Raw genomic sequence first — 54,712 nt, forward strand, 5'->3', positions numbered from 1 at the left:
TGGACGGCCTGCCGGTGACGGTACGGCTGATCGACCCGCCGCTGCACGAGTTCCTGCCCGCGCTGGAGGAGCTCACCGCCCGGGTCGCCCGCGCCGAGGCGCTCGGTGAGGACCCGGGGCGCGACGCCACCCTGCTGACCGCCGTACGCCGCATGCACGAGCAGAACCCGATGCTGGGCCTGCGCGGCGTCCGCCTCGGCCTCGTCGTGCCCGGCCTGTTCGCCATGCAGGTACGCGCGATCGCGCAGGCGGCCGCGCTGCGCGTCGCCGCGGGCGGCGATCCCCACCCGGAGATCATGGTTCCGCTGGTCGGCGCGATCCAGGAGCTCGAGACGGTACGCCACGAAGCCGAGTCGATCCTCGCCGGCGTCGAGGGCGCCCCGCCGATCCGGATCGGCACGATGATCGAGGTGCCCCGGGCGGCGCTGACCGCCGGGGAGATCGCGCACGCCGCCGAGTTCTTCTCGTTCGGCACCAACGACCTCACCCAGATGACGTGGGGCTTCAGCCGCGACGACGTGGAGGCCGCGTTCTTCGGCCGCTACCTGGAGCTGGGCATCTTCGCATCGTCACCGTTCGAGACCCTCGACACGAGCGGCGTCGGCGAGCTGGTGCGCATCGCCGTGGAACGCGGCCGGGCCGCGCGTCCCGAGCTGACCGTGGGCGTCTGCGGCGAGCACGGCGGTGACCCCGCGTCGGTGCGGTTCTTCCACGACGCCGGGCTGGACTACGTGTCCTGCTCGCCGTTCCGGGTGCCGGTGGCGCGCCTGGAGGCCGGCCGGGCCGCCGTGTCCACCGCGGGCGGCTCCGACACGCGCTGAGCAGCGGTAACGACGGCGGGCCCGGGCGACATGCCCGGGCCCGTCGGCGCGCCGGGGTCCCGGATCGGACGGGTCCAAGGTCCCGCCGGTTGCGGCACGGCGGCCCTCACGGCGGCGGCGCTCCGGGCGTTTCATTGAAGTGTCAAAGAGAACCGGAAGGACGTGGACGTCATGACCGCCGCCACCCACCCCACCACCCCCCGTACCGTCACCCCCGCGACCGACCCGGCCGTCACCCCGGCGCGCGAGACCACGGCCGCGAAGGCGACCCGCTACGTCCTCGCCGGACTCCGGCTGGCGCTCGGCTGGATCTTCCTCTGGGCCTTCATCGACAAGCTCTTCGGCCTCGGCATGGCCACCCCCGCGAAGGGCGCCTGGATCGACGGCGGCAGCCCCACCAAGGGCTTCCTCGGCAAGGCCGTCAGCGGCCCGTTCGAGGGCTTCTACCACAACATCGCCGGCGCGGCCTGGGCCGACTGGATGTTCATGCTCGGCCTCGCCGCGATCGGCACCGCGCTCATCCTCGGCATCGGCCTGCGCGTCGCCGCGGTGGCGGGCAGCCTGCTCCTGGTCATGATGTGGACCGCGGTGCTCCCCCCGGAGAACAACCCCTTCATGGACGACCACCTGGTCTACGCCGGCGTGCTGATCGTCCTGGCCCTCACGGCGGCCGGCAACACCCTCGGCCTCGGCAAGCTCTGGAACAAGCTCAGCATCGTGCAGCGCCTGCCCTGGCTGAAGTAAGCACCTACCGCTCGATCACCACGGCGGCACCCCCACCCGGGTGCCGCCGTTCCTGCTGTGTACGGGACTCAAATTCACCGTGGTCTCGTCCTCGTGAGCGGGAAACTCCAGCGTCGGCTCGAGCGGCGGGGCAGCCCAGGCGGGCGGCGAAGCGGGCTCGAGCGGCGGGGCGGGCGACGTCGCGGGCGGGGCGGTGGGTGTCAGCCGGATCAGGCCCAGCACGACAAGGCCGGCGGCCGCGCCGATCAGCGCCCCGCCGCTGTTGTAGAGCCAGTCCGCGGCCGTGGCGTCGCGGACGCCGCTGACCGCCTGCCAGCCCTCGATGCCGAACGACAGAGCCGCGCCGGCCACGGCGGTGGAGACCGCGCGCCGGGTGGCGAGGGCGCCGAAGAAGCCGAGTGGGACGAACAGCAGGAGGTTCGCCGTGCGTTCGTCGGGCGCGGTCGGGGCGTCCAGCTCGGCGTGGAACGTCGCGGCGTGCAGGTACGAGCGCACGTACCCGCCGACCCGGTACACGGCCCCGTCCTGCCATCCCGGCGCCTCCACGGGCACCGTGAAGACCAGGATCGGCGCCAGGGACAGCAACGCGAGCAGGGTCCAGCCAGGACGCCATCCGAGCAGCCGGGCCAGGGGCAGGAACAACACCACGGCCGCCACGGCGCAGCACACCAGCAGCTGGACGGCGCCCGGCCGGCCGAGCGCCAGGTCGAGCTGTTCTCGCATCGCCACCTCCTCGTGTCCGTACGGACAACGGCGGCCGATCCTTCCGGGTGGCGCGTATGGCGGGCATAAAGCGCCGGGCCCTACCGCGCCGCCATCCACGGCTGCAGCGCCGTCGCGGTCGCGCGCTCCACGGCAGCCTGGACGGTCGCCGGGTCCTCCGGGAGGTCCTCGTCCTCCAGCAGCACCTGCAGGGCTCCCGTGACCGCGCCGATGAACGCCCCGACGAGCGCGGCGGCCTGCACCTCGTCGAGCCGGTCGGGGAAGGCGGCGGCGAGGTGCCGGGCGATCTCGCGCTGACCGTCGGCCTGCACCTGCAGGGCCTTGCCGCGCACCGAGGGCACGTCCCGGATCAGCCGCAGGCGCAGCGCGGCGAGGCGTCCGGTCAGGTCGTCGTTGTCGTCACCGACCAGGTGCAGCGCGCGCAGCAGCACGTCGGCAGGCTCGTCGCCGGGGCGCCGCTCGGCGATGGAGGCGACAGCGGCCCGGATGCGGGCGTCGCCGTGCGGGAACAGCAGCTCCTCCTTGCTGGCGAAGTAGCTGAAGAAGGTCCGCGTGCCGATCTCCGCGGCGGCCGCGATGTCGGCCACGGTTGTCTGCTCGTACCCGTGCCGCTCGAACAGATCGGTGGCCGCTTCCACCAGGGCCTGGCGGGTGCGGGCGCGCTTGCGCTCGCGAAGGGAGGTCTCCGGTGCCATACCCGCATCGTACGGCACCCACTGCATATCTGCACTCATTGCAATTCTGCACTCAGTGCGGATATCGTGTCGGCATGACCTCACCCACCGCACTGATCTCCGGGGCCGGTGTCGCCGGTCCTGCCCTGGCGTACTGGCTGGCCCGGCACGGCTGGTCGCCCACCGTCATCGAACGCGCCGAGGGCCTGCGGTCCAGCGGGAACCCGGTCGACGTCCGCGGCCCGGCGCTGCCCGTGGTCGAGGACATGGGCCTGGTCCCCCGGCTGCGGGCGGCCGCCACCCACGCCCGGTCGATGCTCGTGCTGGACCCGGACGGCCGGCCCGGCCTCCGCGTCGGCACCCCCGCGTCCCGCAGCGCCGCCGGCACCCGGGAGATCGAGCTCCCCCGCGCCGACCTCGCCGGGATCCTGCACGACGCCGCAGCCCCGCACGCCGAGTTCCGCTTCGACGACACGATCACCACGCTGCGGCAGGACGCCGGCGGGGTCGATGTGACGTTCGAGCGGGGCCGGCCGGGCCGCTTCGACGTGGTGATCGGCGCCGACGGCCTGCACTCCACCGTGCGGCGGCTCGCCTTCGGGCCGGAATCGGCGTACGTGCGCCACCTGGGTGTCTACGTCGCCACGATCCCGTGGCGCGGCGCCCTCGAGCACCCGCACGACGTGGTCATGTACAACCTGCCGGGGCGGCTCGTGTCGGTGCACCCGTGCGCCGGCGAGGCCATGGCCGCGTTCATCTTCCGGCGCGCGGCGGTCGCGGGGCTCGACCACCGCGACACCGACCGGCAGCGGCGCATCCTGTCGGAGGCGTACGCCGGTGCCGGTTGGATCGTCCCGCAGCTGCTCGCCGGGGCCGGACGCACCACGCAGCTGTACTTCGACAGTGTCAGCCGGGTCGCGATGCCGGCCTGGTCGCGCGGCCGCATCGCGCTGCTGGGCGACGCGGCGTCCTGCGTCTCGCTGTTCGGCGACGGCTCGAGCCTGGCCATCGCCGGCGCCCGCACGCTGGCCGACGCGCTCGCCGGCGCGCACGGTGACCCGGCCGCCGCGTTCGCCCGCTACGAGCGCGAGCACCGCCGGCTGACCCGCCGCAAGCAGGTCACCATGCACGCGGCAGCCGCGCTGATCGTGCCGCGCACCCGGGCCGGCATCGCCGTGCGCAACTTCGCCGCGCGGACCCTGCTCCGCCCGGCGCCGGGCGGACCTGCCCGGACCGCAGCCGGCCGGGACTGACTCCGGCGCCGCCCGAGCCGCCCGCCGGCCCGGGTGTGTCGCCCGCCATGTCCGCTACGCCCCGCCCGCCCGGCTGCCGACCAGCAAAGGTCTGATCAATTCGTCCGCGGGAGTGTGGCTCGTCATGGGCAGGTCGCCGAGGCCCAGACGACCATCGCGTCCGCCGTCGAGGAGCAGTCGGTGACCACGAGCGAGATCAGCCGCAGCGTCGCGGAGCTGGCGAGCGCTTCCCAGGGCATCGCGCAGACCCTCTCGGCGGTGTCGGACAACGCCACCGCCACCACCACCGAGGCCGCGGCGACGCAGCGCGCCTCCGCGGACCTCGCCACCATGGCCGAAGACCTCAGCGGCATCGCCGCGTCGTTCCGGTGCTGATCGGCCGGCCCGGCCCGCTCAGCCCTGCGCCGCGCGGGCCTGCTGGAACGGCAGCCGGTCGAAGATGAACCAGCTGTGCACGATCCGGCCGCCGCGGACGGTCACGCACTCGGCCGCCGGGCCGCTCTTCACCAGCGTGGTCTCGGTGTCGTACATGATCAGCGCGGTGGTGTCGTCGCCGAAGGCCGCGATGACGTGCGCGCCGACGAGCATGGCCACGAACGGCGCCATGAACGACCGGTACGCCGCGGCACCCTCCAGCCGTCCCGCCGGGGCGTCGCAGACGATGTCGCCGGACACGTAGGTCATGGCCGTGTCGAGGTCGCCGGCGGTCCACGCGCGGTGGTACGCGGTCGCCACCCGCAGGGCCTCGCTGTGTGGTGCGGTCACCGTGTTCTCCTTCTCGGATCGGGTTCTGCCTGTTGTGACACCATCGGCTCGCGGATCGGAACGGTGGTGGCCTCGGCGGTGACGACACAGGACGTGCTGGAGCGGGCGCGCGCCGGGGACGGCGACGCGTTCGGTGAGCTTGTCGCGCCTTACCGGCGGGAGCTGCACCTGCACTGTTACCGGCTGATGGGCTCGCTCGTCGACGCCGAGGACGTGCTGCAGGAGACCCTGCTGGCGGCGTGGCGGGGGCTGGGCGGGTACGAGGGCCGCTCCTCGCTGCGGGCCTGGCTGTACCGGATCGCCACGAACCGGTGCCTCAACGCGATCCGCGACCACCGGCGGCACGTACCGGCCGAGCCGATGCCGCCGTTCACGCCGCCGGAGCCCACCCGCCGGGGCGAGGCGACGTGGCTGACGCCGTACCCGGAATCGCTGCTGGAGCGGATCCCCGACGCCGCCGCCGGCCCGGACGCGCGCTACCACCAGCGGGAAGCGGTGGAGCTGGCGTTCGTCGCGGGCCTGCAGCTGCTGCCGCCGCGGCAGGCGGCGGCGCTGGTGCTGTGCGACGTGCTGGCCTATCCGGTCGCTGAGGCCGCCGCGATGCTGGACACCTCCGCCACCGCGGTCAAGGGCACGCTGCAGCGGGCCCGCGCGACGATGGCGCGGACCGCGCCCGCCGGCGAGGCACCGGCACCCGGCTCGGCCGCCGAGCGGGCGGTGACCCGGCGGTTCGCCGACGCCTTCGTGGGGCGCGACCTCGACGCCCTGATCGCGCTGCTGACCGACGACGCGTGGCTGGCCATGCCGCCGGCGCCGCACGAGTACCACGGCGGGGCGGCGATCCGGGGCTTCCTCGCGGTCAGCGGCGGGTGGCGTGCCGGGCGCCGGCTGGAGCTCGTGCCGACGCGCGCGAACACCCAGCCGGCCTTCGCCTGCTTCATCGCGGGCGAGCCGGCCGGGCTGATGGTGCTCACCCTGCGCGGCGACCGGATCCGCGGCATGACCCGCTTCCACGACAACGACATGCTGCTGCGGTACGGCCTGCTGACCCCCTGGACGGGGTAAGTCGACTTATGTAGAGTTTCGGCCATGCCGAGACCGCCCCATGCCTCACCCCAGACGCTGCGCCTGTTCGAGGCGCTGCTCGCCGACCCCGCCCGCTGGCGCTACGGGTACGAGCTGAGCAAGCAGACCGCGCTCGCGTCGGGCACGCTGTACCCGATCCTCATGCGGCTGAGCGAGCAGCGGCTGCTGGAGACCGGCTGGGAGCCCTCCGAGGAGCCCGGCCGCCCGCCGCGGCACATCTACCGGCTCACCGCCGACGGCGTCACGCTGGCCGAGCAGCGGCTGGCCGCCAAGCGACCGGCGGAGTCACCGAGGCGCGCCGGTCCGGTGCCGCAGACGCGTACCGCCGGGGGTGCCGCATGACCGCGCCCACGCAGGTCCGCGACTCCGTGCTGCGCCGGGTCGCGCACGCCGTGCTGACCCGGGCCGTCCGGGGCCGCAAAGAGCGCGGCGGCGAGTGGGGCGAGGCGGTGCTCGCGGAGTTCGGCGAGACCCGCGGCGACTGGGAAGCCGTCCGCTGGGCCGCCGGCGGGCTGCGGACGGTGTGGCGTGAGCGCCGCAGCCGGGCCCGGCAACTGCCCCGGCCGCTCCGGGTCGCCCGCGGCACGGCGCTGGTGCTCGTGGCCGGCCTGCTCGCCGGGTTCGTCGTCAGCCGGTACGTGATGAGCGTCGGCTACATCCCCACCGGCTCGATGGAACCGACGCTGCAGATCTCCGACCGGGTCCTGCTCGACCGGATCACGTACCGGGCCACCGGACTGCGCCGCGGCGACCTCGTCACGTTCACCAAGGCGGCCGACCCGGGTTCGGCCCCGCACACCCTGCTCAAGCGGATCATCGGCCTGCCCGGCGACACCATCGAGTGCCGTGACGGCCGGGTGTGGCGCGACGGCAGCCCGCTCGACGAGCCGTACCTGACGCTCGGGCCCGAGGAGGACCGCACCGACTGCTCCCCCGTCACCGTGCCGGAGCACCAGCTCTACCTGCTGGGCGACCACCGGATCGTGTCCATCGACTCCCGCGAGTACGGCACCGTCGACGAGGACACCGTGGAGGCACGCGTGGTGGGCCGGATCTGGCCGATGCGGGACTGAAGTGGATCAATTCCCGGAATCCTGGTATACCAGTTCCCGTCCCGCCGCCGTGCCTTCCTGGAGTTGAACTGGACACCGCGTACCGCGTGAGTCCGCTGCGCCGCGACGACCCCGAACGGCTGGGCCGCTACGAGCTCACCGGCCGGCTGGGCGCGGGCGGCATGGGCGTGGTGTACCTGGCCGAGGACCCCGACGGCACGTACGTGGCGGTCAAGCTGGTGCACGCGGCGCTGGCCGGCGACCCGGAGTTCCGCGCCCGGTTCCGCAGCGAGGTGGAACGTGCCCGTCAGGTGCCGTCGTTCTGCACCGCCGAGGTGCTCGACGCCGACCTCGACCACGAGCCGCCGTACCTGGTGGTCGAGTACGTCGACGGGCCCAGCCTGCTCGAGGTCGTCGAGGAGCGCGGGCCGCTGCGGGCGGCGGCCCTGCACTCGCTCGCCGCCGGGGTGGCCACCGCGCTGAGCGGCATCCACGGCGCCGGCGTCGTGCACCGCGACCTCAAGCCGGAGAACGTGCTGCTGGCGCCGGGCAGCCCGAAGGTCATCGACTTCGGGATCGCCCGGGCACTGGAGTCGCACAGCCGCTACACGCGCACCGACCAGATGGTGGGGACGGTGGCCTACATGGCGCCGGAGCGGTTCTCGTCCGAGCCCGGCGAGCGGGCGGCCCCGGCGGCGGACGTGTTCGCGTGGGGGTGCGTGATCGCGTACGCCGGCACCGGCCGTACGCCGTTCGAGGGCGACTCCCCCGGCGCGACGGCCGCGCGGATCCTCACCCAGCCGCCGCGGCTGGACGGGCTCCCCCAGCCGTTGTGCGAGGTGGTGGGACGCGCGCTGGCGAAGGACCCCGCGGACCGGCCGACCGCCCGCGAGCTGCTCGACCTGCTCCTCGACGACCGAGCACCGGCGCCACCTCCGCGGGTGCGGCGCCGGGTCCTCCCGGCGGCCGTCCTGCTCGTGATCGCCGCGATGATCGTCACCGACCTGGTCGTCCGGGCGCAGCGGGACGCCCCGGAGCAGGCTCAGCCCCTCACCAACGCGAGTGGCAGCGTCGCCGCCGTCCCGCGGCCCGCACCCTCCGCCACGAGCAGGCGGACGACACTTCCGCCCACCTCGCCGGTACGAGCTACCACGTCGAGGACGAAGCGCTCGCCGGAGACCCCCCGCGCGGCTGCTAACCCGTCCGGTCGCAATCTCGCGCTGCACCGCCCCGCGACCGCCTCCAGCATGGAAGGGCCGCCGTGGGGGCCCTCGCGGGCCGTCGACGGCGACCCGGACAGCCGGTGGAGCAGCGGGTTCAGCGACCCGCAATGGATCGCCGTGGACCTCGGCAAGCAGTGGCAGATCTCGTCGATCACTGTGCGGTGGGAGCACGCGTACGCCGTCGGCTACCGCATCGAGATCTCGGCGGACGGCACCACGTGGAAGCGGGTGTACAGCACCACGACCGGCGAGGGCGGGACCGTGACGATCCGGCCCGGCGCACCGGCCCGCCACGTCCGGGTGTACGGCACCCGCCGCGTGAGCACGTACGGGTACTCCCTGTACGAGCTCGAGGTCCGGTGAGGACCCGTTGATCCGTACCCCTACAGTGCCCGCCATGGTCCTCCGGAAGCTCGCACCGACAGCGGCGGCCGCCGTCACCGCCGCCCTGGCGCTGGCCGCCTGCGCCAACGGCACCACGCCCGCACCGGCCGGCGCCACGGCCGACGGCAAGCCCGTCCTGCAGCAGTCCCTGCAGGGGCTCAAGGGCGGCAACTACACGTTCACCCGCTCCCAGGAGGGCACCGTCAGCGGGTCCGTGCACCTGCCGGACGGCTCGCTGATGGAGCAGCCGTACGGCCCCACGGTGCTGCGCTCGGGCAAGGCGTTCTACATGCGCTACCGCATCCACGCCGACGGCTACGAGCAGTATCAGAAGCTCTTCGAGAAGTACAAGCGCAAGGCGACGCCCGCCGAGGCAGCCGAGATCGCCAAGGCCGAGAAGATCATGGCGATCCTCGACGGCAAGCACTGGGTCCGCGCGGACGAGAAGCGCCTCCGGGCGGCCGCCGCCGAGGAGGACCAGAGCGGCATGGAGTCCCTGCCGCCGGTGCCCACCGCCGGGCAGCCCGACGTCACCGGGGCCGGCGCGCTGGTCAGTGCCGTCGTCCGCGCCGAGAGCACCGGCACCGCCGTCACCGGCACGCTGGACGGCACCAAGGTGGACCCCGAGCTCAACCTGTTCGCCAACGATCCGTACTACTTCTACGGTCCGCGGGCGAGCGCGATGCCGTTCGAGGCCACCCTGGACGCGCAGGGCCGGCTCACGAAGATCACCGTGCACGTGCCCGGCATGCTGCAGGCGCCCGCCTCGGCGCCGCCGTCGGCCATCCCGTCGGACGCCCCCACGGAGGCCCCCGGCGCGCCGCTGGTCATCGCGATCTCCGGGTACGGCACGACCGCCGCACCCACCGTCCCCGCGGACGCGACGGACCTGGACCCGGCCGCGTACGAGCTGCTCACCAACGATGTCGACTGACCCGCCTCAGGCCGGCTGCCGGGACACCTCGGTACGCAGCAGCCGGGTCAGCGCCTCGGCGTCCATCGGCCGGGCGAAGTGGTAACCCTGCGCGAGATCACAGCCCACCTCGCGCAGGGCGTCGGCGGTGGCGGCGTCCTCCACGCCCTCGGCGACCACGGTCAGACCCAGGTTGTGACCGAGCTCGACGGCGGAGCACACCAGCGCGTGGCTGCTCGCGTCGGTCGCCATGTCGCAGACGAACGAGCGGTCGATCTTCAGCTCGTTCACCGGGAGCAGCTTGAGGTAGCTCATCGAGGAGTAGCCGGTGCCGTAGTCGTCGATCGAGGCGCGTACGCCCAGGTTGCGGATGCGTCGCAGCGCCTCGATGGCGACCGCCGGGTCGCGCATCACCGAGCTCTCGGTGATCTCGATGCACAGCATCTCCCCGGGTACGCCGGCCTCCTCCAGCAGCGTGGCGACGCGGTCGCAGAAGCGCGCGTCGAGCAGGCTGTGCGCCGAGATGTTGACCGCGACCGTGAGCCGGTAGCCGCTGTCGTGCCAGATCCGGGCCTGGGCGAGCGCCTGGGACAGGACGAGGTCGGTGAAGCGGTGGATCAGGCTGGTGTTCTCCACGACCGGGATGAAGTCGCCGGGGCTCACCATGCCCTTGACCGGGTGCTGCCAGCGCGCCAGCGCCTCCACGCCGGTGATCGCACCGTCGGCGGGGTCGATCTGGGGCTGGTAGTGCAGGATCAGCTGGCCGGTGTCGTCGAGGGCGCGGCGCAGGTCGCCGAGCAGGCTCAGGCGGGCCGCCGCGGTGTCGTCCGCGGCCGAGGTGTACCGGTGGAAGCCGGTGTGGTCGAGCTTGGCGGTGTGCAGCGCGATGTCGGCGTGCTGCAGCAGCGTGGTCACCTGTTCGCCGGGCTGCGCCGTGGCCGCGCCGATGCTGATCTCCAGGTCGACGGTGAAGTCGTCGAGCGCGAACGGCTCGTCGAAGGCGGTCGTGAGCCGGGCCGCCAGCGCCTCGTCGGAGTCCGAGCGGCCGCGCAGCAGGACGGCGAACTCGTCGGCGCCGAGCCGGGCCACCAGGTCGTCGTCACGCACCACGCCGGCCAGGCGGCGGCCGGACTCGATCAGCAGCCGGTCCCCGATGCCGTGGCCGAGCTGGTCGTTGACCGCCCGGAAGCCGTCAAGGTTGACCAGCAGCACCGTCGGCGGCGCCGCGTCGGCCCGGTCGGCGTCCCCGCGCGGCGTCTCCGTCAGTGCCATCCCGGCCGCCGCGAGGAACGCCACCCGGTTGGGCAGGCCGGTCAGCGCGTCGATGGCGGCGAGCGCGGTCATCTGGCGGCGGTGCGCGCGTACGGACCATCCGAACAGGTTCAGCACGGCCAGCCCGAGCGCGAAGACGACGATGCTGCCGTAGAGCAGCCGCCGGGAGAAGTCGCGGGCGGCGGCCTGGTTGCGGGTGGCCTCGGCGAGCCGCTCGGTCTGCACCTCGATGAGCCGGGCGGTGATGCGCGAGTACGACGGCTCGATGACGGTCTTCAGCGTGCGTCGCGCCCCCGCCTGGTCGTGCCGGTCGATCTGCTGCAGGTAGTACGCGATGTCCGGGCCGAGGTTGAGGTGCTGCTGCTTGAGCACGCGGGACCGCTGCCGGTCCGGGCTGTCGTCGACCGCGACCATCCGGGCCATCGCGTCGTCCACCTGCTTGTTGACCTCCGGTATCCGCCGTCGGGCCGCGCCGTCGGGGTCCCAGAAGGAGGCCTGCAGCAGCGCCATCTCGGCGGCGGCGAGGTAGGCCGCCTGCTGGTACGCGTCCGTCTCGGCGCTGGAGGCCACCACGTCGGCGACGGTGTCGGTCTGCCGCCAGCTGGCCCAGACGGCGGCGCCGGAGAGGACGGCCAGCAGGGTGCCGAGCAGCCCGGTCACCCAGCGGGAGCCGCGCCAGGCACGGGTCGACGACATGATCGGCCCCTTCCGCTCGTCCGGCCGGCTCGGCAGTGCCGGTAGCGACGCACCCCGCCCCAAAAGACCGTTTCGCGCCATATGATATCCCCTACTCAGATGCCCGGGGCCGCGGTCGATGAGAGGTGACCGGCCGCGAAGGAGGCACCGTGCGCAGCAACCGCACCGAGACGGCGGAGCAGATCGCTCAGCTGCTGCAGACCGCGCGGCAGTCGCTGGGCCTGAGCCTGGCGTTCATGACCCGCATGGACGGCACCACGCAGCACCTCGAGGTGGTCGAGTCGGCCGTACCGCTGGTCTTCCGCGACGGGAACACGCAGCCGCAGGCCACCACCTTCTGCCAGGCGATCATGGACGGGAAGCTGCCGCCGGTGATGCCGAACGTCAAGGACTTCCCGGCCGCCATGAAGCTCCCCTCGGCGCGGATGCCCCGGATCCGCAGCTTCGTCTCCGTGCCGGTCGTGCTCAGCGACGGCACCGTGTACGGCACCTTCTGCGCCGCCGGCTTCCTGGCCGACAAGCAGCTCACCAAGCGCGACAAGGCGCTGATGGACGTCCTGTCGCACGCCGCCTCCCTGCTCATCGAGCCGGACGTGCGCCGCCGCGCCCGGGCCGAGGAGATCGCGGGCCGGCTCGCCCCGGTGTTCGAGGCGGGCGGCCCCGCCGTGCTGCTCCAGCCGATCGTCGACCTGGCCACCGGCGACCGGGTGGGCGCGGAGGCGCTCAGCCGCTTCCCCGCCGCGTGGGGCCTGCCGCCGGACCGTTGCTTCGCCGACGCGCACCTCATCGGCGAGGGACACCGCCTCGAGCTGCTCGCGCTGCGCCGGGCCGCCGGCCACATCGCCGGGGTCAGCGGGTACGTGGCCATGAACGTGTCCCCGGCGACGCTGCTCACCGCCGAATGCGCGGACCTGCTCGGCCGGCTGCCGCTGCACCGCGTCGTCCTCGAGCTCTCGGAACACGACCCGGTGGAGGACTACGACGAGCTGAAGGCGGCGCTCAAGCCCCTGCGCGGGGCCGGGATGCGGCTCGCCATCGACGACGTCGGCGCCGGCTTCTCGTCGCTGCGCCACATCGTCATCACCGCGCCGGACGTCATCAAGCTCGACCGGAGCATCGTCACCGGCATCGCCGCCGACGCCGTGCTCACCGTCGTGACCCGCGCGCTCGTCGACCTGGCCCGAGCCACCGGCGCCAAGGTGGTGGCCGAGGGCGTGGAGACCGCCGAGGACGCCGCCGCGCTGCGCGACACCGGCGTGGACCTCGGTCAGGGATGGCACTTCGGCAAGGCGGTCACCGCCGGGGAGCTGCGCGACACGTACGCGGTCTGCCAGGTCTGAGCGGCCGGCTCACCGCACCCGGGCGCCGACCGGCACCTGGCCCGTCTCCACGACGTCGGCGGCCACCTCCCGCACCTTGCGACCCTGCCGCTGCGAGGCCCGGCGGAGCAGGTCGAACGCCTGCTCCGGCGTCAGCCGGCGCTGCGCCATGACGACTCCCAGCGCCATGCCGATCACCCGGCTCGACTGCAGGGCCTCGGCCAGCTCGGCGCCGCGCCGGCGGGCGGCAGCACCCGCCAGTGCCACGGCGGCGTGCGAGGCGAGGATCCGGGCCGTCGTGACGGCCCGCGCGTCGAAGGCGTACGGCGTCCCGCACGACAGCGTGAGCGCGCCCAGCAGGTCCGTACCGGCGACGAGCGGCACCCCCAGCATGCACCGGATGCCGGTGGCCTCCGCGATCGGCCCGCCGTCGTTCCCGAGCAGGTCCGGGGCCGTACGCGCGACGCCCCGGATCGCGGTGAGGCACAGCCCCTCGCCGGCCTCGTGCTGGAGGCGGTCGGCCAGCGCGGCCCGCTCGCTCGTGGCGGCGGCCGGCACGACCCCGCCGTGCCGGTCGAGCAGGCACATAGCCGCGTCCTCGCAACCCGGCACGAGCCCTGGCGCTACGGCCATCACCCGCCGCGCGACGCCGTCGGCGCCGAGGGTGCAGAGGTCGCGGGCAAGGTCCGCGAAGACCTCCGCCGGTTCCTCGTCTGCGCCCACGGTCGTACCCTCCCGTGGACCACGGTCCCGCGGGTCGGCCGTACGCCGGTAGAGGCGGAGGCCTCGCCGGTTCCGGTCACTCGTCCGGTCCGGGCGGGGCCGGGAACAGCGGCATCAGCATGGTGGGCGGCTCGAACGGCCGCCAGCCGCTCTCCGGCTGGGCCAGCCGGTCCGCCACCGCCCACAGCACGGCCGGGTGGTGCCCCAGACCGAAATGGCTGCTCACGGTGGCGATGTTCTCGTGCCGCTCGTACGGCGGGTGCATCGAGGCCCGGTACGAGACGATGCCGTCCCACCGGGAGAAGATCGACGTCGCCGGCATCGTCAGGGGCGGCTGGACCACCTCCGAGGGAGGCAGGAGATGCTCCGGCACGTGCCGGTGAGCGTGCAGCTTGTAGTAGACCATCGCGTGCGTCTGCGCCGGGTGCGTCATCCGGATGGGGCTGCCCAGCGTGATCACCTGACGGACCCGGTCCGGATGGGCGCGGGCGGCGGCGTGGGCGTAGATGCCGCCGAGGCTCCAGCCGACGATGCTGACCCGCCGGCCGTACCGGTTCGCCAGCTCCGCCACCAGGCCCGGCACATGCCTGATCACGTCCGCGGTCGGCCCGTTGTTGCGCCCCAGGTTCCAGCCGTGGACCGCGTACCCGAGCCGCCGCAGGGTCCGCCGCAGCACGAACGTCGAGGCGTCCCCGCCGCCCAGGCCCGGCAGCACCACGACCGGATGACCGTCCCCGCGCGGCGCGGCCCGCAGGATGGCCCGGCCCACGGCGCTCAGGGCGGCCTCGCCGATCGCCCGGCCGGGGTCGGTGCTGAGCAGCAACCAGTGCGGCGGCGCCTCATGGGGTTCCGGCGGGCGCTCGGGCGGGGCGGCACCGGGGGTCCACACCCGGCGGGGCGGCTCGGCGGGGGTCCACGCCAGGCTGGGCGGATCCGCGGGCCGGGGGCGGTGCTGCGGAAAGGTCGTCATCACGCTGCCGCCTTTCGCGGCGCGCCGGCTTGCGCAGTCTGCTCTGGCGTACCGGATCTTCCGAGAGTAGCTCACGATCCGGCGCCGCAAGGGCCCAGCGGCCCCTCCTGTCGGCCCTGCGACCCGGATCGCCGGGTCACCGGGGCGCGCCGGTCAGCCGGGTGAGTCGTCGAACTCGTACCCCAGCTCGTCGGCGACGTCCGCGACGCCCGGGATCCGCTCCACCAGGGACACCGCGGTCACGGTGGCGGACCGGCGCTCGAGGCGGCCGCTGAGCTTCACCACACCGTCGCGGACGGTGACGTCCACGGCGCTCTCGTCCATCCCCGGGACCCGCCGGAGCATCTCGCGCACGTCCGCGCCGAGGTCGGCGTCCGGCCGGAGGTGAACCTTGAGCAGGTCGCCCCGCGACACGATCCCGGCCAGGCGGCCCTGCCCGTCGATCACCGGCAGGTGCTCGACACCCTCGGCCACCATCAGCCGGGCCGCCGCAGCGATCGGCGTGCCCGCGGCCACGGTGACCGCGGGGCTGGTCATCAGGCTCCCGGCGGTGTGCGCGGCGGCCTTCGCACGCTGCTCGCGGTGCCACCGGCTCTCGAACAGCCGGGGCCGGTCCGCCGCCCCGGACCGCTCGATCTTGTGCAGCAGGTCGGCCTCGGACACGACGCCGAGGACGTGGTCCTGCTCGTCGACCACCGGCAGCGCGTCCACGTGACGGCCCATGACCAGGTCGACCGCTTCCCGGTACGGGGTGTCCGCCCGCGCGCAGACCACCTTCACGGTCATGACGTCGTCGACTGTCCACGTCTTCATCACGGACCTCCGCAGTCCTCGGGACCGAGGCTAGGCGGCACACCCGGTCCCGGCCAGGGCCGGTCGGCCCCAGGTTCGTCCGGGACGGCCGTCGACGGCAGCGTCGCCGCCGGCCCCGGTGCCGGGCGCGCCCGGATCGGACCTGGGGTCGGCTCGTCAGGAGGCGACCGGGGCGGAACCGTTGACGAGCGGGACGGGGGCCGGAGCCGGCGGCGGCGCGGTGGCGGCCTGCGCCTCGCGGGCCAGGAACGTGCCCAGTTCGCCGATGGTGCTCATCAGCGGGGCCGGGAACACCACAGTGGAGTTCTTGTCGACGGCGATCTCCACCAGCGACTGCAGGTTGCGCAGCTGCAGGGCCAGGGGGTGCGCCATCATCGTGTCGGACGCGTCGCCGAGCGCGGCCGCCGCGAGGGACTCGCCCTCCGCGTTGATGATCTTCGCCCGCTTCTCGCGCTCCGCCTCCGCCTGCCGGGCCATCGCCCGCTTCATGGCGTCCGGCAGCTGGATGTCCTTGAGCTCGACCAGCGTGACCTCGACGCCCCACTCGACGGTGGTGACGTCCAGGATCTCCCGGATGTCGGCGTTGATCCGGTCCGTCTCGGACAGCGTCTCGTCCAGCGTGTGCCGGCCGACCACCTTGCGCAGTGTGGTCTGGGCGATCTGGTTGATGGCCGCGTGGACGTTCTCGATCGCGACGACCGACTTGACGGCGTCGACCACCCGGAAGTACGCGACCGCGGAGACGTCGACGCTGACGTTGTCCCGGGTGATGATGCCCTGCGACTGGATCGGCATCGTGACGATCCGCAGCGAGACCCGGTGCAGCACGTCGATGATGGGGATGATCAGTCGCAGGCCGGGGTCGCGGACGCCGACGACCCGGCCCAGCCGGAACAGCACGCCGCGTTCGTACTGCTTGACGATGCGTACGGCGAGCAGGAGCACGAGCAGCACGACGGCTGCGATGACGATCAGGGTGACGGTGAGTGTGTTCATACCTCCACCGTGCGACTCGCACCGACGCCGCAGGCAGAGCCTAACGTCCCGTCCGTCCGGCAGCTGATCCGGCCGCCGTCACGACGCAGCAGCCCGAGCAGGATCCGCAGTGTGGTGGTCTTGCCCGCGCCGTTGGGTCCGAGGATGCCGTGCACCCCCGCGGCGACGGTCAGGTCCAGCCCGTCCAGCGCCCGTACGGTCCCGAAGGTCTTCGTCAGACCGGCCGCCGTGATCGCCGGGATCATCGTCGTTCACCTCGTCCCGTTCACCGGTAGACGGCGGCGTGGTACCCGCCGTCGCCGAAGGGCATGGAGCCGCCCAGCCACCCGTGGCTGATGGCGCGTACCCCGCCCCGGACGCCGTGGGTCCGGAGATCCGTCATGCGCCCGCGCTGCCAGAGGAAGGCGATGGGGTCGGAGAAGTTGTTCAGCCCGGTGACGCCGATGATGCGTCCCCGGTCGTCGACGTCGGCGGCGGCCGAGTCGCCGATGCCGATCCGGCCGAGGTCGGTGACCGTCCCGGCGCGCCACAGGTACGCGGACTCCACCCCTTCGCTGTCCGCCTCGGACGTCCCATGCCCCACGATCCAGCCACTGTCGTTCACGGCGGCCGCGCCGCCCGCCGTCGCGGGTCCCAGCGGAAGGTCGGTGACGCGTCCCCGGTACCAGACGCACGGCACGTACCTGCCCTGCCTGCCCGGCCGGGCGCCGACGATCCGGCCCCGGTTGTTGATGTCCGTGGCGTTGCCGCGGCCGAGGTCGGTGACGACGCCGTGCCGCCACAGGAAGGCGTGGCCCACACCCTGCACGGTGTACGTGCCCACGATCTCCCCACGGTCGTTGATGGCGTCGGCCTGCGCGTCGGTCCCGGGCAGGTCGAGGGCCGTCATCCTGCCGTTCTGCCAGAGGAACGCACGCCGGTCCACCGGCGGGGACTTCTGGCCGATGGTGCTGTAGCCGACGACCTGGCCGCGGTTGTTCACGTCCGTCGCGGCCCCGCTGCCCTCGTAGGTCGGTGTCAGCTCGCCGAGATCGCGCACCTGGCCACGCCGCCACAGGAACGGGTGCGAGCGGCCGGGCGTGAACTCACCGCGGCCGGCCGCGTATCCGGCGTCGGCGAGGCTGAGGACCTCGCCCGTGAAGCCCAGGTCGATCACCCGGTACTGCCGGACCGGGCATGCCGCCGCCGGTCCCGCCGGCGCGGCCACCACCAGCGATCCGGCGGCCACCACCGCGGTCAGCCTCCCGGCCCAGGATGACGTCGTCAGCGCTGACATGTCTCGCTCCCTTCGCCGCCGGTCCCGGTGGGCCGCACGCGGGCTCAGGCGAGGTCCTTCTTCGCGACCTTGCCCGCGCCGGTCAGCGGGAGCGTGTCCCGCAACTCCACGATGCGCGGGTACTTGTAGGCGGCCAGCCGCTCGCGGCAGTACTCGATGATCTCCTCGGCCGCCGGCTGACTGCCCGGGTGCGGCACGACGAAGGCCTTGACCTCCTGCCCGAGCCGCCCGTCGGGCGTACCGACCACCGCGGCCTGCGCGACCGCCGGGTGGCCGTACAGGACCTCCTCGATCTCGCGCGGGTACACGTTGTAGCCACCGCGGATGATCAGTTCCTTCTTGCGGTCCACGATGAACAGGTAGCCGTCCTCGTCGGCGTAGCCCAGGTCGCCGGTGTGGAACCAGCCGTGCCGGAACGCCTCGGCCGTCGCCGCCGGGTGGCCGTGGTAGCCGCGCATCGTGTGGTAGCCACGGGTGACGAGCTCGCCGACGTGCTCGCGCCCGCGCGGCAGGGCCTGACCGTCCTCGTCCCACACCTGCACCTCGACACCCCAGACGGGTTTGCCGACGCTGTAGACGCGCCGGGCGTCGGGGCCCTCGTTGAAGGTGATCGTGGAGGCGGTCTCGGTCATGCCGTACCCCTCCAGGATCGGCACGCCGAAGCGGGCCTCGAAGGCGTCCAGCACGCGGGCCGGGATCGAGTCGCCGCCGGAGACGCACACCCGCAGCGTCGACGTGTCGTAGCGGTCCAGCTCCGGGTGCGCCAGCAGCGCACCGAACATCGTGGGTACGCCGTCGAAGATGGTCGCGCCGTCGCGTTCGATCGCGGCGAGCACGCGGCCCGCCTCGAACCGGGGCACCAGCGACAGGCAGGCGCCGAAACGGATGCCGAGGTTCATGGCGCTGGACATGCCGTACACGTGGAACAGCGGCAGCACGGTGAGGATCACGTCGTCGGGGTTGAGCTGGAACAGCCGGCCCGGGATGTCGGCGTTCATGTACAGCTGGAAGTGGGTCAGCTCGGCGCCCTTGGGCCGCCCGGTGGTCCCCGAGGTGTAGACGATCGCGGCGGTGTCCCCCGGCTCGGTCCCGTGCAGCGGCAGCGGGGCGCTCACCGGCTTCTGCAGCGCCGCGAACGAGCGGGCCGGGTCGCCGGCGAGGCCGGCGACGTGCACCGCGGTGAGGCCGCAGTCGGCGGCCGCCTTGGCCGCCTCCTCCGCCGCGCCGGCCCAGGTGATGAGCAGGCGGGTCCCCGAGTCGGCGATCTGGTACGCCACCTCCCGCGCCTTGAGCAGCACGTTGAGGGGTACGACCACGGCACCGGCCTTGAGGATGCCGTAGTACGCGACGGGGAACTCCGGGATGTTCGGGAGTTGCAGCGCCACCCGGTCGCCGGGGCGGATCCCCCGCTCCCGCAGCGCCGCGGCCACGGCGTCGGAGCGGCGGTCCAGCTCGGCGTAGGTGACGGTGGCACCCTCGTACGTCAGCGCGGGCGCCGTGGGACGTCTCGTCGCCGACTCGCGCAGAATGACAGCCAGGTTCAGCATCGCCGGCTCCTTCCGGCTCGGGTTGATCAGGAGGCTGGGGCGCCTGCGGGTGCGGCGACGCGCCGCCGGGCGGGCCGGGGTCCGGCGGGGCGGCAGGCGTCGCGCAGGATCCGGACCTCGTCGGTCACGAACCCGGCGAACTCGTCCGCCTCCGGCACCGAGGCGAAGTCGGTGGTGATGCCGAAGGCCGCCTGGCCGCCGTACGTGAAGACGGCCACCCCGATGCGCAGCCGCTCGGCGATCGGGACGTACGGCAGGATCTCGCGGATCGGGCGGCCCAGCACGGACAGCGGCCGGCCGGGACCCGGCACGTTGGTGGTGACCGTGGTGATCGCCGACTGCGGCACCCGCAGGGCGGTCCGGATGATCATGGATACCGGCGGGAACGGCTCGCTGCCCGCCAGGGCCACCATGGCCGCGGCCGCCTCCACCTCGCCGCTGGCGCGCAGCTCGGCGATGCGCTCGTGCACGGCGCGCAGCCGCTGCATCGGCTCGTCGATCTCGACGGGCAGGAGCAGCAGCATCGAGGAGAGCCGGTTGTCCAGCAGCCCTTCCTGGTCGCGGGCGCGCACGTTGACGGGCACGAGGGTGCGTACGGCGTCGGCCGCGGGCTCCTCGCCCCGCTGCAGCATGAGCCGGCGGAACGCGCCCGCCACGGCGGCGAGGTACACGTCGTTGATGGTCACCGAGCAGGCGTCGGAGACCGAGGCGATGTCCGCCAGCGCGGTACGCGCGACCGCGTACCGTCGGGCCCTGCCGATCGGACCGGCGAGCGAGGTCGGCGCGGTGGGCACGAATCCCGCCGCGAGGGCGCCCAGCCCGCGCGTGGTGTCGAGCAGCCACCGGGCCACGTCGCCGGGCGAGCGTATGGCGCCGGCCACCACGCGCGCCTGGTCGAACGGGGTACGGGCCAGCTGCCCCAGCGCGTCCAGCGTGAGGTCGAGCGTGCTCACGTCCCGCCGCGGCTCCCAGTGGTCCTCCACCGGACGCGGCGTACGGGATCCGCCGTCACAGATCAGCTTGTACAGCTGGTTGCCCGAGACGCCGTCGATCAGGCAGTGGTGCACTTTGGACAGCAGCGCCCAGCGGCCCTCCGGCAGGCCCTCGATCAGCCAGTCCTCCCACAACGGCCGTTCCCGGTCGAGGCGCTGGCTCATCACCCGGGCCACGACCTGTTCGAGCGCCGCGTCGCCGCCGGGCTCGGCCAGCGCGGTTCGCCGCAGGTGGAAATCGAGGTCGAAAGCCGGGTCGTCGACCCACACCGGCCGGCCCAGGTTGAACGGGACCCGGCGGACCTTCTGCCGGTACCGGGGTACCAGCGGCAGCCGGCCGCGGATCAGCGCGGCGAACTCGGCCTGGCTCGGAGCCGGGCCGTCGAGGACGGCGATCGAGGCGATCGCGAGGGAGGCGTGTGGATCCCCGTCCTCGGCGTCGAGGAAGGACGCGTCCAACGGGCTCAGATATTCCACGGCTTCCTCCTGGAGTCGACGGCGGTCGGTGGTCGCCTCAGGTCACCATCCGATGACAGCTCGTTCGCTCGCCAGGGTCGGACGGCCCGCGCCCGGGACGCGTCCGGCCCTGCGTGCCACGGCGGCCGGCGGGGCACGCTGGAGGCATGGTGAGGATCGCCCGGCACGGTGCGGTGGAGGTCGCGTACGAGGTGGAGGGCCCGTCCGACGGCGAGCCGCTGCTGCTCGTCATGGGGCTCGGCCTGCAGATGCTGTTCTGGCCGGACGGCTTCCGGGCGGAGCTGACCGGGCGGGGCTTCCGGGTGGCCCGGTTCGACAACCGGGACGTCGGGCTGTCCACTCACCTCGGTGCGCTGGGTGCGCCCTCACCACTGGATCTGGCGGTGCGCCGGGGGCCCGGGTACGCGCTCGCCGACATGGCCGGGGACGCCGTGGCGGTGCTGGACGCCCTGGGCTGGGAGAGCGCCCACGTGGTGGGGGTGTCGCTGGGCGGGATGATCGCGCAGACCGTGGCGACCGCCCATCCCCGCCGGGTACGGTCGCTCACCTCGATCTCCTCCACGCCGTCGCCGCGCGTCGGGCGTCCCCGTCCGCGGGCGATGGTGTCCCTGCTCCGGCGCCCGGCCGCCGACCGGGAGGCCGCGGCGCAGCAGGTCGTGGAGGTGTTCCGGGTCATCGGCTCGCCCGCGTACCCGCACGACGAGGACTGGCTGCGCGAGGTGGCGCGGCAGAGCTACGACAGGGCCCACGACCCGGCCGGCGTACGGCGCCAGCTCGCCGCGATCGTCTCCGCGGCGGACCGGCGCCCGGCGTTGCGCGGCCTGCGCGTCCCGGCCCTCGTCGTCCACGGGACCGCCGATCCGCTCGTACGCCTGCGTGGCGGGCTGGAAACGGCCCGCGCGATCCCCGACGCCCGCCTGGTCGTGCATCCCGGCATGGGCCACGACCTGCCGGCGGCGCTGCAGCCGGCGATCGCGGGTGAGATCGGGGCGCTGGCGGCCCGGTGGCGCGACGGCGTGGCGGGGCGGAGTTAGGCTGCGGCCGTGACGGGGAACGGGCGTCCGCCGCTGAACCTCGGCGAGATCATCCGCCGCCGGCGGGAGCTGGCCGAGCTGCCGATGCGCCAGCTGGCGAAGATGGTGGGCATCTCGGGGCCGTACCTGTCCCAGATCGAGCGGGGCCTGCGCGCGCCGTCGGAGCGGGTGCTGCACGCGATCGCGGACGCGTTGCGCACCACGGCGGACGCGCTGGTGGAGCAGGCCACCCCGGAGGCACCGCCGGCGGTGCTCACCGCGATCGCCGAGGACCCGAACCTGACCGCACGGCAGCGGCAGGCCCTGGTGGAGGTCTACTCCGCGCTGACCGAGACGACGATCGCCCGCCGGCGTCGCGGCGACCGGCGGGCGGACGGGGACCGGCCCGGGGGCTGAGGGTCCCCGGGCCGGCCGTATCGGTCACCGAAGCGCGTGCCGTGCCGTCTTGACGTACGCGGCACCGACGTCCTCGATGAGCTCGGCGCTCAGCGTGAGCATCGACTTCGCCCACGGGTAGGGCGTGATCTTCGCGGCGTCCTTCTCGAACGCGACGATGTCCGCGATGCCGCGCTCGTACGCGTTGACCGCGAGCGTCCCGACCTCGCGGCCGATGCGCCGGGTGCTTTCCCGGCCTGCTGGCGGACTGGCGACCTGCTTGGCCGCCGCGGGCTCGCGGACCGGCTTGGCGTTGGTGGTGGTGGTCATGGCAACCTCCCCTCGACCCCTTGTCCTATTAGCACGTTAGCCCGCGACTGCTAACGCCCGGCAGGGCCGGCCGCCTCCTGCCGCGGGTGTCCTCGTCCCCGGGCCGGCGGGACGGTCTCCGCGCGGACGCGACCATCGGCCCTGTCCGTCCGCCGGGCACGGGGGCAACCTGGAGGTCATGGCGGGCACCGTGCTGGTCGTCGAGGACGACCGCGAGCTGCGCGACCTGCTGCGCCGCTACCTCGAACGCGCCGGGTACGCCGTGCACACCACCGGTTCCGGCGCCGAGGCCATCGGCCTGCTCACCCGGGACCTGGTGGAGCTCATGGTGCTGGACCTGGGCCTGCCGGACGTCGACGGGCTGGACGTGCTGGCCGCCGCCCGGGACAGCCGCACGGTGCCGGTGGTCGTCCTGACCGCGCGCAGCGCCGTCGAGGACCGCATCGAGGGGCTGCGCCGCGGCGCCGACGACTACGTGACCAAGCCGTTCTCCCCCACCGAGCTGGTGCTGCGGGTGGAGGCGGTGCTGCACCGTACCCGTGGCGAGGGTGCGGTGGCCGGGCCGGACTCCTTCGGCGGCGGCCGGCTGCGCCTCGACGAGCCCCGGCACACCGCCGAGCTGGACGGCGCGCGGCTCGAGCTGACGCCGACCGAGTGGGGCGTGCTCACCGCGCTGGCGGCCGCGCCCGGGCGGGTCTTCTCCCGCTACGAGCTGATCAACCGGATCCGCGGGTACGAGTTCCCCGGGTACGAGCGGACCGTCGACTCGCACGTCAAGAACCTGCGCCGCAAGCTCGGACCGGACGCGGCGGGGCTGGTGGAGACGGTGCTCGGGGTCGGCTACCGGATGGGGTGGTCGCGTGACCGGTGACCGGCCGTACCTGTCGAGCCCGCTGAGCCGGCGGTTGCTCGCCGCGTTCCTGCTCGTCGCGCTGTCGTCGGTGGCGGCGCTGACCGTCGCGGCGCTGGTGGCCACCGACCGCGGCCTGGCCAGCGCCCAGCAGCAGCAGCGGCGGCAGGTCGCGGACCGGGTGGCCGCGGCGGCCGGCGCGGCGTACGCCCGGGCCGGCGGGTGGCCGGGCGCGGACCTGTCCGAGGCCTCCCGCCTGGCCGACGCCGCCGGGGCGCAGCTGGCGGTCCGGGACGCGGCGGGCGTCCCCGTCCGGCCCGGGCACGGCATGGGCCCCGGGATGATGGGCACGCGCGGCGGCGGCACGGTGCTGGAGTCGCCCGTAGCCGACGCGGGGCGCCGGGTCGGCGCTGTCCGGCTCACGTTCACCGCCACGGACGGCTCGGGCCGCAGCGTGGCATGGTCGTGGGTGGCGGGCGCCGCAGTGGTCGCGCTGCTCGCCGCCCTGGCCGTGAGCTGGTACGTCGCCCGCCGGCTCACCCGGCCGCTGATCACCGTGGCCGGCGTCGCGCGGCGCTTCGCGGGCGGCGACCGGACGGCCCGGGCCCGGCTCACCGCCCCGGGCGAGCTGGGCGAGGTCGCGCACGCCTTCGACGCCATGGCGGACGAGGTGGTCCGTACCGACGCGATCCGCCGCCGGCTCGCCGCCGATGTGGCGCACGAGCTGCGGACGCCCCTGGCCGGGTTGCAGGCCGGGCTGGAGGAGCTGCGCGACGGCCTGCGCCCGGCCGATCCGGAGCGGCTGGCGGCGCTGCACGACCAGAGCCTGCGGCTGGGCCGGATCGTCCGGGACCTCGCCGACCTGTCCGCCGCGGAAGCCGCCACCGTGTCGCTGGAACCGGTCGGCACGGACCTGACCGGCCTCGCCCGCGCCGCGCTGGCCGCGCAGGAGCCCCTGCTCACGGCGGCCGGGTTGCGGGTCACCAGCGACCTGCACGTGCCGGCGCCGGTGCGGGCCGACCCCGACCGGCTGCACCAGGCCGTGACGAACGTGCTCGCCAACGCCGCCCGCTACGGCCGGCCCGGCGACCGGGTGCACCTCGCCACGTCCGTACGGGACGGCGAGGCGGTGCTGCGGATCGCCGACACCGGCCCCGGCATCCCGCCCGACGAGTTGCCGTACGCGTTCGACCGCATGTGGCGCGGCCGCGACGCCCAGGCCATCCCCGGCACCGGGATCGGGCTGACCGTCGTCCGCGAGCTCGTCGCCGCCCACGGCGGCAGCACCGACATCGCCTCCCCGCCCGGCGAGGGGGTCACCGTCACCATCCGGCTGCCGTTGAGCTAGATGAAGAGCAGCTGAGCTTCGGTGGTCTTCTCGATGAAGTCGGCGGCGTTGATGATGTCCTCGACGCCGTCGTAGAGCTCCTCGCGGGTCAGGTGCATCATGTCCGCGGACATCCGGCACGCCCACAGGTGACCGCCCGAGGCGACGATCTGGTCGAGGAACTCGGGCACCTCCGGCACGCCGAGATCGGCGATCTGCTTCTTCATCCGGTGCGTGGCCATCGCCGTCATGCCGGGCAGGCCGCCCAGCCCTTGGGGCAGGTGCGTCGCGGTGTTGCCCAGCATCGTGAACTTCAGGTCGCCCATCCGGGCCTTGATGATCATGTCGAAGCCCCAGAAGGTGAAGAACAGGTGCGTCTCCACGCCCTCCCCGAGCGCGGCGTTGGCGAGCACCAGCGCCGGGTACGCCATGTCGAGGTTCCCCTTGGAGCAGATGATGGCGAGCTTGCGCCCGGCGGCCTCGTCGTCGAAGTCCGGTACGAGGGCGGGCGTGGTTCCGGTGGTCATGGCGAGCTCCGTTTCAGACGCAGCCGTGCGGCTTGGGCAGGCCGGCGATGTAGGCCAGCTTCTTCGCCGGCTTCTTCGGGAACAGGGCGAACAGCTCCTTGGTGGGGATGCCGCCGACGGTGGAGACCCGGCGCAGCGTGGCGGTCTCGCCCTGCACGGCGTAGTCCGCGCGCAGGAAGTCGATCGCCCGGCGGTGCGCGTCGGTGAGGCCGATGCCGATCGCGGCGGCGAGCTCCTCGGCGAGGTCCGGGTCCCACTCCTCGTAGACGGTCAGGAATCCCTCGTCGTCGACGTGCACGGTGCGGCCAGCGATGGTGGTGACAGGCATGGCTGCCTCATTTCTCATCGGTGGGTGCCTGCTTGCCGGCCATGGACATGTGCGCCGGCAACGGGAGGGGGCGGCCGGGCAGCAGCACGTTCCAGTACATCCACCGGAACGCGAGCTTGCCCCAGTGGTTCACGGCGGCGTCGGTCAGCAGCCGGAACGGGCCGACGCCGGGCAGCGGATAGCGGCCCGGCAGCGGCTCGGTGTCGTAGTTGAAGTCGATGAGAAGCGCCTTGCCGTCGCCGGACTCCACGAAGCAGTTGGCGTGGCCGTCGAACCGGCCGGTCATCGGCCGCCCGGCGGCGTACGCGACGAAGTTGTCCGCGAACACGTCGACGGCGAAGTGCGCGACCGAACCGGCCTTCGAGGTCGGGATGTCGTTGGCGTCGCCGAGGGCGAAAACGTTGTCGTGGGCCCGCGAGAGCAGCGTGTGCCGGTCCACCGGAACCAGGTTCAGCTCGTCGCCCAGGCCGGAACGGGCGACGAAGTCGGCGCCCATGTTCAGCGGTACGGTCACCAGCAGGTCGAACGGGATCTCCCGCTCGTCGTAGGAGACCAGCTTGGTGCCGTCGACCCGCTCGACCAGGAAGTCCGGCTCGACCACGATCTTCCGGTCGTCCAGCATCGAGCCGAGCCGCGCGGAGGCGATCGGCTTGGTGAACGCCCCGGACAGCGGGGTGGCGTACACGAGGTCGGTCCGGTCCCGCAGGCCGCGCCGGCGGAGGTGGGCGTCGGCGAGGAAGGCGAACTCGAGCGGCGCGACCGGGCACTTGATCGGCAGGTCGGTGATGTGCACGACGAGCCGGCCACCCTCGAACCGGTCGAGGGCCTTCGCGAGCGCGAGGGCGCCGTCGTAGGTGTAGAAGTCGAAGATCTCCTTCCGCCAGTGGCCGCCGTCGAGCATTCCGGGGGTCTGGTCCGGCCGCGGGGTCACCCCGGTGGCGATCACCAGGTAGTCGTACGGCAGGTTCCGGCCGTCGGACAACGACACCCGGTTCTCGTCGGCCATCACGCGGCCGACCTCCCCGCGTACGAGCTCCACGCCGTCGGCGATCAGCGGCGCGGTGGGTCTGACCACCTGCTCCGGGCGGTACCCGCCGAACGGGAGCAGCAGGTAGCCGGGCTGGTAGTGGTGCGTGTCGCTGGGCTCCACCACGGTGATCCGCCAGTCCGTACGGGCCAGCCGGCGACGCAGCTTGTTGACCACCATCGTCCCCGCGGTGCCGGCGCCGAGTACGAGCAGCCGTCGCATCGCAGCCACCTCCATCCTGCCTCCAGATACCCCCTAGGGTATTGACGCGGCGGCCGGCGTCCCAGGGAACGAGGTCCTCGTGGCACCGGGCCCTTCGTCCGGCCCCCGGCGGAACGGCGGGACTTAAGGCCCTGTCATCCCGGCGACGGCCGGAGAAGGCTGGAGTGGATACCCACGGCCCGGCGACGGCGCCGCGGGGAGAAGGTGAGCTGATCACCGGAGGTGAGGGTCATGACGGACCTGCCGATCGTCGTCGGGATCAGCGGCTCGGCCGCCAGCCGCAACGCCGTCGGAGCCGCCGCGTGGGAGGCGGCCATGCACGGGTGCCCCCTGCACCTGGTGCACTGCTTCAACTGGGTGCCCACGCTGACCGGGCCGCCGGCCGATCAGCCCCGCCCGGCGCCCCGGGACCTCATGCGCCGATCGGTCGCCGAGGCCACCCGGCTCGTGCCCGCCTCGGCGATCACCTCGCACTTCCTCGAGGGGTCGGCCGTGACGGCACTGCTGCGCAAGGCGCGGACGGCCGCCATGCTCGTCATCGGCGACGGCGGCCTCTGCTCCGGGGTGTGCCTGACCCGTGAGGCGCCGGCCGTCCAGCTCGCGGCCCGGGCGCCGTGCACCGTCGTCGTCACCCGCCCGGCCCCGCCGCCGGCCGGCCCGGTCCTGGCCGGCGTCAACGGCTCGGCCCGCTCCGGGCAGGCGCTGGACTTCGCGTTCGACGCCGCCGCCTCCCGGGGCGCGGACCTGGTCGTCGTCCACGCGTGGACACCGCCGGACGGCGACGACGGCGCCGGCCCGGCCGCGGAGGAGGCGGACCTGATGAAGGCGGTCGACGCCCGGGCGCACCGGTACGGCGTCCGGGTCCGCGTCCGCATGGTCCGCGGCGATCCGACCACCGTGCTGCGCGCCGAGTCCCGCGACGCCGGCCTGGTCGTCGTGGGCGCCCGCGGGCAGCAGCCGTACCGGGGGCTGCTCGGATCGGTCACGCAGACCCTGCTGCACCACGCGCCGTCGCCGGTGGCCGTGGTCCGCAACCTGCTGCCGGGGTCCTGCCCCGACGAGGCGGCCGGCCGCGGAACCCTGCCGGTCAGCTCGTCAGCTTCACGCCACTGAGTTCGGCGCAGGAGGCCAGCAGCTCCTCCTGCAGGGACTCGTCGTACGCCTGCGGATTGGCCCGCAGCTCGCGCCGGCGCTTGAAGTAGCGGCCGGTGACCGTGGCGGCGGGCTCGTCCGAGGTGGCCAGCCACACCTGCGTCTCCGCGCCCTCGGGCAGGTCGTCGGTGGCGCCGGGCCCGCCCATCCGGGTGCGGATCCAGCCCGGGTCGACCGCGTTGCTCAGCGTGCCGGGCCGGCGCCGGGCCACCGCGAACGCGAGCATGACGTCGTACAGCTTGGAGTCGCTGTACGCCTGCATGCCGTCCCAGTCGCGGTCCTGCCACTGCAGGTCGCCCAGGCGTACGCGGCCGGCGGACTCCAGGCCCGAGGTCAGGTAGATCAGCCGGGCGGGCGCCGGGAGCAGGGCCGTCAACACGTACGGCGCCAGCGTGTTCACCTGGAAGATCCGCTCGAGGCCGTCCGCGGTGCGTACCGGCGCGGCCTGTCCCCCGCCGATGCCGGCGTTGTGCACGACCACGTCGAAAGGCCCGAGCTCGCTCGCCTGCCGGGCGACATCCCGGGTCTGCTCGAGCGATGCCAGGTCGCCGACGACCACCCCGGCCGCCGCGGGTACGCCGTCGCGCGCGTCCGCGGCCCGGCGCTCGTTGCGGCCGTGCAGCACCACCTCGTGTCCCTGAGCGGCCAGCGTCGCCGCCGTGTGCCGCCCGATGCCGTCGCTGGAGCCGGTGATCAGAATCTTCGCCATGCCCCCACGATGCCAGGGCTTGACCCTGACGCAGCGTCAACCCTCCATGCTCGCTGCCATGAGTACCGCGATCCGCATACAAGGCCTCCAGAAATCGTTCAAGGACACAAAGGTCCTCCGGGGCGTGGACCTCGAGGTGTCGCGGGGCAGCATCTTCGCCCTCCTCGGCTCCAACGGCGCCGGCAAGACCACCGTGGTGCGCATCCTGTCCACGCTGCTGCGCGCCGACGGCGGCACGGCCCACGTCAACGGCTTCGACGTGGCGACGCAGGGCGCCGACGTCCGTCAGTCCATCAGCCTCACCGGGCAGTTCGCCGCCGTCGACGAGGTCCTCACCGGGCGGGAGAACCTGATCCTGGTCGCCCGGCTGAGGCACCTGAAGGACGCCGGCACGATCGCGGACGACCTGCTCGAACGCTTCTCGCTGACCGAGGCGGGCGGGCGGCGCGCGGGGACGTACTCGGGTGGCATGCGCCGCCGGCTGGACATCGCGATGAGCCTGATCGGGAACCCGCCGGTCGTCTTCCTCGACGAGCCGACGACCGGGCTCGACCCCGAGGCCCGCCTCGAGGTGTGGCAGGCCGTCAGGGAGCTGGCCGCGGGCGGCACCACGGTGCTGCTGACCACCCAGTACCTGGACGAGGCGGAGCAGCTCGCCGACCGGATCGCGATCCTGCACGAGGGCCGGATCATCGTGAACGGCACGCTCGGCGAGCTCAAGCAGCTGCTGCCACCCGCGAAGGTCGAGTACGTCGAGAAGCAGCCGAGCCTGGAGGACGTCTTCCTGACCCTGGTCGGCGCCCGTACCGAAGGAGGACACCGATGAACCGGCATTTCCTCGGCGACACCGCCGTCCTGCTGGGCCGTTCGCTGCGGCACATCGCGCGCAGCCCGGACACCATCATCACCACCGCGGTCACCCCGATCGCAATGATGCTGCTGTTCGTGTACGTGCTCGGCGGCGCCATCCAGACCGGCTCCGGCAGGTACGTGAACTACCTGCTGCCCGGCATCCTGATCATCACGATCGCCTCGGGCATCTCGTACACGGCGTACCGGCTCTTCCTGGATCTGCAGGGCGGCATCTTCGAACGGTTCCAGTCCATGCCGATCGCCCGCGCGGCGGTGCTCTGGGCGCACGTGCTGACCTCCATGGTCGCCAACCTGATCTCGGTCGCGGTGGTCGTCCTGGTCGGTGTCGCGATGGGCTTCCGTACGGGGGCGAGCGTGCTGGACTGGCTGGCGGTGGCGGGCATCCTGGTCCTGTTCACGCTGGCGCTGACCTGGCTCGCGGTGATCCCCGGCCTGACCGCCACGTCGGTGGACGGCGCCAGCGCGTTCGCGTATCCGCTGATCTTCCTGCCGTTCATCAGCTCGGCGTTCGTGCCCACCGCGTCGATGCCCGGCCCCGTGCGGGCCTTCGCCGACAACCAGCCGGTTACCTCCATCGTCAACACGATCCGCAACCTGTTCGCCGGGCAGCCGGTGGGCACCGGCATCTGGACGGCGCTGGCCTGGTGCGCCGGGATCCTCGTCCTGGCTTTGCTGTTCTCCGCCCGCACCTACCGCCGCCGGACCGCCTGAACGGGCAGGATCAGAGCATGCTGACGATCGGTCAACTGGCGTCGTACGCCGGTGTCACGGTGCGCGCGGTGCGCCACTACCACCAGATCGGCCTGCTGCCGGAGCCCGAGCGCGACGCCTCGGGCTACCGGCGGTACGGCGCCACGGCCGTGGTGTCGCTCATCAAGATCCGTACGCTGGCGGAGGCGGGGGTGCCGCTCTCCCGGATCGGCACGATGCTGGCGGCCGACGCGTCGTCCTTCGCCGCGGCGATCGACCGGATCGACCGGCACCTGTCCGAGGAGATCCAGCGGCTGGAGGCCAGCCGCAAGCAGATCGCCCAGCTCGCCGCCGGCGACAGCGCCTCCCTCCCGCCGGAGGTGATCTCCTATCTCGGCCGGCTCCGCGACATCGGGGCGTCCGAACGGATGGTGCAGGCGGAGCGGGACGGATGGATCCTGATCGCGGCCCGCTGGCCTGACCACATCCGCACCTGGATACCGGTGAAAGTGGCCCAGCTCCGCGACGAACGGATCGTGCGCCTCTACCGCGTGCTGTCCGAGGCCCTCGACAGCGACCGCGTGGACGACCGGCTCCTGGAGGAGGCGGCCGACATCATGGTCGCCCTGGCCGAGGAGGCGGAGGCGGCCGGCGAGGTCGAGGGGCCGCCCGAGGGCGAGGACGACGAGCTGCCGTTCGACCTCCTCGACGCGCTGGCCGACGAGGCCGACCCGCGGGCGCAGCGGTTGCGTGACCTGATGCGCAAGCGCGGCTGGTCGGGGTGGAACCGGACGGAACGGGTCACCGAAAGGGGTCTATTCTCGCGCGGATGAGAACGCCGATCTGGCACGGCAACCCGGACGTGTCCCTTGTGATCCGCACCGATTTCGACCACGAGCCGCAGTGGGCGCGGATCCGGTCGGCCATCGAGGAACCGCAGACCGAGGACGGGTTCACCGCCCTCGTCAGCTTCGTCGACGACCGGGCGTACGAGGGGTTCACCGCGGCGCGGCTGCTCGAGATCGCGCCCGCCGACGCGAGTCACTCCTTCGCCTTCCTCGTCGACACGGTCGCCCTCACCACCCCTGACCAGCCGATTCTCGTGGTCAAGCTCGGGAACGAGGGCCAAGGCTCGCTCGACGGCGACACGTTCCGGGTGGTGCCCAGCGAGATGTGGTCGGTGCAGAACAACCTGTCGCTGGCCAACATGGACTGGGCGGAATTCGCGGCGGAAGTGGATCGTGACGGCGTCTTTCGCGGCTTTCCGTAAACGGTATTTCGACGTTTATGTATTCACCGGCATCTCTGGTGCCATCGACTCGGCTGAGTATGCTGCTCCTCGGGATCCCGTACCTCTCCTTAGGACTGACCGCAGGGAGCCGCGTGAAATCCATTCTTCCCGCTCGGCGCGTACTGAGCTGCGCCGTCGTCACCGCGCTGAGCATCGCCCTCGCCCCCACCGCCTCCGTCACCGCAGCCTCCGCCGCCCCGCCCGGTGACCCGTCGCCGGCCCGGTTACGCCACGAGCCGGCCCGCAAGCCGTTCTTCGACGCCCGCCACGCCACCGCCCCGAGCGGGCGAGCGGCCCGCCAGGCCACGCCGACGCCCGCCGCGGTGACCAAGCTGCAGGCGTCGCTCGGCGTCCAGGGCATCGTGGACATCGACCCGGTCACCCGGACCGCGCGCCGGATCGCCCGGCTCGACGGGTACCTCACCGGGCCCAGCCCGAAGCCCGCCGCCACGATCGCGCGGGACTACCTCACCGCCCACCCCGAGATCTTCGGGCTCAGCGCCGCCGAGGTGGCCGCGCTGCGGCTGCGCAAGGACTACGTCGACGTCGCCGGCACCCACCACGTGAGCTTCCAGCAGCTCGCCGACGGCGTCGTCGTCTTCGGCAACGGCGTCCGGGCCGACGTCGCCCGGGACGGCCGGCTCATCCAGGTCACCGGGTCGCCGGTGGCGAGCACGCCGAGCGACCTGGGTGCCGCGAAGCTGTCAGCCGCGCAGGCCCGGGACGCCGCCGCGCGCGACGCCGGCGGCACGTCCCGCACCACCGTCGCCTCCGCCAGGGCCGGCGCCGACCGGGCGACCACCTTCGCCTCCGGCGACCGGGCCAAGCTGGTGGCCTTCGCGACGCCCGGCGGCGTACGCCTCGCCTGGCAGACGCTGACGATGCGCGAGGGCTACCTGCACGTGCTCGACGCCGCCACGGGCCGGGTGCTCTACCGGCAGTCCCTGCTCGTCTCCGACAACGCGCCGAACGCGCTGGCGTGGAGCAACTACCCGGGCGCCGAGGCCGGTGGCCGGCAGCAGGTCCGCTCGCTCGCGAAGTGGATCACACCGGACGCCACCACGCTGTCCGGGAAGTCCTCGCACGTGTTCCTCGACCTCAACGACAACGACGAGGCGGACGCCGGCGAGGAGGTCGCCCCGAACGCGCCCGGCAACTGGCGCTTCCCGTTCAAGGACTTCACCGCCGAGGTCGGCGCGCCCTGCACGCCCAGCCTGCAATGCTCGTGGAACCCGAAGGTCGCGTACTCGTGGCGGGACAACGCCAAGCAGAACGCGGCCCAGCTCTTCTGGCTCACCAACAACTTCCACGACCACCTGGAGAAGTCGCCGATCGGGTTCACCCGGGCGGCCGGCAACTACGACCAGGCCGACGGCGACCCGATCGAGGTGAACGCGCTCGACGGCGCCGACACCGCCGACGGCTTCCCGGACGGCGGCCACACCGACAACGCGAACATGCTGCCCACCCCGGACGGCGTACCGGGCCGCATGCAGATGTACCTGTTCTCCGACCCGAGCTGGCCCGACGACCCGTTCCTGCCGGCGAACTCCGGCGACGAGGCCGACGTCGTCTACCACGAGTACACCCACGGCGTGTCCAACCGGCTCGTGGTCGACGCCGACGGCAACTCGGCGCTCACCGGCGCGCAGGGCTACGCCATGGGCGAGGCGTGGAGCGACTGGTACGCGTTCGACTACCTGACCGCGCAGGGCGTGCAGAAGGACACCAGCGCGCCGGGTGAGGTCCTGGTCGGCCGCTACGTGGGCCGCAACCAGAACCTCATCCGTACGCAGCCCCTCGACTGCGCCGTGGGCGCGGACGCCGCGGTGTGCCCGGGCGCCGGTGACGCCGGTCCCGGCGGCTACACGTACGGCGACTACGGCAAGATCCTCGGGTTCCCGGAGTCGCACGCCGACGGCGAGATCTGGGCCGAGACGCTGTGGGATCTGCGTACCGCGGTCGGCTCGAAGGTCGCCGAGTCGCTGGTGACGCGGGCGATGGAGCTGTCGCCGGTCAACCCGACGTTCCTCGACATGCGCAACTCGATCGTGATGGCGGACAAGGTCGTCTTCCGCGGCGTCCACCAGCGGACGATCTGGAAGGTCTTCGCCGGCCGCGGCATGGGCTTCTTCGCGGCCTCCGCCGGCGCGGACGACTACACCCAGGTCGAGGACTTCTCGCTGCCGCCCGCGCCGGCCGCGCCGCTGACCTCGGTCAAGGGCACGGTCGTCGACACCGACACGCACGCGCCGCTGGCCGGGGCCACGGTCTCGTTCCCGGGCCACGACTCCGGGTTCGGCGGCTCGTACACGGCGGTCGCCGACGACGCCGGCCACTACACGATCCGTAACGTCCTGCCGGGCACGTACCCGGAGGTCACGGCCGGCAAGCCCGGCTACGACCCGCAGGTGCGGGACCTGCCGGTGCGGCGCGGGCCCAACCGGGCCGACTGGTCGCTTCGCCGCAACTGGGCGATGACGTCCGGCGGCAGCTCGGTGACCGACTTCAACGGCGACGACTACAGCGTCATCGGCTGCGGTCCCGACGCGGCCCTCGACGGCTCCCAGCAGACCGGCTGGAGCACCGACGCGGTCGTGTCCGGCACCGGCATCGACCCCCGCTCCATGGTGGTGAAGCTGCCCACGGCGGTGAACGTCACCTCGATCGCCGTCAACCCGACCGGCACCTGCGGCGACGACCCGACCTCGTCGACGGGCGACTACCGCCTCGAGACGTCCACGGACGGCACCACCTGGACGGTCGCCTCCCAGGGCCACTTCGGCAAGGCGAACCGGGACAAGATGAACCCGCTGACGCCGGCGGCCGGCAGCACGGCCGGTGTGCGCTACGTGCGCTACACCATGCTGGGCACGCAGGTCGCCGAGGAGGGCGTCACCTGCCCGGACTTCTACAGCGGCTGCTACTACGTCGACACCGTGGAGGTCGGCGTCTACGGCAACGCCGGATGACCGTACGGGCCGCGCCGGTCGTCTGTGACCTGCGCGGCCCGTACCACCGCCCACCGCGCCGGCCCCACAGGCCGGCGCTATCGTCTGCGGTCGTGACCCGTCGCCCCTCCCCCGCCACCGGTACGGGCGGCTGCACCGTGACGGTGTGCCGCGGCTGCTGCTGCGGCACCGCCCGGACCGTGCCCCGCTTCGACCACGCCGCCCAGCTCGACCGACTGCGGACGGCGGTCGCGGGCGAGGCCACCGTACGCGTCAGCGACTGCCTCGACGCCTGCGCCCAGGCCAACGTCATCGTGGTCCAGCCGTCCGCGGCGGGCCGGCGCGCCGGCGGCAGGCCGGTGTGGCTGGGCCTGGTCAACGACCACGACGCGGGCGCCGACATCGCCGCCTGGATCCGCGCCGGCGGCCCCGGCCTGGCGGACCTCCCACCGGTGCTCGACCTGTACGAGGTCACCCCGTCACGCCGCGTCCGCGAGCAGCTGAGCTGACCCCCGCCGGCCCGGCAGGCCTCATGGCGGCCAGCTCAGCAGGCGGGCGCCCAGCACCGCGGCCTGAAGCGTGAACCGCTGCGTCGGTTCGCCCGGGTGGTAGCCCGTCAGGTCCCGGATCCGGTCCAGCCGGTACGTCACCGCGCGGACCGACAGGTGCATCTGCCGGGCGGTGGCCGTGTGATTGCCCTGGCTGTCGAAGAACGCCGTCAGCGTGTCCAGGTAGGGCTGCGCCCCGCCGCGCGCCGTGGTCAGCGGGCCGAGAACGGTGGTGACCAGGTCCGTGATCGCCTCCCGGTCCCGCAGCAGCACGGGGAAGACGAGCAGGTCGGCCGCGTTCAGCACGGGCGCGGTGAACCCCAGCTTGGCGGCGTGGTCGAGCGTGCTGCGGGCCTCGTCCAGGGAGGTGGCCAGACCCCGCAGACCCCGATGGGTACGCCCCACAGCGAGCTGCCAGCCGGCCGTACCCGTCTCGGCGAGCAGCAGCCGGGCGAGCTCCCCGGCGATCCCGCGCAGCCCGCCGGCGCTGATGCACACGAGGTCGTCGCCGCGCAGCGTGGTCAGGGTGTTGCCCTCACCGAAGCGGGCGGCCAGCGCGGCGTCGATCCGGTGCGTCGCCTCCAGGGTGAGGCCGGGGGCGCGGGCGACCAGCACGGTGTGCGCCGCCGACAGCCGGATGCCGTAGCGGTGGGCGCGCTCGGCCAGATCGCCCGGATCGGCCCGACCGGTCAGCAGGTCGGTGACGAACTCGGCGCGGGCGCTGTCGTGCCGGTCGAGCTCGGCGCGGGCCCGGTGGTTGTACCCGTCGACGGCCGCCGCCAGCGCCTCCTGGGCGGCGGCGAGCAGCGTGGCCGCCCGCGCGTGCACCCCACCGGGCGGCTCACCGGCGGCCGGCCGGCTCGACGTCCAGTGCCCGGCCGTCGCCGTCATCACGGCGGCGACCAGCTCCCGCAGCTGCACCCCCGCGTCGGCGGCCCGGGCGCCCAGCACCGCGGCGGCGCGCGCCCGGACCGTCCCGCCGGGCCCGGCGAGCAGGCCGGCGCAGGCGGCGGCGAGCCAGCCGTCCGCCGGCGCGGCCCGGTCAGACACCGACGTCACGACGGTCGAACAGGATCACCCCGGCGACGACGGCAACGGCCCCGGCCAGCACGAGAACCAGCAGGGACCCCGGATGCCAGCCGGTGCGCAGCGGGTCGGTGCCGAGGAAGTAGTGGAACGGTGACCACCAGCGCAGCCAGGACCAGCCCTGCGCCATGCCGCTGACCGCGTTCGCCATGTACGTGGCCACGGCGACGATCCCGGTGACCGCCAGCACGCTCGCCCGGCGGCCGGTGGCGGCGCCGACGAGGAAGGCCAGTCCGCCGAAGCACCAGGCGAGCGCGACCAGGCCGAACCCCGCGGCCGCCACGGACGACAGCGGGATGTCCATGTCCACGGCCGGGACGATGACCATCAGCAGCAGCCACGGGATGGCGGCGACCGCCGTGACCGCGAGCCCGGCGGCGGCGAGCCGCTGACCCGCGAACGCCGTCCGCGACACGGGGTTGGCCAGCAGCAACTCCATGCCGCCGCCCTCCTCCGGCACGGCGATGGTCCGCGCGACGACCGTGACCGTGCACATCAGCACGAGAAGCGGGCCGAGCAGGCCGAAGATGCTCGCCTGCAGGTAGCCGGCCGGCGACAGGAAGTCCGCGACGCCGAGGAAGTCCAGCACCCCCTTCGGCAACGCGTCCTGCTTGAGCTCGGCGGCGCCCTGGAACTGAGGATAGAAAGCGCTGTACACGGCGGTGAAGGCAGCGACGCCGGCCGCCCAGCCCAGGATCGCGCGGCGGTCGTCGCGCCAGGTCTTACGCATCAGCGCGGGCACCATCACGGTCTCCTTCGGAGTGGTAGTAGAACGACAGGAACGTCTCCTCCAGATCAGGCTCGCTGGACAGCAGGTCGACGACCTCGTGCCGGGCCGCCGCCTTGACGAGCGGATCGAGCCGGCCGTCCACCGTGCAGCGCAGCACCGGTCCGGTCACGGACACCCCGCTCACCCCCGGCAGCCCGGCGAACTCGTCCGCCGCCACCGGATCCGCGAAATGGATCTCCACGCTGCGGACGGCGCGCCGGCCCAGCGACTCCACCCGCTCCACGGCGGCCAGGCGCCCGTCCCGCACGATCGCGACCCGGTCGGCGACCTCCTGCACCTCGGCCAACACGTGCGAGGACATGAACACGGTCTGCCCGGCGGTCCGGGCGTCACGCACCATGCCGAGGAACTCCTGCTGCATCAGCGGATCCAGTCCGCTGGTGGGCTCGTCCAGCACGAGCAGCGCCGGCTCGTGCATGAAGGCCTGGATCAGCCCGACCTTCTGCTTGTTGCCCTTGCTCATCGTGCGGACGGGATGCGCCAGGTCGACCTGCAGCCGGTCCGCCAGGTCCCCGATCCGCGACCAGGGCACCCCGCCGCGCAGGTCGGCGAGGAATCGCAGCAGGTCGCGGGCCCGTTCCCGGCCGGGGAACGTCAGCTCCCCCGGCAGGTACCCGATGCGGCTGTGCAGGGCGGCCTTGTCCCGGCGCGGGTCCAGCCCGAGGACCACGGCGTGCCCCCGGGTCGGGCGCAGGAAGTCCAGCAGCAGGCGGATGGTGGTGGTCTTCCCGGCCCCGTTCGGCCCGAGGAACCCCATCACCTCCCCCGCGTGGACGGCCAGGTCGAGCTCCTCGATGCCGCGGCGGGAACCGTAGAACTTCGTCAGCCCCTCGGTCAGCACGGCGGTGTCCGGCGTCATGGGACTCATCGTCGCGATCAAGCCCTACGGAATCCAGGTCGGTATCCGGCCGGGACCGCGCCCCGATCGTTGCTGACATCCGGAACCAGCCGGCGCCGCTTCCTCCCCACCGTGCGCGAGACGGACTGGCCGGGGGTGGGCGGTCCGGCACCGCACGCGAGACGGACCGGCCCGGGACGGGTCGGCCGGCACCGCACGCGAGACGGACCGGCCCGGGACGGGTCGGCCGGCACCGCACGCGAGACGGAACGGCCCGGGACGGGTCGTCGGCCGGGCCGGACCGGTTGCTGGTCCCGCTCAGCGACGGCCGCCGCGGACGTCAGATCTGGCGCGACCATGCGATGACGAACGCCCCGGCGCCGAGCGTCAGCACCGTCGCGGCGGGCGTCACCCAGCGCGGGACGCGGTGGCCCAGCAGCCGCAGGGTCAGCCTGTCCTGCACCGCCGCGAGCCCCGCCAGCATGAGGAACCCGGTGGGAGACAGCAGCAGGCTGATGAGGAAGTGCATCGCCCACGCTCCGCCCTTGCTCGGGCCGCCCCACGAGTGGTCGTACGGCCCCGGGTCGACGAAGCCGTAGAACATCCCGCGCAGCACGAACAGGGCTTCGACCCCGAGCGGCACGAGCGCGGCGATACCGAGCAGGGCGCTGACCAGCCCGTGGCCGATCACCCGTACGGTCCCCGGCCGCCGGGGAACGTCCACGGCGGACCGGCCGAGCACCCGCACGCGCAGGCGACACCACCACCGTACGGCCACAGCGGACCGGCCGATCGAGGCCAGCAGGACGGTGGCGATGGAGACCGGGAGCAGGACGGCACAGTACGCGAGGCTCCGACCGGCCGCGCGGGCGAGCCGGGCCGCGCGGTTCTGGGAGCGGGACAGGGTTGCCGGTGGTGACATCATCTCCTCAGGGTTGTCCCGGTGCGGGATCGGCGACACGGGGCTGTCTCTGCCGTCGAGGCCGTGCCAGCCCTCTTGACGACAGACCTCACGCCGGCGTAGGGAGACACGCCATCACCATCGGAAACGGTGACACATCGATGACTCAGGAACCGGCCGCCGCCGTCGTGGGGCGCTACTTCGACATGTGGAACACCGGCGACACCGCGATCGCCGACGAGATCCTCCATCCGGACTGGGTCGACCACGCCCATCCCGAGGTCACCGGGCCCGCCGCGGTGAAGCAGGCCGTGGAGGCCACCCGAGCCGCCCGCCCGGACCTGCACTTCACCGTCCACACCGTCCTGGGCGACGAGGAGCTGGTCGCGGTCGTGGGCTCCGTCGGCCGCTCCCCCAGCGGCGCCGCGGCGCCCGGGCACGGCGGCCCACCGGCGGCTGCGCCCGGCCCGCTCGTCTGGCTGGTCCGCCTCGTGGACGGCCTGATGGCGGAGATGTGGACCTACCAGCAGAACCCGCCACCACGCTGAGGACCTCACCCGGATCTGCCGACAGGCGCCCGCTCCGGGTGGGTAGCGTGACCCGCTCGTCGTCGCAGGTCACGTCGCACCCACCGGGCTGCCTCTCAGCCGGCGCGTTCCACGACCGCCCTGATCTCGCCCGCCGCGTCCGAGCTCGCCCCCACGCCCCAGAAGCCCGCCGTTCCCGGGATGGCGGCCAGCCCCGACAGGTACGGGTCCGAGCCGGTCACCTTCGGCCCGTACGTCACCGACCACACGCCGCAGCGGCAGCGCAGGAACAGGGACCCGGGATACGGCTTCGTAAGACCGCCAGCTGACGAGACCGCCAGCCGAACGAGACCCGCCGGTTCAACGAGACCGGCGGCTGAACGACCGCGCGGCCCCGGATGGCTACACGATCGCGTGGCCGTACGCGGCAGAGAGGGCGCTCAAATCCGGTTCGCCGTAGCGGCGCACCATGTCGGCGAAGCGGGCTGCCTTGTCCTCGCCGAAGCGGCGTACCGAGGACAGGTACGTCTCGGCCGTGAGGAACACCGGTGGGCTCTTCTTGCTGTGGAACTTGTCGGCGTACATGACGAGCTCTTCCTCGGCGGTGTCCGCGAGGTAGTCGCCCGGCGGGATCGGCAGGCTCCGCGCGGCGACGTCCTCGCGGGTGAGGCCCGTGCCGGTGTGGTGCGAGCAGAACCGGCGCAGGACCTCGGGGAAGCCCAGCTCACCGAGCAGCTCGTGGCCGAGCACCCCGTGCCGGAGGTAGGTCGCGTGGTCGAGCGTCCCGGTCTCGTCGTAGAGGCGGTACACGCCGATGTCGTGCAGCAGGCATCCGGCCCGGACGAGGGCGGCGTCCACGCCCGCGCGAGGCAGGAACTGTTCGGCGATGCGGCACACGACCACGCAGTGGGTGTGAACGGCCTCGAAGGCCTCCCGGGTCGGGGCGAGGCGCTCGTGGAGCGCGCGGATCTCGTCGTCCGTGGGTACCTGCACGAGGGATCATTCTCCAGGTCTGGCCCGCACCCACTACGGTGGCGCCCGTGTCGAGGTGGCGGGCGGTCGTGGTGCTGGGTCTCGTCCTGTCCGCGGCGGGCGTCCTCGGGCTGTGTCAGGCGGGCCGTGGCCTGCGCTCCGAGCACACGTCCGCCGGCGGCGTACCCGTGGAGGTGGTCCGGGCCGCGGGCGGCGCGCCGGGGCGTCCCGCCGTGGTCGTCGCGCACGGGTATGCCGGGTCCGGCCGGCTCATGCGGCCGTTCGCCGACACGCTCGCGCGGCGCGGGTTCGTCGTCGCCCTGCCGGATCTCGCCGGCCATGCCCGCAACGGCCGCCCGCTGAGCGGGCCCGGCGAGGTCGACGCCGAGCTGGCCGCCGTCGTCCGGTACGTACGCAGCCGGGCCGACGTCGACCCGGCGAGGGTGGTGCTGCTCGGCCATTCGATGGGTGCGGCGGCCGTGGTGCGGGCCGGCGCGGCCGACCAGTCGATCGCCGCGACCGTGGCGATCTCCCTCGGCGACGACGGCGCGCCGGTACGGCCCGGTCCTCGGCATCTGCTGCTCATCGTCGGCGGTCTGGAACCGGTCGGCATCCGGGACGCGACGAGCAAGGCGCTGGCCGCGCATCCGGACGGGCGGCGGATGGTACGGGTGCCGCTCGTCGAGCACGCCGGGGTGCTGTTCGCCGACCGTACGCACCGGGAGGCCGCCCACTGGTTCGAGGACGTCCTGGGCCACCGTCCCGAGCGGCACGTCCTGGCGGCGAAGGATCGGGTGGCGCCCGCGGGGCTGCTCCTGGCGGGGCTGCTCCTGGTGGTGGCCGGCGTACTGGTGCGCCCGCGTGGAACTCGCCCGCCCACCGTGCCGGCACTGCCTCGGGGCGCGGATCTGTGGTGGCTGGCCGGTGCCGTGCTCGCCGCTCCGGTGGCGGGGCTGGCGGGTGGCGCGCTGGCCTCGCGGACGCTGCCGTCCTCTGTGTCCGGCTATCTCGTCGGGTACGCGGCCGGCGCGGGCGCCGTCCTGGCCGCCGTGGCGTGCCGTCGCATCTCCGTCGCGCCGCCTCGCCCAGCCGCGCTCGTCACGTGTGCCGGGTTCATGGTGGCGGGCACGGCGGCCGTGGTCGTGCCCGTTCAGGCGGGGCTGACGTCAGTCGTCCCGTACGGTTCGCACGCCTGGCTCGTGGCGCTGCTGGCGCTGGCTGTCGCGCTGCTGCTCGGTGGGGCGCACGCTGCCGCGGGCCCGCCGTACAGTGTCGTGGTCCTGGCTCTGGTCTCGGCGCCGCTGCCGGTGGCCGCGGCAGCCGGCCTGGCCCCCGGCTTCCTCGCGCTGGTCGCGCCGCTGATGGCGGCGCTCGCCGCACTGCACCTGCTGCTCGGCGGCCTGGCCTGGCGATCGGGCACGCCGTGGTGGGCGACGGTGCCGGCCGGCGCGCTGATGGTCGCCTGGCCGGTCGCTGCATCGTTGCCGATCGATTGAGTCGATCTCCGCACCCTGTGAGGATGGGCGGTGGCACACCGCCGCCGAGGGGGTGATCGCATGCTCAGCGATCGGGACCGGCACGCCCTGCGGGACATCGAGCGCGGCCTGGCCGGCGACGATCCCAGGTTCGCCGCGCGGATGGGCGGCTCACCCGGTGACCGTCCGCTGCCCACGATCCTGCTGCTCAGCATGCTGCTGTACGTCACGCTGCCGATGGTGGTCTTCTTCTTCGGCCGCACCGGCGCGGTGCTGACCCTGCTGCTGTTCGCGCTGGCCGTGCTGCTCGTGCTCGTACGGCGGCAGCCGGACGCCGGCTGAGCGGCGGGGTGGGCGGGCGCCGCGCAGGGTGGCCCAGACGAGCTTGCCGTCGCGGGTCGCCATGGCGCCCCACGCGGTGGCCCGGGCCCCGACGATGCGCAGGCCGGCGCCGCGCTCGCCCGGCGCGCCCGACGACGCGTCGAGCAGCCGCGGGAGCCGCGGATCGCCGTCGCGGACCGACAGGTGCAGACCGGCGCCGCGGCGCCACACGGTGACGGTGACGTCCGTGCCCGCGTGCTCGACGGCGTTGGTCACCAGCTCGGAGACGATGATCCGGGCCGGGTGCAGCAGGTCGGGCATCCGCCACGCCTCGCAGGCCGCACCGGCCAGGTTGCGGGCCGCGCACGTGGACAGCTCGTCCGGGGCCCGTTGGATCAGCTGGAGCCGCTGGGTCCAGGGCAGCGTGCCGGACACGGCGGCGCGCGCCTCGGCCGGGGTGGATTGCACGGGGAAGAAGCGTCCGACGCCCAGTCGCGCCAGCCGTTCCCACAGCGGTGTGCCGGGCGCGACGGCCAGCGCCAGCCGGACCGGCGGATCGAGCGCGGCCGCCTTGCGGTTGATCGCCACCCACATCGACGCGCTGGCCGCCAGCGGATCGTCGAACCCGAGCAGGTCCACCACGATCGCCGCGGGATGCTCTGCCAGGCATTTGCGCAGCCCGGTGAAGGTGTCGGTGGCCGAGCGCCGGCCGAAGCGGCCGCGGACGACCAGATCCAGGATGCCGGTGTCGAGGTCGCACGTGACCGACATCCCGGCACGGTCCGGATCGTCGTGCCCGAACAGGTACGGACGAATCACCTCCATCGCGCACCTTCCGTCGGGGCCGCCGCCGTCCCGGCAGCCACCCAGGCGAGTCTGCTCAGCTCTTTGCCCGGCGGCAACTATCGGGCTGCCTCATCACCCTGACCAGGGACAAGAGGCATACGACGATGGAGGCGGCATGATGCAGTTCGATGCGATCAGGCCCGCCGCTGGGTGTCCTCCAGGTAGCGCAGCACCGCGGTCACCCGGCGATCGGCGCGGTCGTCCGGCGGCAGGTCCAGCTTCGAGAAGATGTTGCGGATGTGCTTGTGGACCGCGCCCTCGGTCACGAAAAGCCGCTCGGCGATCGCGGTGTTGCCCAGACCCTCCGCCATCAGCGCCAGCACGTCGCGTTCGCGCGGACTGAGCCGGTTCAGCGCGGCGTCCGGACGCGTACGGGTCAGCAGCTGCCCCACCACCTCGGGGTCGATCGCCGTCCCGCCGTCGGCCACCCGGTGCAGGGCGCTGAGGAACTCCTCCACCCGCCCCACCCGCTCCTTCAGCAGATAGCCCAGCCGCGCCGCGCCCCCGCTGAGCAGCTCGGTGGCGAAAGCCTGCTCCACGTACGCCGAGAGCACCAGCACCGCCAGCTCGGGCTGCCGGCGCCGCGCCTCCACGGCAGCGGTGATCCCCTCGTCGGTGTGGGTCGGCGGCATCCGCACGTCGACGATCGCCACGTCGGGCTTGTGCTCGTCCACCGCGGCCAGGAACGCCTCGGGCCCGTCCGTGGTGGCCACCACGTCCAGCGACTCCGCGCGCAACAGCAGCGCGAGTCCCTCCCGCAGCAACGAGTCGTCCTCGGCGATCACGATCCGCATGGCAGCTCCACGGTCAGGGTGGTCGGCCCGCCGGGCGGGCTGGTCAGGGTCACGGTGCCGTCGAGCGCGTCGACGCGGCGGCGGATGCCGGTCAGCCCGGAGCCACCGTCCTCGTCCGCGCCGCCGTGGCCGTCGTCGCCGATGACGATGGTCAGCCGGTCGTTGCGGCGGCGCACGGTCACCGTGGCGTGGGCGGCACCGCTGTGCTTCGAGACGTTCGTCAGGGCCTCCGCGACGACGAAGTATGCCGTGGCCTCCACCGACGCGGCGCACCGGCCGGGCACGTCCACGTCGATGCGCACCGGCACGGCGCTGGCGGCGGCGAGGCCGTCCAGGGCGCCCTCGAGGCCGCGGTCCGTCAGCACCGGGGGCAGGATGCCGCGGGCCACCGTACGCAGCTCCGCCAGCGCCTGCTCGGCCGCGTCCTGCGCGCGGCCCAGGATCTGCTCGGCGCCGGCCGGATCGCGGGTCAGCGCCCGGCGGGCGGCCCCCAGCAGCACGGTGACCGCGACCAGGCGGTTCTGCGTACCGTCGTGCAGGGAACGCTCGATGCGCCGCAGCTCCGTGGCGTGCGCATCCAGCGCGGCCGCGCGGGTCGCGGTCAGCTCCGCAACGCGCAGCGAGAGGTCGACGTCGGCGGGCAGGGTGAGCAGCCGGCGTCCCGGCCGGGCCTGCCAGCGGGCCAGCGCGGGGCCGAAGCCGACCGCCAGCGCGATCCAGGCGACGCCCAGGGCCCACACCCCGAAAGCGCCCACCCAGTCGGTGATGACCGGGTAGCCCAGCGACGAGGTCGCGTCCGCCGGTGGCAGCAGCTTCCACCACAGGGGGAACGTGCCGTCGCGTACGGCGTTGAGCGGCAGCGTGATGCCGAGTATCCCCACGGCGAAGCCGAAGGTCGCGTGCCAGGCCAGCCACCGCCATTCGCGGCGCACCGACGGGTCGCGGATCGCGTCGCGCCAGCGGGCCGGCGCCGGGCCGGGCCCGACGATCTCGTTGCCCCAGCGCGACAACCGCGCCCGCTCGCGGTCGGCGGCGAAGCGCTGCAGGCGAAGGGCGGTCGGTACGAACAGCAGCCCGACGCCCACCAGGCAGCCGGCGGCCACGAGGATCAGCCAGAGCGCCGCCACGAAGGCGAGCACCGCCGTGCCGAGCCCGCCGACGAGGTGTTCCAGGGCCTCCCGCATGGCGCGGGCCCGGACCTGCAGCGGCGATCTCACGGCGAGAACCCTAGGCCAGCCGTGCCGCCCACGCCCACGGCCGGTCCGGAAGTACAGCCAGCTGTACCCGGAAGGGCGCGCTGGCGGGATCGTGACCGGCGCGGCCCGTCCCTAGGTTGAGGACATGACCGAGAACAGCGAGAACCACGAGAACACCGGCTTCCTCCGTACGCTGCTGTGGGTGGTGCTCGTGCTGAGCGCCGCCGCGAACGCGATCCTCTCCAGCACCAGCACCAACGTCTTCATCGGCGCCGCGTTCGGCGTCGTCACGCTCGCCTGCGCGGCGGGCCTGGTGGCCCAGCACTACCGGCACCGGGAGCGGTGAGCACCGCCGGCCGGTCGCGGGGACGCGGTAGGGTGCCTGTCGGCGTGCCGCGGACACCGGTGGGAGGCTCGGATGACCATGCCGCTGCGCGCCGGCGACCCGGGCCGCCTCGGGGCGTACGAGCTGCTCGGCCGGCTCGGGCAGGGCGGCATGGGGACGGTGTTCCTGGGCCGCGCGCCGGACGGCCGCCGCGTCGCCGTCAAGGCCCTGCGCGCCGAGTTCGGCGCCGACCCCGGATACCGGTCGCGCTTCCGCAGTGAGGTGAACCGGGCGCGGGAGGTACCGCCGTTCTGCACCGCCGAGGTCCTCGACGCCGACGCCGGCCACGACCCGCCGTACCTGGTGGTCGAGTACGTGGACGGCCCGACCCTGGCCACGGTGGTGCGCGACAGCGGCCCGCTGACCGGGACGGCGTTGCAGAGCCTGGCGATCGGCGTGGCCACCGCGCTGACCGCGATCCACGGCGCCGGGGTGGTGCACCGCGACCTCAAGCCCGCCAACGTCCTGCTCGGCCTGGGCGGCGTCAAGGTCATCGACTTCGGCATCGCCCGCCCGCTCGAGGCGACCAGCCGGCACACCGGCACCCATCAGATGGTCGGCACGGTGGCGTACATGGCGCCGGAGCGGTTCGAGCCGGACCCGGGCGGGCGCATCGGCTTCCCGGCCGACGTGTTCGCCTTCGGGGCCGTCGTGACGTACGCGGCGACCGGGCGTACCCCGTTCGCCGCGGACTCCGCCACCGGCACCGCCGTACGGATCATGACCCAGCCGCCGGATCTGACCGGCGTGCCCGAGCCGCTGCGGGCGCTGGTCGAGCGGACCCTGACCAAGGACCCGGCCGGGCGCCCGACCGCCCGGGAGGTGCTCGACGCGCTGGTGAGCGGCACCTCCCCCGCCCCCGCACCGGCGCCCCCGCCGGCGGACCGGGCCGCCCGCGGGCCCCGCACCCGGCGCCGCACGGCCGTGGCAGGGCTGACCCTGGCCGTGCTCGCCGGCGCGGGCCTCGCCGCCAACGCCCTGACCGGGGACGGCCGCGACACGACCGCGGTGGGGCGCACCGACCCGACCGCCTCGGCGGCGACGACGGCCGCGCCGGGTCTCCTGGCGGGCGGCCGGCGCGGCCTGCTGCACCTGGTCGAGGTCGACGACGACGTGTGGATCTTCCCGAACGGCGGCGAGGTGAGCCGGACCGCCGAGATCGGGGGCGTGGACGACGAGAGCCACTTCGCGCTGGTGGCATCCGGCGCCGGTTACCGGATCAAGTGGCTCACCGGCGAATTCGGCGTGCGCTGCCTGGGGGTGCGCGTCGTTCCCGGTGCCGACGGCGTGCTGGTCACGGCCCCCTGCCGGGAGACCGACGCCACCGTCTTCACCTTCACCCCCACGGGGCGCAAGGACGGGGCGGGCCGCCCGGCGTACCGCGTCGCCAACCCGACCTACGGCACCCTCGAGTGGTCGCAGGACGGCTCGCGCGTCGTCGTACGCCCGGACGACGACGACGCGCGGACCTCGTTCACCTTCGTCGACCGGGGACCGGCCTGAGGCTCACAGGTGCGGGCCCAGCAGCGTCAGGTCGGCCGGGGACAGCCGGTCGCTGGAGGTCTTCGCCTGGTGCCAGTACGGGTACAGCAGCGGCGGCGCGCTCGCCTCGTCCAGCCGTGCCCGCTCCTCGGCGCTGAGCGTCAGGCCGGCGGCCGCCAGGTTGTCCGCGAGCTGCTCGTCGGTCCGCGCGCCGATGATCAGCGAGGTGACCGCCGGCTTGCCGAGCAGGTACGCCAGTGCCACCTGCGCCGCCGACACGCCACGGTCCTCGCCGATGGAGACCAGCACCTCCACGGTGTCGTAGAGCCGCTCCTGGTCGTACACGGGCGGCTCGTTCCAGTCGGTGAGCTGGCGCGAGCCCTCCGGCGGCTGCTGGCCGCGCCGGTACTTGCCGGAGAGCAGGCCGCCGGCGAGCGGGCTCCACACCAGCACGCCGAGGCCCTGGTCGACGGCCGCGGGGATCAGCTCGTACTCGGCGTCGCGGGCCTGCAGCGAGTAGTAGATCTGCTGGCTGACGAAGCGCGGCGCGCCGATGCGCTCCGCGGTGCCGAGCGCCTTCATCAGCTGCCAGCCGGCGTAGTTGGAGACGCCGACGTAGCGCACCTTGCCCTGCTGCACCAGCAGGTCCAGGGCCTCGAGCGTCTCCTCCAGCGGGGTCTGCCCGTCCCACTCGTGGACCTGGTAGAGGTCGATGTGATCGGTCCGCAGCCGGCGCAGGCTCGCCTCGCACCCGGCGATCACGTGGTGCCGGGACAGGCCGGCGTCGTTGGGCCCGGGCCCCATCGGCATGCGCACCTTGGTCGCCACGAGCACGTCGTCGCGGCGGCCCTCGAGCACCTCGCCGACGATCTCCTCGGACAGCCCTTCCGAGTACACGTCGGCGGTGTCGATGAGGTTGACGCCGGCGTCCAGGCAGCGGTCCACCTGGCGGCGGGCCGCGGTGACGTCGGTGGAGCCGACGACGGCGAAGTTGCCCTTGCCGCCGAAGGTCATGGTGCCCATGGTGAGGACGGAGACTCGAAGGCCGGACCGGCCCAGCTGGCGATATTCCATGCCTCCCAACCTATGCCGGAACCGGACGGTACGTTCGGCCGATACTTCGGCGGGCATGTTTCAAGCCTTGGCGGAAGTATCGAGCGTTTTCGATAATTCGGGGCAGATGCATGACGGCCGGGCCCTCGCCCATCCCCCATCGCGGGCGCGGGACCCCTGACCCCGAAGGATCGTCATGAGCCCACGCACACCCCGATCCCTGCTGTCCGCCTCCCTGGGCGTCCTGCTCGTGGCGGCCGCCACGGTGGCCGCCGCCACCGCTCCGGCGTCCGCCGCGACCGTGGTCGTCCAGGCCGAGTCGTTCGCCGCCCAGTCCGGGGCCGCGACCGAGCCGACCGCCGACACCGGCGGCGGCCAGAACGTCTCCTACCTCGCCGCCGGCGACTGGCTGCGGTTCGACGCCGTCGACCTCGGTCCCGCCGGCGACCTGACCGTCTCGGCGCGCATCGCGTCCGCCACCGGCGGCACCGGCGCGGTCGAGCTGCGCACCGGCTCGGCGACCGGCCCGCTGCTCGCCCGCTTCCCCGTCGCGGCGACCGGCGGGTGGCAGAGCTGGGTGACCCGTACGGCCACCGCGACAGCCCATCCCACCGGCGCCCAGACCGTGTACGCGGTCATGCAGAACAGCACCGGCGGCGACTTCGTCAACATCAACTGGTTCTCGTTCGGCGCCGGCTCGGCGTCCGGTGGCGCCGGCTGGGTCACCATGGACCCGGCGAAGTGGAACGCCCAGCTCGCCGCCTTCAACGCGCTGCCGATGCACCCCGCGCCCGCGAACGCCGTGCGCGTGTCGGAGTTCAACGCGGCATGCCAGTACAGCCACTCGCGGCCGGACGACCCGATCGTGTTCCCGGGCATGGCCGGCGCCTCGCACATGCACACGTTCCTCGGCAACCACAGCACCGACGCGAACACCACCACGCAGTCGCTGCTGGCCAACGCCGGCTCCAGCTGCGCGCCCGCGACGGACCTGTCGGCGTACTGGATCCCCACGCTGTTCGAACACGGCAAGGCGGTCGAGCCGTCCGGGGTGACCGTCTACTACGGCTCCCGGCTCAGCGACCCGGCGCGGACCGTAGCGTTCCCGCAGGGCTTCCGGATGATCGCCGGGGACGCGCGGCTGCAGGCGCCCACCCCGCGCGGCACGGTCAACCAGTTCTACTGCGCCGGGCCGGGCGGCGAGATCGGGCGCAGCGCCGACGGCAACTGGCCGGTGTGCGCGCCGACCGCGGATCTGATGTTCCAGCTGGTCTTCCCGGACTGCTGGGACGGCGTGCACCTGGACAGCCCGGACCACAAGTCGCACGTGCGCTACACGTACGACGGCACCTGCGGCGGTGACCACCCGGTGGCGATCCCGTCGATCTCGTTCGTGATCGCGTACCGGACCAGCGGCAGCGCCGACGGCTTCGAGCTGGCCTCGAAGATGGCGTCGTCGATGCACGGCGACGTCTTCCTCGCCTGGGACGACACCGCGCTGGGCCAGCGCGTCAAGGACTGCGTCGTGCAGAAGGCCAAGTGCAACACCGCCGGGCAGTTCTGAGCGCGCTCAGCTGACCAGCAGCCCCAGCGCGGGGCCCGTGTCGCGCAGGGCCGCCAGCACCTCGCCGGCGGTCAGGCGCAGCGGCCCGGCCACGTCGGCGCCCGTCGTCTCCCCGGCGAGCGCCGACGTGGCATGCGAGGTCGGCAGCGGGAACAGCGGGTACCGGCCCAGCGCGACCGGGTCCACCACCGACCGCTCCCCCGCGAACGCCGCCACCGAACGCCACTGCCGCGCGCCGGCGTGCGCCTCACAGCGCAGCCCGGGCGGCTGGGGCACGACCGTCACACCCTCGAACGCGGCCGTGCCGGCCAGCCACCATTCCGCGGCGTCGGCCGCCTGCCGCGACGCCGACTCGCACCAGTACGGCACCAGCCCCGCCGCCAGCACCCGTCCCGGGTCGACCAGCGTGCCGGACGTGACGGCGCAGTCCCCGCCGCCACCCCGCTGCGCCAGCGACCGCCGGTAGAGCTCGGCCACGAAGATGCTGAGCGCCTGGGAGCGCGCGTACAGCACGCGGTGCACCGGGGCCGCGTGCCGGCGCAGGTCGTGCTCGAACCCCACTTCCCCGCCCTGGTCGGCGCAGCGCCGGGGGGCATCCAGGTACGGCGTGGACCACGAGCCTTCGTCCAGCCCCGCGAGCGCCCGGCGGAACAGCGGATTCTCCATCGTGTAGTCGTCCGGCGACCATCCGCTCACCGGGCTTCCCAGCTGGAAGCTGTGCCCGGGAGCGAGGTCCAGCGTCGGCCAGGTGCGGATGTCGCGGACCATCAGCGCGGTCCCGCCGGGCCCGAGCCGGGACGCCAGGAAGCTCCGGTACGCCGGGGGCAGCGCCCGCCACCGCACCTGCAGGCTGATCGTCGTGGCGCACAGCGGTCCCCGCAGCAGCGGATCGTGGACCTGGCGGACGGTGACCTCCGGGTTGGCGGCGACGATCGCGTCGGCGACCACCCCGCCCCAGTCCATCGCCCCTTCCCAGTCGCCGGGGCTGCCGCCGGGCCACGGCACCGTGACGGTGAACCCGCTGGGCAGCCAGGGCGCCCCGAGCGCCGCCGCCAGGTGGACCGCCGCGCCGTGCGCCGAGCCGAGCACCACGGCCGGAAAGGTGTCCGCCGGGTAGTGCTCCACCATCCATGAGGCGACCGCGTCGGCGTCCAGCCGGGCCACCTGCGCGACCGGCAGGGCCACGCCGGTGGCGTCGTACCCCAGGGTCTCCGGGCGCGGCCCGTCGTCGACGGACCGGCGCTGCCCGAGCGTCGGGACCCGGTCCAGCCCGCGGCAGTCCCGGCCGCGGACCGCCCGGGCCGCGGCCGCCAGCAGGGCCAGGCCGAGGCTGTCGGGGCAGACGACGCGGGTGGCCGCGGGGGAACCTACGTCCCTGAAGTCCATCACGGTACGGCCGAGTACCCGCGCCCTTCCAAGGTCCACCCTGTGACTTCGGCCAGCTCAGGACACGCCCTAGCCGTCGGCGAGCCGGGCCCGGAACAGCGCCAGCGTCGCGGCACCCGCCGTGAGGACATCGATGGAGACGGGCGCGCCGAAGCCCTCCTCCATGGCCGCGGCCAGGTGGGCGACCGCCGGGAGATCGTCCGGCGTCCGGTACGCGTCCTGACCGCTCTCCGGCGACACGCTCAGCTTGTGCGCGACGCGCTCGCTGACCGTCTCCTTCACCCAGCGGCGAAGCTGCTCGGCCACCTCGGCGCAGGTCTGGCCGGGCACGGTACGGATGCTGAGCGACGCGGACGCGACCGCCGGGATCGCGGCGCGCGAGGGACCCGCGGGATCCCCGGCCACCATGGTGATCACCTCGATCGCCGGGCGAGCGTTGGTCGGAGAAGACGATGAGGTCGGCCTCGGGGCGGTGCTCGTCGAGCAGGCCGGCCAGGTGCGCGGAACCCGTCTCCTCCTCGCCCTCCACGAGCACCTTGAGGTTCACCGCCGGGGCGTCGCGGCCGGTCCCCGCCAGGTGCGCGCGGATGCCCACAGGTGGGCGATGACCTGGCCCTTGGCGTCCGATCTCGCGCAGCGTGGCCGCCAGCCAGTGCGCCGACCGGTTCAACTCGGGGACCAGCTCGGGGATCCCGCCGACGGAACGCAGCCGCAGCCAGCCGGCCAGCTCCCGTACGAGCTCGCCGCGGTGGTCGGCCAGGAAGGTGTGGATCTCGGTCGTCACGGCGCCCGGCTACCCACGGGCGGGGGGACAAACCTGGCACTCCCCGCGGTGGCAGGCTCAGCGTCACCCGCCCGTCGCCGGAGCCGGGGTCGCGGCGTGCAGGCGGCGGACCTCCTCGGCGAGCTCCGGTACCGGGCCGTCGACCACCGCGCCCGGGACCACCTCGCGGATGCTCAGCGGCCGGACCGGCCCGGGCTTGCGGCCCAGCTCGGCGCGCCAGCGGACCAGTTGCTCGGTGGACGAGGCGTACACGATGCGGCCGAGGCCGACCCATCCGTGGGCCGCGGCGCACATCGGGCAGTGCTCCCCGGAGGTGTAGACCGTCGCCGCCGCGCGTTGCTCCGGCGGCAGGTGGTTCGCCGCCCAGCGGGCGATCTCGAACTCGGGGTGCCGGGTCTCGTCGCCGGCGGATTCGCGGTTGTGGTCCTCGAACAGCACGGCGCCGTCCGCGCCCACCAGGACGGACCCGAACGGCTCGTCGCCGCCCCGCAGGGCCTGCGCCGCCAGCTCGACGCAGCGGCGCAGGTGCCGCAGGTCCGTGTCGTCGACCATCAGGCCCGCTCGCCGGTGATGTAGCCGCTGAGCGCGCTGGTCTCCACCTCGAGCTCGGTGATGCGCTTCTTCACCACGTCGCCGATGCTGACGATGCCGGCCAGGCGGCCGCCCGTGACGACCGGGACGTGGCGGAACCGCCGCTCGGTCATCAGCCGCTCCACCTCGGCGATGTCGGCGTCGGGCTCGACCGTGTGCACCCGGGTGGTCTGGATCGCCGAGACCGGCTCGGTGAGCACGGCGGCGCCGCGCTCGGCGAGGGCGCGGACGATGTCACGCTCGCTGACTATGCCGTCGACGGTGGTGCCGTCGGCGGTCACCACGGCGGCGCCGATGCCGTGCTCGGCGAGCGTGGCGAGCAGCCCCTGGACGGTGAGGTCGGGGGTCACGGTGACGACTCGGTCGCCCTTGTCGCGCAGTACGTCGTTGATGCGCATCTGTCCTCCCGGGTCCTGCGGAAGTTCCGGCATCCTCACCCTAGAACGCGAGAACGCTCTCCCGCGACGACCGGTACCGGTGAAGATCGGTGGAAACCCGCTGGTGGAGATCAACATGGGCCGATCGGTGACGGGACCGCTTCCCGGCGCTAAGTTGCTCCGGTGAGTCACAGCGTCGGCGAAGGAGACCGGATGAACCCGGGCAGCGGGCCGAAGACCGTCACCACGCGGTTCGTCTGGGTCCCGCACGGTCCCGCGGGCGGCTGGCTGCTGCTGCACCGCACCGTGCGGCGCGGCGCCACCGGCGAGACGGCCGACGAGTTCTGGCGTACCGAGAAGATCTCCCCGGAGGCGGCCGCCGCCGACGCGTTCCAGGACTCCACGCCGGAGTGGCACCGCATCGTCACCGGCGAGCCCGTCCCGTTCCTGCTGTGGCCGTTCTTCCTGGCCGCCGTCACCGACCGGGAGCTGCCGGCGCTGCGCGAACAGATCGCCCGGTCGGTGATCCGCCCGCTCGCCGACATCCACGCCGAGGTGGACGCCGGCCCCGGCGGTGGCGTCCTGGCCGCGCCGCGGATCACGCTGGCCGGTGACCCGATCGGCCCGGGCCACCGCGACCTGGACCTCGACGGCTGCGACCTCGGCGACCTGGACGCCACCGGGCGGCGGAGCGCCCTGCTGGCCGCCGTCGACGACCGCATCCGGCTCTCCGGTTCGGGCCGGGCCGACGACGACCGTACGGTGTGGATCAACCGTTTCGTCGCCCGCGGCGAGGCGTCCGCGCCGCCGCTCGGCCGGGTTCTCCTCGACGAGGAGGTCCGGCGCGCGATCGCCGCCCTGATGGCCGCGCCCCAGGACGACGCCCGGCGCCGGGCGGTCGTCGCCGAGGCCCGCCGGCACGGCTGGTCCCTGGCCGCCGAGCCGCTGCACCTGGCCGGTCCGCAGGTCAGGCCGGGATTCCTGGGCCGGCTCGTGTACTTCTGCCACGAGAGCAGCACCGTGCACCGCATCGCCACGATGCCCGCCTGCCAGGAGGCCGTACGCGGCCACGACGGCCTCGGCGCGGCGCTCGCCGCGTACCTGTGCCCGCTCGATCCGTCCGCGCGCGACGCCCGCACGGTGCGGGAGGCGTTCCGCGCGGCCGTGGCGCAGCTCCCGGCGGAATGGGACGTCCCGGCCCGGCCCGGCGCCGGCCTGGCCCCGCCGGCCGGCGACGAGCTCGTCATCGAGACCCGCGACGACGGCGTCCGCGCGGGCGGGCCGGAGGTGCCGGGGCCGCGCCGGCCGGTGGAGATCAGCCACGTGGAGCTGGTCGACAGCAACGGCCGCAACAGCTGGCGCATCGACCTGTCGGCGCCGGCCGGATCCCGGCCGGAGACACCCGGGGTCGCTTAACCCGCCGGGTCGTCGTAGCCCTCGTCCGCCCGTTCACGCCGCAGGTGCGCTTCCGCACGCCGGGCCAGCGGGCCGTCCTCGGCGGCGAGGCCCGCGTACATGCCCCGCACCTTCTCGGCCGGCTGCCCCGGTGGGAGCAGCGGGACCGCCGGGTCCACCACGGCGTCGATCACCACGGGCCGGTCGGCGGCCAGCGCCTCGTCCCAGGCGGCGTCCAGCTCCTGCGGTGACGTGACCCGCAGGCCGCGGAGGCCGAGCAGTTCGGCGTAGCGGGCGTACGGGACGTCCGGCAGCCGCTGCGAGGTGGCGAACCGGGGCTCACCCTCCATCTCGCGCTGCTCCCAGCTGACCTCGGCGAGATCCTGGTTGTTCAGCACGCACACCACGAACCGCGGGTCGGCCCAGTCACGCCACCGGGCGGCCACCGTCACCAGCTCGGCCAGGCCGGTCATCTGCATCGCGCCGTCCCCCGTCAGCACCACCTGCGGACGGCCGGGGGCGGCGAGCTTGGCAGCGAGGCCGTACGGCAGCCCGCACCCCATCGAGGCCAGCGTGCTCGACAGGTGCGCCGGGACACCCCGCGGCAGCCGCAGGTGCCGGGCATACCAGTAGACGACCGAGCCGACATCGACGGCGACCTGCGCGTCGGCGGGCAGGCGGCCGGAGAGCGCGCGGACCGCGTACTGCGGGTTGAGCGGCTCGGCCGGGGCGGCGGCCCGGGACCCGGCGATCTCGTGCCAGCGGCGTACCCACGACTCGACCTGGTCACGCCAGGCCCGGCCGGCCTGGGGCGGCACCACGTCGAGCAGCGCCCGCACGGTCTCCGCGGCGTCGCCGAGCAACGGCACGTCGACCGGATACCGTACGCCCAGCCGCCGCCCGTCGATGTCGATCTGGACGGCTCTGGCCTGCCCCGGCTTCGGATAGAACTCGGTCCACGGGTCGTTCGTGCCGATGAGCAGCAACGTGTCGCAG

The 54,712-nt window shown here is 73.7% G+C and carries 58 protein-coding genes and 2 pseudogenes (2 of these 60 cut by a window edge); 28 read left to right on the forward strand and 32 right to left on the reverse strand.

Annotated elements, in window-relative coordinates:
- Both ppdK and IT780_RS03490 read left to right on the forward strand, forming a co-directional pair.
- A protein-coding gene (gene ppdK / locus IT780_RS03485) for a pyruvate, phosphate dikinase (protein WP_199509885.1) crosses the window boundary here: on the forward strand, nt 1-821 show its 3' end. It extends 1,846 nt beyond the left edge of the window; 821 of the gene's 2,667 nt are visible here — the last part of the coding sequence; its start codon lies beyond the left edge, outside the window; it ends in the stop codon at nt 819-821.
- A 162-nt stretch (nt 822-983) separates the two neighbouring features.
- A complete protein-coding gene (locus IT780_RS03490) occupies nt 984-1,565 on the forward strand; it encodes a DoxX family protein (protein WP_372443594.1) in 582 nt (193 codons plus the stop codon).
- A gap of 15 nt (nt 1,566-1,580) precedes the next feature.
- On the opposite strand, the gene IT780_RS03495 is transcribed toward IT780_RS03490, so the two are convergent.
- Both IT780_RS03495 and IT780_RS03500 read right to left on the reverse strand, forming a co-directional pair.
- Nucleotides 1,581-2,288 (reverse strand): VanZ family protein, encoded by a 708-nt coding sequence (locus IT780_RS03495; protein ID WP_199509887.1) that lies wholly within the window; start codon nt 2,286-2,288, stop codon nt 1,581-1,583.
- An 80-nt stretch (nt 2,289-2,368) separates the two neighbouring features.
- Nucleotides 2,369-2,983 carry a TetR/AcrR family transcriptional regulator gene (locus IT780_RS03500; RefSeq protein ID WP_199509888.1) on the reverse strand — a complete coding sequence of 205 codons (615 nt, stop codon included), beginning with the start codon at nt 2,981-2,983 and terminating at the stop codon, nt 2,369-2,371.
- 74 nt (nt 2,984-3,057) lie between these two features.
- Here IT780_RS03500 and IT780_RS03505 point away from each other — a divergent pair, with 74 nt between their 5' ends.
- A complete protein-coding gene (locus IT780_RS03505) occupies nt 3,058-4,215 on the forward strand; it encodes an FAD-dependent monooxygenase (RefSeq protein ID WP_199509889.1) in 1,158 nt (385 codons plus the stop codon).
- A 114-nt stretch (nt 4,216-4,329) separates the two neighbouring features.
- Nucleotides 4,330-4,590 (forward strand): hypothetical protein, encoded by a 261-nt coding sequence (locus tag IT780_RS03510; protein ID WP_199509890.1) that lies wholly within the window; start codon nt 4,330-4,332, stop codon nt 4,588-4,590.
- An 18-nt stretch (nt 4,591-4,608) separates the two neighbouring features.
- Here IT780_RS03510 and IT780_RS03515 read toward each other — a convergent pair whose 3' ends face one another.
- Nucleotides 4,609-4,980, reverse strand: a complete 372-nt coding sequence (locus IT780_RS03515) for a nuclear transport factor 2 family protein (protein WP_199509891.1) — start codon at nt 4,978-4,980, stop codon at nt 4,609-4,611.
- A 78-nt stretch (nt 4,981-5,058) separates the two neighbouring features.
- Here IT780_RS03515 and IT780_RS03520 point away from each other — a divergent pair, with 78 nt between their 5' ends.
- From IT780_RS03520 to IT780_RS03540, 5 genes are all read left to right on the forward strand, one after another.
- Entirely contained in the window at nt 5,059-6,045 is a 987-nt protein-coding gene (locus IT780_RS03520; protein WP_199509892.1) for an RNA polymerase subunit sigma-70, read from the forward strand.
- A gap of 24 nt (nt 6,046-6,069) precedes the next feature.
- Complete coding sequence (locus IT780_RS03525) at nt 6,070-6,408, forward strand: PadR family transcriptional regulator (RefSeq protein ID WP_199509893.1); 339 nt, start codon at nt 6,070-6,072, stop codon at nt 6,406-6,408.
- On the forward strand, nt 6,405-7,139 hold the full coding sequence (lepB, locus tag IT780_RS03530; RefSeq protein WP_199509894.1) for a signal peptidase I: 735 nt from the start codon (nt 6,405-6,407) through the stop codon (nt 7,137-7,139). Before IT780_RS03525 ends, lepB begins: the two co-directional genes overlap by 4 nt.
- A gap of 86 nt (nt 7,140-7,225) precedes the next feature.
- Complete coding sequence (locus IT780_RS03535) at nt 7,226-8,704, forward strand: protein kinase domain-containing protein (protein ID WP_199509895.1); 1,479 nt, start codon at nt 7,226-7,228, stop codon at nt 8,702-8,704.
- A gap of 34 nt (nt 8,705-8,738) precedes the next feature.
- Nucleotides 8,739-9,659, forward strand: coding sequence for a hypothetical protein (locus IT780_RS03540; RefSeq protein WP_199509896.1), 921 nt, complete (start codon nt 8,739-8,741; stop codon nt 9,657-9,659).
- A gap of 6 nt (nt 9,660-9,665) precedes the next feature.
- Here the strand turns inward: IT780_RS03540 and IT780_RS03545 are convergent, their stop codons facing one another.
- Nucleotides 9,666-11,606: a putative bifunctional diguanylate cyclase/phosphodiesterase gene (locus tag IT780_RS03545; RefSeq protein WP_199509897.1), complete on the reverse strand. Its 1,941-nt coding sequence runs from the start codon at nt 11,604-11,606 to the stop codon at nt 9,666-9,668.
- Nucleotides 11,607-11,755: 149 nt separating this feature from the next.
- On the opposite strand from IT780_RS03545, the gene IT780_RS03550 reads away from it, so the two are divergent.
- Nucleotides 11,756-12,946, forward strand: a complete 1,191-nt coding sequence (locus tag IT780_RS03550; protein ID WP_307831011.1) for a sensor domain-containing phosphodiesterase — start codon at nt 11,756-11,758, stop codon at nt 12,944-12,946.
- A gap of 9 nt (nt 12,947-12,955) precedes the next feature.
- On the opposite strand, the gene IT780_RS42975 is transcribed toward IT780_RS03550, so the two are convergent.
- The 8 genes and pseudogenes from IT780_RS42975 to IT780_RS03590 all read right to left on the reverse strand — a co-directional run bounded on the left by IT780_RS42975 (nt 12,956) and on the right by IT780_RS03590 (nt 20,719).
- The gene (locus tag IT780_RS42975) at nt 12,956-13,648 is read right to left on the reverse strand and encodes a GAF and ANTAR domain-containing protein (RefSeq protein WP_199509898.1); all 693 of its coding nucleotides are present in this window, start codon (nt 13,646-13,648) and stop codon (nt 12,956-12,958) included.
- Between the two features lie 76 nt (nt 13,649-13,724).
- Nucleotides 13,725-14,618, reverse strand: coding sequence for an esterase/lipase family protein (locus IT780_RS03560; protein WP_199509899.1), 894 nt, complete (start codon nt 14,616-14,618; stop codon nt 13,725-13,727).
- Between the two features lie 153 nt (nt 14,619-14,771).
- On the reverse strand, nt 14,772-15,431 hold the full coding sequence (locus tag IT780_RS03565) for a CBS domain-containing protein (RefSeq protein WP_199509900.1): 660 nt from the start codon (nt 15,429-15,431) through the stop codon (nt 14,772-14,774).
- Between the two features lie 156 nt (nt 15,432-15,587).
- Nucleotides 15,588-16,427 (reverse strand): slipin family protein, encoded by an 840-nt coding sequence (locus tag IT780_RS03570; protein WP_199509901.1) that lies wholly within the window; start codon nt 16,425-16,427, stop codon nt 15,588-15,590.
- A gap of 65 nt (nt 16,428-16,492) precedes the next feature.
- A pseudogene (locus tag IT780_RS03575) lies at nt 16,493-16,672 on the reverse strand (ATP-binding cassette domain-containing protein); the annotation flags it as partial.
- A gap of 20 nt (nt 16,673-16,692) precedes the next feature.
- Nucleotides 16,693-17,703, reverse strand: coding sequence for a hypothetical protein (locus IT780_RS03580; RefSeq protein WP_199509903.1), 1,011 nt, complete (start codon nt 17,701-17,703; stop codon nt 16,693-16,695).
- Nucleotides 17,704-17,747: 44 nt separating this feature from the next.
- Nucleotides 17,748-19,250, reverse strand: coding sequence for a long-chain-fatty-acid--CoA ligase (locus IT780_RS03585; RefSeq protein WP_199509904.1), 1,503 nt, complete (start codon nt 19,248-19,250; stop codon nt 17,748-17,750).
- A gap of 26 nt (nt 19,251-19,276) precedes the next feature.
- Nucleotides 19,277-20,719, reverse strand: a complete 1,443-nt coding sequence (locus IT780_RS03590; protein ID WP_199509905.1) for a wax ester/triacylglycerol synthase family O-acyltransferase — start codon at nt 20,717-20,719, stop codon at nt 19,277-19,279.
- 146 nt (nt 20,720-20,865) lie between these two features.
- Here IT780_RS03590 and IT780_RS03595 point away from each other — a divergent pair, with 146 nt between their 5' ends.
- Together IT780_RS03595 and IT780_RS03600 are read left to right on the forward strand one after the other, a co-directional pair.
- Nucleotides 20,866-21,753 (forward strand): alpha/beta fold hydrolase, encoded by an 888-nt coding sequence (locus IT780_RS03595; RefSeq protein ID WP_233412062.1) that lies wholly within the window; start codon nt 20,866-20,868, stop codon nt 21,751-21,753.
- Between the two features lie 9 nt (nt 21,754-21,762).
- Nucleotides 21,763-22,149 (forward strand): helix-turn-helix domain-containing protein, encoded by a 387-nt coding sequence (locus tag IT780_RS03600; protein ID WP_199509906.1) that lies wholly within the window; start codon nt 21,763-21,765, stop codon nt 22,147-22,149.
- 24 nt (nt 22,150-22,173) lie between these two features.
- Here IT780_RS03600 and IT780_RS03605 read toward each other — a convergent pair whose 3' ends face one another.
- A complete protein-coding gene (locus IT780_RS03605) occupies nt 22,174-22,458 on the reverse strand; it encodes a hypothetical protein (RefSeq protein WP_199509907.1) in 285 nt (94 codons plus the stop codon).
- Between the two features lie 178 nt (nt 22,459-22,636).
- On the opposite strand from IT780_RS03605, the gene IT780_RS03610 reads away from it, so the two are divergent.
- Both IT780_RS03610 and IT780_RS03615 read left to right on the forward strand, forming a co-directional pair.
- Nucleotides 22,637-23,329, forward strand: coding sequence for a response regulator transcription factor (locus IT780_RS03610; RefSeq protein ID WP_233412063.1), 693 nt, complete (start codon nt 22,637-22,639; stop codon nt 23,327-23,329).
- A complete protein-coding gene (locus IT780_RS03615; RefSeq protein ID WP_199509908.1) occupies nt 23,319-24,656 on the forward strand; it encodes a HAMP domain-containing sensor histidine kinase in 1,338 nt (445 codons plus the stop codon). Before IT780_RS03610 ends, IT780_RS03615 begins: the two co-directional genes overlap by 11 nt.
- Here the strand turns inward: IT780_RS03615 and IT780_RS03620 are convergent.
- From IT780_RS03620 to sqr, 3 genes are read right to left on the reverse strand one after another with little or no spacing between them, the layout of a single operon-like run.
- Nucleotides 24,653-25,162 carry a DsrE/DsrF/DrsH-like family protein gene (locus tag IT780_RS03620; protein WP_199509909.1) on the reverse strand — a complete coding sequence of 170 codons (510 nt, stop codon included), beginning with the start codon at nt 25,160-25,162 and terminating at the stop codon, nt 24,653-24,655. The two genes, IT780_RS03615 and IT780_RS03620, sit on opposite strands and share 4 nt — an antisense overlap.
- Nucleotides 25,163-25,175: 13 nt before the next feature.
- Nucleotides 25,176-25,490 carry a TusE/DsrC/DsvC family sulfur relay protein gene (locus IT780_RS03625; protein WP_199509910.1) on the reverse strand — a complete coding sequence of 105 codons (315 nt, stop codon included), beginning with the start codon at nt 25,488-25,490 and terminating at the stop codon, nt 25,176-25,178.
- Nucleotides 25,491-25,497: 7 nt separating this feature from the next.
- Nucleotides 25,498-26,739, reverse strand: coding sequence for a type III sulfide quinone reductase, selenoprotein subtype (sqr, locus tag IT780_RS03630; protein WP_199509911.1), 1,242 nt, complete (start codon nt 26,737-26,739; stop codon nt 25,498-25,500).
- A gap of 231 nt (nt 26,740-26,970) precedes the next feature.
- Between sqr and IT780_RS03635 the strand changes: the two genes are divergently transcribed.
- Nucleotides 26,971-27,852 carry a universal stress protein gene (locus IT780_RS03635; protein WP_199509912.1) on the forward strand — a complete coding sequence of 294 codons (882 nt, stop codon included), beginning with the start codon at nt 26,971-26,973 and terminating at the stop codon, nt 27,850-27,852.
- Here the strand turns inward: IT780_RS03635 and IT780_RS03640 are convergent.
- Nucleotides 27,827-28,600, reverse strand: a complete 774-nt coding sequence (locus tag IT780_RS03640; RefSeq protein ID WP_199509913.1) for an SDR family NAD(P)-dependent oxidoreductase — start codon at nt 28,598-28,600, stop codon at nt 27,827-27,829. The two genes, IT780_RS03635 and IT780_RS03640, sit on opposite strands and share 26 nt — an antisense overlap.
- Before the next feature lie 46 nt (nt 28,601-28,646).
- Between IT780_RS03640 and IT780_RS03645 the strand changes: the two genes are divergently transcribed.
- The 6 genes from IT780_RS03645 to IT780_RS03670 all read left to right on the forward strand — a co-directional run bounded on the left by IT780_RS03645 (nt 28,647) and on the right by IT780_RS03670 (nt 34,914).
- Nucleotides 28,647-29,426, forward strand: coding sequence for an ABC transporter ATP-binding protein (locus IT780_RS03645; RefSeq protein WP_199509914.1), 780 nt, complete (start codon nt 28,647-28,649; stop codon nt 29,424-29,426).
- Nucleotides 29,423-30,184 carry an ABC transporter permease gene (locus IT780_RS03650; RefSeq protein ID WP_199509915.1) on the forward strand — a complete coding sequence of 254 codons (762 nt, stop codon included), beginning with the start codon at nt 29,423-29,425 and terminating at the stop codon, nt 30,182-30,184. Before IT780_RS03645 ends, IT780_RS03650 begins: the two co-directional genes overlap by 4 nt.
- Before the next feature lie 17 nt (nt 30,185-30,201).
- Nucleotides 30,202-30,996 (forward strand): MerR family transcriptional regulator, encoded by a 795-nt coding sequence (locus tag IT780_RS03655; RefSeq protein ID WP_199509916.1) that lies wholly within the window; start codon nt 30,202-30,204, stop codon nt 30,994-30,996.
- Entirely contained in the window at nt 30,993-31,433 is a 441-nt protein-coding gene (locus IT780_RS03660; RefSeq protein ID WP_199509917.1) for a DUF6924 domain-containing protein, read from the forward strand. Before IT780_RS03655 ends, IT780_RS03660 begins: the two co-directional genes overlap by 4 nt.
- A gap of 113 nt (nt 31,434-31,546) precedes the next feature.
- Nucleotides 31,547-34,426 carry a M36 family metallopeptidase gene (locus tag IT780_RS03665; RefSeq protein ID WP_199509918.1) on the forward strand — a complete coding sequence of 960 codons (2,880 nt, stop codon included), beginning with the start codon at nt 31,547-31,549 and terminating at the stop codon, nt 34,424-34,426.
- Nucleotides 34,427-34,518: 92 nt separating this feature from the next.
- Nucleotides 34,519-34,914, forward strand: coding sequence for a (2Fe-2S) ferredoxin domain-containing protein (locus IT780_RS03670; protein WP_372443595.1), 396 nt, complete (start codon nt 34,519-34,521; stop codon nt 34,912-34,914).
- A gap of 21 nt (nt 34,915-34,935) precedes the next feature.
- Here IT780_RS03670 and IT780_RS03675 read toward each other — a convergent pair whose 3' ends face one another.
- The 4 genes from IT780_RS03675 to IT780_RS03690 all read right to left on the reverse strand — a co-directional run bounded on the left by IT780_RS03675 (nt 34,936) and on the right by IT780_RS03690 (nt 38,592).
- Nucleotides 34,936-36,003 (reverse strand): PucR family transcriptional regulator, encoded by a 1,068-nt coding sequence (locus IT780_RS03675; protein ID WP_307831013.1) that lies wholly within the window; start codon nt 36,001-36,003, stop codon nt 34,936-34,938.
- Nucleotides 35,996-36,784: an efflux permease Rv1217c-related protein gene (locus IT780_RS03680; RefSeq protein ID WP_199509919.1), complete on the reverse strand. Its 789-nt coding sequence runs from the start codon at nt 36,782-36,784 to the stop codon at nt 35,996-35,998. The genes IT780_RS03675 and IT780_RS03680 overlap by 8 nt, the downstream gene beginning before the upstream one ends.
- Nucleotides 36,762-37,688, reverse strand: a complete 927-nt coding sequence (locus IT780_RS03685; protein WP_199509920.1) for an ABC transporter ATP-binding protein — start codon at nt 37,686-37,688, stop codon at nt 36,762-36,764. The genes IT780_RS03680 and IT780_RS03685 overlap by 23 nt, the downstream gene beginning before the upstream one ends.
- A 319-nt stretch (nt 37,689-38,007) precedes the next feature.
- Entirely contained in the window at nt 38,008-38,592 is a 585-nt protein-coding gene (locus IT780_RS03690; protein WP_199509921.1) for a hypothetical protein, read from the reverse strand.
- A gap of 137 nt (nt 38,593-38,729) precedes the next feature.
- On the opposite strand from IT780_RS03690, the gene IT780_RS03695 reads away from it, so the two are divergent.
- On the forward strand, nt 38,730-39,116 hold the full coding sequence (locus IT780_RS03695) for an ester cyclase (RefSeq protein WP_199509922.1): 387 nt from the start codon (nt 38,730-38,732) through the stop codon (nt 39,114-39,116).
- Between the two features lie 95 nt (nt 39,117-39,211).
- On the opposite strand, the gene IT780_RS03700 is transcribed toward IT780_RS03695, so the two are convergent.
- Both IT780_RS03700 and IT780_RS03705 read right to left on the reverse strand, forming a co-directional pair.
- Nucleotides 39,212-39,355: a hypothetical protein gene (locus tag IT780_RS03700; protein ID WP_199509923.1), complete on the reverse strand. Its 144-nt coding sequence runs from the start codon at nt 39,353-39,355 to the stop codon at nt 39,212-39,214.
- A 142-nt stretch (nt 39,356-39,497) separates the two neighbouring features.
- Nucleotides 39,498-40,088, reverse strand: coding sequence for an HDIG domain-containing metalloprotein (locus tag IT780_RS03705; RefSeq protein ID WP_199509924.1), 591 nt, complete (start codon nt 40,086-40,088; stop codon nt 39,498-39,500).
- A 47-nt stretch (nt 40,089-40,135) separates the two neighbouring features.
- Between IT780_RS03705 and IT780_RS03710 the strand changes: the two genes are divergently transcribed.
- On the forward strand, nt 40,136-41,563 hold the full coding sequence (locus IT780_RS03710; RefSeq protein WP_199509925.1) for an alpha/beta hydrolase: 1,428 nt from the start codon (nt 40,136-40,138) through the stop codon (nt 41,561-41,563).
- A 60-nt stretch (nt 41,564-41,623) separates the two neighbouring features.
- Nucleotides 41,624-41,884, forward strand: a complete 261-nt coding sequence (locus IT780_RS43395; RefSeq protein ID WP_199509926.1) for a DUF3040 domain-containing protein — start codon at nt 41,624-41,626, stop codon at nt 41,882-41,884.
- Nucleotides 41,885-41,947: 63 nt separating this feature from the next.
- On the opposite strand, the pseudogene IT780_RS41535 reads toward IT780_RS43395, so the two are convergent.
- The 3 genes and pseudogenes from IT780_RS41535 to IT780_RS03725 all read right to left on the reverse strand — a co-directional run.
- A pseudogene (locus IT780_RS41535) lies at nt 41,948-42,688 on the reverse strand (ATP-binding protein); the annotation flags it as partial.
- A gap of 155 nt (nt 42,689-42,843) precedes the next feature.
- Nucleotides 42,844-43,503: a response regulator gene (locus tag IT780_RS03720; RefSeq protein WP_199509927.1), complete on the reverse strand. Its 660-nt coding sequence runs from the start codon at nt 43,501-43,503 to the stop codon at nt 42,844-42,846.
- Nucleotides 43,491-44,720 carry a sensor histidine kinase gene (locus IT780_RS03725; protein ID WP_307831014.1) on the reverse strand — a complete coding sequence of 410 codons (1,230 nt, stop codon included), beginning with the start codon at nt 44,718-44,720 and terminating at the stop codon, nt 43,491-43,493. The genes IT780_RS03720 and IT780_RS03725 overlap by 13 nt, the downstream gene beginning before the upstream one ends.
- A gap of 124 nt (nt 44,721-44,844) precedes the next feature.
- On the opposite strand from IT780_RS03725, the gene IT780_RS03730 reads away from it, so the two are divergent.
- Both IT780_RS03730 and IT780_RS03735 read left to right on the forward strand, forming a co-directional pair.
- Nucleotides 44,845-45,045 carry a hypothetical protein gene (locus IT780_RS03730; protein ID WP_199509928.1) on the forward strand — a complete coding sequence of 67 codons (201 nt, stop codon included), beginning with the start codon at nt 44,845-44,847 and terminating at the stop codon, nt 45,043-45,045.
- A gap of 72 nt (nt 45,046-45,117) precedes the next feature.
- A complete protein-coding gene (locus IT780_RS03735) occupies nt 45,118-46,587 on the forward strand; it encodes a serine/threonine-protein kinase (protein ID WP_233412066.1) in 1,470 nt (489 codons plus the stop codon).
- Between the two features lie 3 nt (nt 46,588-46,590).
- Here the strand turns inward: IT780_RS03735 and IT780_RS03740 are convergent, their stop codons facing one another.
- A complete protein-coding gene (locus IT780_RS03740; RefSeq protein WP_199509929.1) occupies nt 46,591-47,640 on the reverse strand; it encodes an aldo/keto reductase in 1,050 nt (349 codons plus the stop codon).
- A 175-nt stretch (nt 47,641-47,815) separates the two neighbouring features.
- On the opposite strand from IT780_RS03740, the gene IT780_RS03745 reads away from it, so the two are divergent.
- Nucleotides 47,816-49,183, forward strand: coding sequence for a DUF1996 domain-containing protein (locus IT780_RS03745; protein ID WP_199509930.1), 1,368 nt, complete (start codon nt 47,816-47,818; stop codon nt 49,181-49,183).
- 6 nt (nt 49,184-49,189) lie between these two features.
- On the opposite strand, the gene IT780_RS03750 is transcribed toward IT780_RS03745, so the two are convergent.
- The 4 genes from IT780_RS03750 to IT780_RS03765 all read right to left on the reverse strand — a co-directional run bounded on the left by IT780_RS03750 (nt 49,190) and on the right by IT780_RS03765 (nt 52,342).
- Nucleotides 49,190-50,569 (reverse strand): hypothetical protein, encoded by a 1,380-nt coding sequence (locus IT780_RS03750; RefSeq protein WP_233412067.1) that lies wholly within the window; start codon nt 50,567-50,569, stop codon nt 49,190-49,192.
- Nucleotides 50,570-50,638: 69 nt separating this feature from the next.
- A complete protein-coding gene (locus IT780_RS41540) occupies nt 50,639-50,977 on the reverse strand; it encodes a peptidase dimerization domain-containing protein (RefSeq protein WP_233412068.1) in 339 nt (112 codons plus the stop codon).
- A 439-nt stretch (nt 50,978-51,416) separates the two neighbouring features.
- Nucleotides 51,417-51,905, reverse strand: coding sequence for a nucleoside deaminase (locus IT780_RS03760; protein WP_233412069.1), 489 nt, complete (start codon nt 51,903-51,905; stop codon nt 51,417-51,419).
- Nucleotides 51,905-52,342, reverse strand: coding sequence for a CBS domain-containing protein (locus IT780_RS03765; RefSeq protein ID WP_199509932.1), 438 nt, complete (start codon nt 52,340-52,342; stop codon nt 51,905-51,907). The genes IT780_RS03760 and IT780_RS03765 overlap by 1 nt, the downstream gene beginning before the upstream one ends.
- A gap of 192 nt (nt 52,343-52,534) precedes the next feature.
- Here IT780_RS03765 and IT780_RS03770 point away from each other — a divergent pair, with 192 nt between their 5' ends.
- Nucleotides 52,535-53,737: a hypothetical protein gene (locus IT780_RS03770; protein ID WP_233412070.1), complete on the forward strand. Its 1,203-nt coding sequence runs from the start codon at nt 52,535-52,537 to the stop codon at nt 53,735-53,737.
- On the opposite strand, the gene IT780_RS03775 is transcribed toward IT780_RS03770, so the two are convergent.
- Nucleotides 53,734-54,712: the 3' portion of a thiamine pyrophosphate-requiring protein gene (locus IT780_RS03775; protein ID WP_199509934.1), read on the reverse strand. 818 nt of this gene lie beyond the right edge of the window; the window shows 979 of its 1,797 coding nt (coding positions 819-1,797); its start codon lies off the right edge, out of view; it ends in the stop codon at nt 53,734-53,736. The genes IT780_RS03770 and IT780_RS03775 overlap by 4 nt on opposite strands.

The organism is Nucisporomicrobium flavum, assembly GCF_016464385.1.
Lineage (GTDB): Bacteria > Actinomycetota > Actinomycetes > Mycobacteriales > Micromonosporaceae > Actinoplanes > Actinoplanes flavus_A.

Coding starts and splice junctions, on each gene's coding strand:
- IT780_RS03495 (WP_199509887.1), bottom strand. CDS start 2,288: ATGCGAGAACAGCTCGACCTGGCGCTCGGCCGGCCGGGCGCCGTCCAG.
- IT780_RS03500 (WP_199509888.1), bottom strand. CDS start 2,983: ATGGCACCGGAGACCTCCCTTCGCGAGCGCAAGCGCGCCCGCACCCGC.
- IT780_RS03505 (WP_199509889.1), top strand. CDS start 3,058: ATGACCTCACCCACCGCACTGATCTCCGGGGCCGGTGTCGCCGGTCCT.
- IT780_RS03525 (WP_199509893.1), top strand. CDS start 6,070: ATGCCGAGACCGCCCCATGCCTCACCCCAGACGCTGCGCCTGTTCGAG.
- lepB (WP_199509894.1), top strand. CDS start 6,405: ATGACCGCGCCCACGCAGGTCCGCGACTCCGTGCTGCGCCGGGTCGCG.
- IT780_RS03540 (WP_199509896.1), top strand. CDS start 8,739: ATGGTCCTCCGGAAGCTCGCACCGACAGCGGCGGCCGCCGTCACCGCC.
- IT780_RS03545 (WP_199509897.1), bottom strand. CDS start 11,606: ATGTCGTCGACCCGTGCCTGGCGCGGCTCCCGCTGGGTGACCGGGCTG.
- IT780_RS03560 (WP_199509899.1), bottom strand. CDS start 14,618: ATGACGACCTTTCCGCAGCACCGCCCCCGGCCCGCGGATCCGCCCAGC.
- IT780_RS03565 (WP_199509900.1), bottom strand. CDS start 15,431: ATGAAGACGTGGACAGTCGACGACGTCATGACCGTGAAGGTGGTCTGC.
- IT780_RS03570 (WP_199509901.1), bottom strand. CDS start 16,427: ATGAACACACTCACCGTCACCCTGATCGTCATCGCAGCCGTCGTGCTG.
- IT780_RS03580 (WP_199509903.1), bottom strand. CDS start 17,703: ATGTCAGCGCTGACGACGTCATCCTGGGCCGGGAGGCTGACCGCGGTG.
- IT780_RS03585 (WP_199509904.1), bottom strand. CDS start 19,250: ATGCTGAACCTGGCTGTCATTCTGCGCGAGTCGGCGACGAGACGTCCC.
- IT780_RS03595 (WP_233412062.1), top strand. CDS start 20,866: ATGGTGAGGATCGCCCGGCACGGTGCGGTGGAGGTCGCGTACGAGGTG.
- IT780_RS03605 (WP_199509907.1), bottom strand. CDS start 22,458: ATGACCACCACCACCAACGCCAAGCCGGTCCGCGAGCCCGCGGCGGCC.
- IT780_RS03610 (WP_233412063.1), top strand. CDS start 22,637: ATGGCGGGCACCGTGCTGGTCGTCGAGGACGACCGCGAGCTGCGCGAC.
- IT780_RS03620 (WP_199509909.1), bottom strand. CDS start 25,162: ATGACCACCGGAACCACGCCCGCCCTCGTACCGGACTTCGACGACGAG.
- IT780_RS03625 (WP_199509910.1), bottom strand. CDS start 25,490: ATGCCTGTCACCACCATCGCTGGCCGCACCGTGCACGTCGACGACGAG.
- sqr (WP_199509911.1), bottom strand. CDS start 26,739: ATGCGACGGCTGCTCGTACTCGGCGCCGGCACCGCGGGGACGATGGTG.
- IT780_RS03635 (WP_199509912.1), top strand. CDS start 26,971: ATGACGGACCTGCCGATCGTCGTCGGGATCAGCGGCTCGGCCGCCAGC.
- IT780_RS03640 (WP_199509913.1), bottom strand. CDS start 28,600: ATGGCGAAGATTCTGATCACCGGCTCCAGCGACGGCATCGGGCGGCAC.
- IT780_RS03645 (WP_199509914.1), top strand. CDS start 28,647: ATGCTCGCTGCCATGAGTACCGCGATCCGCATACAAGGCCTCCAGAAA.
- IT780_RS03650 (WP_199509915.1), top strand. CDS start 29,423: ATGAACCGGCATTTCCTCGGCGACACCGCCGTCCTGCTGGGCCGTTCG.
- IT780_RS03655 (WP_199509916.1), top strand. CDS start 30,202: ATGCTGACGATCGGTCAACTGGCGTCGTACGCCGGTGTCACGGTGCGC.
- IT780_RS03660 (WP_199509917.1), top strand. CDS start 30,993: ATGAGAACGCCGATCTGGCACGGCAACCCGGACGTGTCCCTTGTGATC.
- IT780_RS03680 (WP_199509919.1), bottom strand. CDS start 36,784: ATGGTGCCCGCGCTGATGCGTAAGACCTGGCGCGACGACCGCCGCGCG.
- IT780_RS03685 (WP_199509920.1), bottom strand. CDS start 37,688: ATGACGCCGGACACCGCCGTGCTGACCGAGGGGCTGACGAAGTTCTAC.
- IT780_RS03690 (WP_199509921.1), bottom strand. CDS start 38,592: ATGATGTCACCACCGGCAACCCTGTCCCGCTCCCAGAACCGCGCGGCC.
- IT780_RS03695 (WP_199509922.1), top strand. CDS start 38,730: ATGACTCAGGAACCGGCCGCCGCCGTCGTGGGGCGCTACTTCGACATG.
- IT780_RS43395 (WP_199509926.1), top strand. CDS start 41,624: ATGCTCAGCGATCGGGACCGGCACGCCCTGCGGGACATCGAGCGCGGC.
- IT780_RS03720 (WP_199509927.1), bottom strand. CDS start 43,503: ATGCGGATCGTGATCGCCGAGGACGACTCGTTGCTGCGGGAGGGACTC.
- IT780_RS03730 (WP_199509928.1), top strand. CDS start 44,845: ATGACCGAGAACAGCGAGAACCACGAGAACACCGGCTTCCTCCGTACG.
- IT780_RS03735 (WP_233412066.1), top strand. CDS start 45,118: ATGACCATGCCGCTGCGCGCCGGCGACCCGGGCCGCCTCGGGGCGTAC.
- IT780_RS03740 (WP_199509929.1), bottom strand. CDS start 47,640: ATGGAATATCGCCAGCTGGGCCGGTCCGGCCTTCGAGTCTCCGTCCTC.
- IT780_RS03745 (WP_199509930.1), top strand. CDS start 47,816: ATGAGCCCACGCACACCCCGATCCCTGCTGTCCGCCTCCCTGGGCGTC.
- IT780_RS03750 (WP_233412067.1), bottom strand. CDS start 50,569: ATGGACTTCAGGGACGTAGGTTCCCCCGCGGCCACCCGCGTCGTCTGC.
- IT780_RS41540 (WP_233412068.1), bottom strand. CDS start 50,977: ATGGTGGCCGGGGATCCCGCGGGTCCCTCGCGCGCCGCGATCCCGGCG.
- IT780_RS03760 (WP_233412069.1), bottom strand. CDS start 51,905: ATGGTCGACGACACGGACCTGCGGCACCTGCGCCGCTGCGTCGAGCTG.
- IT780_RS03765 (WP_199509932.1), bottom strand. CDS start 52,342: ATGCGCATCAACGACGTACTGCGCGACAAGGGCGACCGAGTCGTCACC.
- IT780_RS03770 (WP_233412070.1), top strand. CDS start 52,535: ATGAACCCGGGCAGCGGGCCGAAGACCGTCACCACGCGGTTCGTCTGG.